This window comes from Pseudoramibacter faecis, from assembly GCF_036289405.1.
Taxonomy (GTDB): domain Bacteria; phylum Bacillota; class Clostridia; order Eubacteriales; family Eubacteriaceae; genus Pseudoramibacter; species Pseudoramibacter faecis.
In genome coordinates, this window is the sequence record NZ_JAYFFI010000014.1 from 1 (window position 1) to 51,018 (window position 51,018).

The 51,018-nt window shown below is 45.5% G+C and carries 59 protein-coding genes, 1 rRNA gene and 6 pseudogenes; 38 read left to right on the plus strand and 28 right to left on the minus strand.

Annotation, left to right across the window (positions count from 1 at the left end; all coding sequences use genetic code 11):
• The coding region (locus V3C63_RS08915; protein WP_425355374.1) for a plasmid mobilization protein at window positions 1–164 on the minus strand (164 nt) is incomplete at its 3' end.
• A gap of 263 nt (window positions 165–427) precedes the next feature.
• The gene (locus tag V3C63_RS08920; RefSeq protein WP_425355371.1) at window positions 428–1,408 is read right to left on the minus strand and encodes a helix-turn-helix transcriptional regulator; all 981 of its coding nucleotides are present in this window, start codon (window positions 1,406–1,408) and stop codon (window positions 428–430) included.
• A gap of 208 nt (window positions 1,409–1,616) precedes the next feature.
• On the opposite strand from V3C63_RS08920, the gene V3C63_RS08925 reads away from it, so the two are divergent.
• The 4 genes and pseudogenes from V3C63_RS08925 (at window position 1,617) to V3C63_RS08940 (ending at window position 5,781) form a co-directional block, all read left to right on the plus strand.
• On the plus strand, window positions 1,617–3,383 hold the full coding sequence (locus V3C63_RS08925) for an ABC transporter ATP-binding protein (protein ID WP_329887441.1): 1,767 nt from the start codon (window positions 1,617–1,619) through the stop codon (window positions 3,381–3,383).
• A complete protein-coding gene (locus tag V3C63_RS08930) occupies window positions 3,376–5,124 on the plus strand; it encodes an ABC transporter ATP-binding protein (protein WP_329887442.1) in 1,749 nt (582 codons plus the stop codon). Before V3C63_RS08925 ends, V3C63_RS08930 begins: the two co-directional genes overlap by 8 nt.
• Window positions 5,111–5,335, plus strand: coding sequence for a FeoA family protein (locus tag V3C63_RS08935; RefSeq protein ID WP_329887443.1), 225 nt, complete (start codon window positions 5,111–5,113; stop codon window positions 5,333–5,335). The genes V3C63_RS08930 and V3C63_RS08935 overlap by 14 nt, the downstream gene beginning before the upstream one ends.
• A 3-nt stretch (window positions 5,336–5,338) precedes the next feature.
• Window positions 5,339–5,781, plus strand: a pseudogene (locus V3C63_RS08940) (FeoB small GTPase domain-containing protein).
• A gap of 190 nt (window positions 5,782–5,971) precedes the next feature.
• Here the strand turns inward: V3C63_RS08940 and V3C63_RS08945 are convergent.
• The 7 genes and pseudogenes from V3C63_RS08945 to V3C63_RS08975 all read right to left on the minus strand — a co-directional run.
• Window positions 5,972–6,139, minus strand: a pseudogene (locus V3C63_RS08945) (sigma-70 family RNA polymerase sigma factor); the annotation flags it as partial.
• 349 nt (window positions 6,140–6,488) lie between these two features.
• Window positions 6,489–8,225 (minus strand): ABC transporter ATP-binding protein, encoded by a 1,737-nt coding sequence (locus V3C63_RS08950; RefSeq protein ID WP_329887444.1) that lies wholly within the window; start codon window positions 8,223–8,225, stop codon window positions 6,489–6,491.
• A complete protein-coding gene (locus V3C63_RS08955) occupies window positions 8,222–9,940 on the minus strand; it encodes an ABC transporter ATP-binding protein (protein WP_329887445.1) in 1,719 nt (572 codons plus the stop codon). The genes V3C63_RS08950 and V3C63_RS08955 overlap by 4 nt, the downstream gene beginning before the upstream one ends.
• Window positions 9,927–11,360, minus strand: coding sequence for an ABC transporter ATP-binding protein (locus tag V3C63_RS08960; protein ID WP_329887446.1), 1,434 nt, complete (start codon window positions 11,358–11,360; stop codon window positions 9,927–9,929). The genes V3C63_RS08955 and V3C63_RS08960 overlap by 14 nt, the downstream gene beginning before the upstream one ends.
• An 8-nt stretch (window positions 11,361–11,368) precedes the next feature.
• Window positions 11,369–12,037 carry an energy-coupling factor transporter transmembrane component T family protein gene (locus V3C63_RS08965; RefSeq protein WP_329887447.1) on the minus strand — a complete coding sequence of 223 codons (669 nt, stop codon included), beginning with the start codon at window positions 12,035–12,037 and terminating at the stop codon, window positions 11,369–11,371.
• On the minus strand, window positions 12,038–12,649 hold the full coding sequence (locus V3C63_RS08970; protein ID WP_329887448.1) for an MptD family putative ECF transporter S component: 612 nt from the start codon (window positions 12,647–12,649) through the stop codon (window positions 12,038–12,040).
• Window positions 12,650–12,770: 121 nt separating this feature from the next.
• Window positions 12,771–13,391, minus strand: a complete 621-nt coding sequence (locus V3C63_RS08975) for a TetR/AcrR family transcriptional regulator (RefSeq protein WP_329887449.1) — start codon at window positions 13,389–13,391, stop codon at window positions 12,771–12,773.
• A gap of 593 nt (window positions 13,392–13,984) precedes the next feature.
• Here V3C63_RS08975 and V3C63_RS08980 point away from each other — a divergent pair.
• From V3C63_RS08980 to V3C63_RS09005, 7 genes and pseudogenes are all read left to right on the plus strand, one after another.
• Window positions 13,985–15,276, plus strand: a pseudogene (locus V3C63_RS08980) (IS110 family RNA-guided transposase).
• A gap of 455 nt (window positions 15,277–15,731) precedes the next feature.
• Window positions 15,732–15,977, plus strand: a complete 246-nt coding sequence (locus V3C63_RS11815; protein WP_425355372.1) for a hypothetical protein — start codon at window positions 15,732–15,734, stop codon at window positions 15,975–15,977.
• A 193-nt stretch (window positions 15,978–16,170) separates the two neighbouring features.
• Complete coding sequence (locus V3C63_RS11820; RefSeq protein WP_425355373.1) at window positions 16,171–16,389, plus strand: hypothetical protein; 219 nt, start codon at window positions 16,171–16,173, stop codon at window positions 16,387–16,389.
• Window positions 16,390–16,499: 110 nt separating this feature from the next.
• Window positions 16,500–16,841, plus strand: coding sequence for a type IV toxin-antitoxin system AbiEi family antitoxin domain-containing protein (locus V3C63_RS08990; protein ID WP_329887450.1), 342 nt, complete (start codon window positions 16,500–16,502; stop codon window positions 16,839–16,841).
• 13 nt (window positions 16,842–16,854) lie between these two features.
• Complete coding sequence (locus V3C63_RS08995; RefSeq protein ID WP_329887451.1) at window positions 16,855–17,085, plus strand: hypothetical protein; 231 nt, start codon at window positions 16,855–16,857, stop codon at window positions 17,083–17,085.
• Between the two features lie 99 nt (window positions 17,086–17,184).
• The gene (locus tag V3C63_RS11825) at window positions 17,185–17,364 is read left to right on the plus strand and encodes a nucleotidyl transferase AbiEii/AbiGii toxin family protein (RefSeq protein ID WP_425355375.1); all 180 of its coding nucleotides are present in this window, start codon (window positions 17,185–17,187) and stop codon (window positions 17,362–17,364) included.
• 61 nt (window positions 17,365–17,425) lie between these two features.
• Entirely contained in the window at window positions 17,426–17,914 is a 489-nt protein-coding gene (locus tag V3C63_RS09005) for a nucleotidyl transferase AbiEii/AbiGii toxin family protein (RefSeq protein ID WP_329887496.1), read from the plus strand.
• An 11-nt stretch (window positions 17,915–17,925) separates the two neighbouring features.
• On the opposite strand, the gene V3C63_RS09010 is transcribed toward V3C63_RS09005, so the two are convergent.
• The 3 genes from V3C63_RS09010 to rlmD all read right to left on the minus strand — a co-directional run bounded on the left by V3C63_RS09010 (window position 17,926) and on the right by rlmD (window position 21,389).
• Window positions 17,926–19,257: a relaxase/mobilization nuclease domain-containing protein gene (locus tag V3C63_RS09010; protein WP_329887452.1), complete on the minus strand. Its 1,332-nt coding sequence runs from the start codon at window positions 19,255–19,257 to the stop codon at window positions 17,926–17,928.
• A 5-nt stretch (window positions 19,258–19,262) separates the two neighbouring features.
• Window positions 19,263–19,613 (minus strand): plasmid mobilization protein, encoded by a 351-nt coding sequence (locus tag V3C63_RS09015; protein ID WP_329887453.1) that lies wholly within the window; start codon window positions 19,611–19,613, stop codon window positions 19,263–19,265.
• Window positions 19,614–19,685: 72 nt separating this feature from the next.
• Entirely contained in the window at window positions 19,686–21,389 is a 1,704-nt protein-coding gene (rlmD, locus tag V3C63_RS09020; protein WP_329887454.1) for a 23S rRNA (uracil(1939)-C(5))-methyltransferase RlmD, read from the minus strand.
• Between the two features lie 269 nt (window positions 21,390–21,658).
• On the opposite strand from rlmD, the gene V3C63_RS09025 reads away from it, so the two are divergent.
• On the plus strand, window positions 21,659–22,066 hold the full coding sequence (locus V3C63_RS09025) for a BMC domain-containing protein (protein ID WP_329887455.1): 408 nt from the start codon (window positions 21,659–21,661) through the stop codon (window positions 22,064–22,066).
• Window positions 22,067–22,265: 199 nt separating this feature from the next.
• Here the strand turns inward: V3C63_RS09025 and V3C63_RS09030 are convergent, their stop codons facing one another.
• The 7 genes from V3C63_RS09030 to V3C63_RS09060 form a co-directional block, all read right to left on the minus strand.
• The gene (locus tag V3C63_RS09030; RefSeq protein WP_006599568.1) at window positions 22,266–22,436 is read right to left on the minus strand and encodes a DUF362 domain-containing protein; all 171 of its coding nucleotides are present in this window, start codon (window positions 22,434–22,436) and stop codon (window positions 22,266–22,268) included.
• Window positions 22,437–22,532: 96 nt separating this feature from the next.
• Complete coding sequence (locus V3C63_RS09035) at window positions 22,533–22,889, minus strand: hypothetical protein (RefSeq protein ID WP_329887456.1); 357 nt, start codon at window positions 22,887–22,889, stop codon at window positions 22,533–22,535.
• The gene (locus V3C63_RS09040) at window positions 22,853–23,656 is read right to left on the minus strand and encodes a PSP1 domain-containing protein (RefSeq protein ID WP_329887457.1); all 804 of its coding nucleotides are present in this window, start codon (window positions 23,654–23,656) and stop codon (window positions 22,853–22,855) included. Before V3C63_RS09040 ends, V3C63_RS09035 begins: the two co-directional genes overlap by 37 nt.
• The gene (holB, locus tag V3C63_RS09045) at window positions 23,653–24,645 is read right to left on the minus strand and encodes a DNA polymerase III subunit delta' (protein ID WP_329887458.1); all 993 of its coding nucleotides are present in this window, start codon (window positions 24,643–24,645) and stop codon (window positions 23,653–23,655) included. The genes V3C63_RS09040 and holB overlap by 4 nt, the downstream gene beginning before the upstream one ends.
• A 59-nt stretch (window positions 24,646–24,704) precedes the next feature.
• The gene (locus V3C63_RS09050; RefSeq protein WP_329887459.1) at window positions 24,705–26,093 is read right to left on the minus strand and encodes an aminotransferase class I/II-fold pyridoxal phosphate-dependent enzyme; all 1,389 of its coding nucleotides are present in this window, start codon (window positions 26,091–26,093) and stop codon (window positions 24,705–24,707) included.
• Entirely contained in the window at window positions 26,090–26,785 is a 696-nt protein-coding gene (locus V3C63_RS09055) for a dTMP kinase (protein WP_329887460.1), read from the minus strand. The genes V3C63_RS09050 and V3C63_RS09055 overlap by 4 nt, the downstream gene beginning before the upstream one ends.
• Before the next feature lie 117 nt (window positions 26,786–26,902).
• On the minus strand, window positions 26,903–27,505 hold the full coding sequence (locus tag V3C63_RS09060) for an HD-GYP domain-containing protein (protein ID WP_329887461.1): 603 nt from the start codon (window positions 27,503–27,505) through the stop codon (window positions 26,903–26,905).
• 261 nt (window positions 27,506–27,766) lie between these two features.
• Here V3C63_RS09060 and ybaK point away from each other — a divergent pair, with 261 nt between their 5' ends.
• The 4 genes from ybaK to V3C63_RS09080 all read left to right on the plus strand — a co-directional run bounded on the left by ybaK (window position 27,767) and on the right by V3C63_RS09080 (window position 29,532).
• Complete coding sequence (gene ybaK / locus V3C63_RS09065) at window positions 27,767–28,270, plus strand: Cys-tRNA(Pro) deacylase (RefSeq protein WP_329887462.1); 504 nt, start codon at window positions 27,767–27,769, stop codon at window positions 28,268–28,270.
• 14 nt (window positions 28,271–28,284) lie between these two features.
• Window positions 28,285–28,611: a GNAT family N-acetyltransferase gene (locus tag V3C63_RS09070; protein WP_329887463.1), complete on the plus strand. Its 327-nt coding sequence runs from the start codon at window positions 28,285–28,287 to the stop codon at window positions 28,609–28,611.
• Entirely contained in the window at window positions 28,604–28,768 is a 165-nt protein-coding gene (locus V3C63_RS09075; protein ID WP_329887464.1) for a hypothetical protein, read from the plus strand. Before V3C63_RS09070 ends, V3C63_RS09075 begins: the two co-directional genes overlap by 8 nt.
• Window positions 28,769–28,893: 125 nt before the next feature.
• Window positions 28,894–29,532: a lysozyme family protein gene (locus V3C63_RS09080; protein WP_329887465.1), complete on the plus strand. Its 639-nt coding sequence runs from the start codon at window positions 28,894–28,896 to the stop codon at window positions 29,530–29,532.
• 196 nt (window positions 29,533–29,728) lie between these two features.
• Here V3C63_RS09080 and V3C63_RS09085 read toward each other — a convergent pair whose 3' ends face one another.
• From V3C63_RS09085 to V3C63_RS09095, 3 genes are read right to left on the minus strand one after another with little or no spacing between them, the layout of a single operon-like run.
• Window positions 29,729–30,526 carry a hypothetical protein gene (locus V3C63_RS09085; protein WP_329887466.1) on the minus strand — a complete coding sequence of 266 codons (798 nt, stop codon included), beginning with the start codon at window positions 30,524–30,526 and terminating at the stop codon, window positions 29,729–29,731.
• Window positions 30,505–30,840: a hypothetical protein gene (locus V3C63_RS09090; protein WP_329887467.1), complete on the minus strand. Its 336-nt coding sequence runs from the start codon at window positions 30,838–30,840 to the stop codon at window positions 30,505–30,507. Before V3C63_RS09090 ends, V3C63_RS09085 begins: the two co-directional genes overlap by 22 nt.
• On the minus strand, window positions 30,815–31,018 hold the full coding sequence (locus V3C63_RS09095; RefSeq protein WP_329887468.1) for a hypothetical protein: 204 nt from the start codon (window positions 31,016–31,018) through the stop codon (window positions 30,815–30,817). The genes V3C63_RS09090 and V3C63_RS09095 overlap by 26 nt, the downstream gene beginning before the upstream one ends.
• Window positions 31,019–31,126: 108 nt before the next feature.
• On the opposite strand from V3C63_RS09095, the pseudogene V3C63_RS09100 reads away from it, so the two are divergent.
• The 13 genes and pseudogenes from V3C63_RS09100 to V3C63_RS09165 all read left to right on the plus strand — a co-directional run.
• Window positions 31,127–31,528, plus strand: a pseudogene (locus tag V3C63_RS09100) (DUF6017 domain-containing protein); the annotation flags it as partial.
• Window positions 31,529–31,551: 23 nt separating this feature from the next.
• On the plus strand, window positions 31,552–31,764 hold the full coding sequence (locus tag V3C63_RS09105; RefSeq protein ID WP_329887469.1) for a DUF5348 domain-containing protein: 213 nt from the start codon (window positions 31,552–31,554) through the stop codon (window positions 31,762–31,764).
• Window positions 31,765–31,804: 40 nt separating this feature from the next.
• Window positions 31,805–32,317 carry a PcfB family protein gene (locus V3C63_RS09110; RefSeq protein ID WP_329887470.1) on the plus strand — a complete coding sequence of 171 codons (513 nt, stop codon included), beginning with the start codon at window positions 31,805–31,807 and terminating at the stop codon, window positions 32,315–32,317.
• Window positions 32,318–33,010: 693 nt separating this feature from the next.
• Window positions 33,011–33,448: pseudogene (locus V3C63_RS11830) on the plus strand (CHAP domain-containing protein); the annotation flags it as partial.
• A 580-nt stretch (window positions 33,449–34,028) separates the two neighbouring features.
• On the plus strand, window positions 34,029–34,637 hold the full coding sequence (locus V3C63_RS09125; protein ID WP_329887473.1) for a class I SAM-dependent methyltransferase: 609 nt from the start codon (window positions 34,029–34,031) through the stop codon (window positions 34,635–34,637).
• A 107-nt stretch (window positions 34,638–34,744) separates the two neighbouring features.
• Entirely contained in the window at window positions 34,745–35,401 is a 657-nt protein-coding gene (locus tag V3C63_RS09130) for a CPBP family intramembrane glutamic endopeptidase (protein WP_329887474.1), read from the plus strand.
• 53 nt (window positions 35,402–35,454) lie between these two features.
• Entirely contained in the window at window positions 35,455–35,706 is a 252-nt protein-coding gene (locus tag V3C63_RS09135) for a heavy-metal-associated domain-containing protein (protein WP_329887475.1), read from the plus strand.
• 8 nt (window positions 35,707–35,714) lie between these two features.
• Window positions 35,715–35,948, plus strand: coding sequence for a hypothetical protein (locus tag V3C63_RS09140; protein ID WP_329887476.1), 234 nt, complete (start codon window positions 35,715–35,717; stop codon window positions 35,946–35,948).
• Window positions 35,900–36,136 (plus strand): class I SAM-dependent methyltransferase, encoded by a 237-nt coding sequence (locus V3C63_RS09145; RefSeq protein ID WP_329887477.1) that lies wholly within the window; start codon window positions 35,900–35,902, stop codon window positions 36,134–36,136. Before V3C63_RS09140 ends, V3C63_RS09145 begins: the two co-directional genes overlap by 49 nt.
• Before the next feature lie 151 nt (window positions 36,137–36,287).
• Window positions 36,288–36,527 (plus strand): hypothetical protein, encoded by a 240-nt coding sequence (locus tag V3C63_RS09150; protein WP_329887478.1) that lies wholly within the window; start codon window positions 36,288–36,290, stop codon window positions 36,525–36,527.
• A gap of 21 nt (window positions 36,528–36,548) precedes the next feature.
• Window positions 36,549–37,166, plus strand: coding sequence for a class I SAM-dependent methyltransferase (locus V3C63_RS09155; RefSeq protein ID WP_329887479.1), 618 nt, complete (start codon window positions 36,549–36,551; stop codon window positions 37,164–37,166).
• A gap of 180 nt (window positions 37,167–37,346) precedes the next feature.
• Complete coding sequence (locus tag V3C63_RS09160; RefSeq protein ID WP_329887480.1) at window positions 37,347–37,970, plus strand: class I SAM-dependent methyltransferase; 624 nt, start codon at window positions 37,347–37,349, stop codon at window positions 37,968–37,970.
• 89 nt (window positions 37,971–38,059) lie between these two features.
• Entirely contained in the window at window positions 38,060–38,170 is a 111-nt protein-coding gene (locus V3C63_RS09165) for a cysteine-rich KTR domain-containing protein (protein ID WP_425355376.1), read from the plus strand.
• Between the two features lie 58 nt (window positions 38,171–38,228).
• Here the strand turns inward: V3C63_RS09165 and V3C63_RS09170 are convergent, their stop codons facing one another.
• Window positions 38,229–39,191, minus strand: coding sequence for an AraC family transcriptional regulator (locus tag V3C63_RS09170; protein WP_329887481.1), 963 nt, complete (start codon window positions 39,189–39,191; stop codon window positions 38,229–38,231).
• A gap of 185 nt (window positions 39,192–39,376) precedes the next feature.
• Here V3C63_RS09170 and V3C63_RS09175 point away from each other — a divergent pair, with 185 nt between their 5' ends.
• The 8 genes and pseudogenes from V3C63_RS09175 to V3C63_RS09210 all read left to right on the plus strand — a co-directional run bounded on the left by V3C63_RS09175 (window position 39,377) and on the right by V3C63_RS09210 (window position 47,208).
• A complete protein-coding gene (locus V3C63_RS09175; RefSeq protein ID WP_329887482.1) occupies window positions 39,377–39,988 on the plus strand; it encodes an MptD family putative ECF transporter S component in 612 nt (203 codons plus the stop codon).
• Window positions 39,985–40,713: an energy-coupling factor transporter transmembrane component T gene (locus V3C63_RS09180; protein WP_329887483.1), complete on the plus strand. Its 729-nt coding sequence runs from the start codon at window positions 39,985–39,987 to the stop codon at window positions 40,711–40,713. Before V3C63_RS09175 ends, V3C63_RS09180 begins: the two co-directional genes overlap by 4 nt.
• 3 nt (window positions 40,714–40,716) lie before the next feature.
• Window positions 40,717–42,228, plus strand: a complete 1,512-nt coding sequence (locus V3C63_RS09185; RefSeq protein ID WP_329887484.1) for an ABC transporter ATP-binding protein — start codon at window positions 40,717–40,719, stop codon at window positions 42,226–42,228.
• Window positions 42,221–43,978: an ABC transporter ATP-binding protein gene (locus tag V3C63_RS09190; RefSeq protein WP_329887485.1), complete on the plus strand. Its 1,758-nt coding sequence runs from the start codon at window positions 42,221–42,223 to the stop codon at window positions 43,976–43,978. Before V3C63_RS09185 ends, V3C63_RS09190 begins: the two co-directional genes overlap by 8 nt.
• Window positions 43,975–45,684: an ABC transporter ATP-binding protein gene (locus tag V3C63_RS09195; protein WP_329887486.1), complete on the plus strand. Its 1,710-nt coding sequence runs from the start codon at window positions 43,975–43,977 to the stop codon at window positions 45,682–45,684. The genes V3C63_RS09190 and V3C63_RS09195 overlap by 4 nt, the downstream gene beginning before the upstream one ends.
• Before the next feature lie 42 nt (window positions 45,685–45,726).
• Window positions 45,727–46,061: pseudogene (locus tag V3C63_RS09200) on the plus strand (metal-dependent transcriptional regulator).
• Between the two features lie 88 nt (window positions 46,062–46,149).
• A complete protein-coding gene (locus tag V3C63_RS09205) occupies window positions 46,150–46,338 on the plus strand; it encodes a cysteine-rich KTR domain-containing protein (RefSeq protein WP_329887487.1) in 189 nt (62 codons plus the stop codon).
• A gap of 393 nt (window positions 46,339–46,731) precedes the next feature.
• On the plus strand, window positions 46,732–47,208 hold the full coding sequence (locus V3C63_RS09210; protein ID WP_329887488.1) for a UPF0236 family transposase-like protein: 477 nt from the start codon (window positions 46,732–46,734) through the stop codon (window positions 47,206–47,208).
• 344 nt (window positions 47,209–47,552) lie between these two features.
• Here the strand turns inward: V3C63_RS09210 and lysS are convergent, their stop codons facing one another.
• Together lysS and greA are read right to left on the minus strand one after the other, a co-directional pair.
• The gene (gene lysS / locus V3C63_RS09215; RefSeq protein WP_329887489.1) at window positions 47,553–49,028 is read right to left on the minus strand and encodes a lysine--tRNA ligase; all 1,476 of its coding nucleotides are present in this window, start codon (window positions 49,026–49,028) and stop codon (window positions 47,553–47,555) included.
• Between the two features lie 41 nt (window positions 49,029–49,069).
• Window positions 49,070–49,531 carry a transcription elongation factor GreA gene (greA, locus tag V3C63_RS09220; protein ID WP_329887490.1) on the minus strand — a complete coding sequence of 154 codons (462 nt, stop codon included), beginning with the start codon at window positions 49,529–49,531 and terminating at the stop codon, window positions 49,070–49,072.
• A gap of 84 nt (window positions 49,532–49,615) precedes the next feature.
• Here greA and V3C63_RS09225 point away from each other — a divergent pair, with 84 nt between their 5' ends.
• Entirely contained in the window at window positions 49,616–49,888 is a 273-nt protein-coding gene (locus tag V3C63_RS09225; protein WP_329887491.1) for a hypothetical protein, read from the plus strand.
• A gap of 100 nt (window positions 49,889–49,988) precedes the next feature.
• Here the strand turns inward: V3C63_RS09225 and V3C63_RS09230 are convergent, their stop codons facing one another.
• From V3C63_RS09230 to rrf, 3 genes are all read right to left on the minus strand, one after another.
• Window positions 49,989–50,270: a hypothetical protein gene (locus V3C63_RS09230; protein ID WP_329887492.1), complete on the minus strand. Its 282-nt coding sequence runs from the start codon at window positions 50,268–50,270 to the stop codon at window positions 49,989–49,991.
• Window positions 50,257–50,472: a helix-turn-helix transcriptional regulator gene (locus tag V3C63_RS09235; protein WP_329887493.1), complete on the minus strand. Its 216-nt coding sequence runs from the start codon at window positions 50,470–50,472 to the stop codon at window positions 50,257–50,259. The genes V3C63_RS09230 and V3C63_RS09235 overlap by 14 nt, the downstream gene beginning before the upstream one ends.
• A 417-nt stretch (window positions 50,473–50,889) precedes the next feature.
• Window positions 50,890–51,006 (minus strand): 5S ribosomal RNA (gene rrf / locus V3C63_RS09240).
• Window positions 51,007–51,018: the final 12 nt, after the last annotated feature.

Here is a 51,018-nt window from a genome sequence, read left to right on the forward strand (position 1 = left end):
ATATCGCTGTGATCGACCTGAATGATATATCCGTCTATCGCCATTTTCCGAAGGTACGCTTCCATGTTGCTTGTAGGCACCTGTTTCATTTTTTCTTCAATCAAGGTGCGTTCTTCTTTCGTTACACGAAATTTAATCTGCACATTTCTTTTTCTGTTATTCATAGGCGAATTTCCTTTCTGCGTTCATAGAGGGTTTGGGACACTTCCCAGCAAGCAAAATCTCTAACGCCGGAACTGCGAAAAATAGAGATTTTTACGGAAAGGGTACCCCTTTCCTATGCTTGCTATTCCACTTATCCCTTAATCTCTACAACAACGGAAATTCACTTTTTGCCAAAGAACACAAAAAAAACGCTACAATTTTATAACTGCAACGTTTATTTCGTAATACCTATTCAATTATAAAAATAACAACAATTAAGATATTATAATATCGTATCTCTATATTTACTTGGTGTGATGCCGTAAGTTGATTTAAATATTTTGGCAAAATGTCCTGCATGAGTATATCCAACTTTTTCTGCTATGGTAGCTATTTTATACTCAGGATTTTTTAACAATAATAGTGCCTTGTTTAGCCTTAATTCTTTTAAATATTCGTAGGGAGGAACGCCGTAATATTTACGAAAAGCTAATTGAAATCGAGCCGGACTCATTAAAGCAATTTTAGAGAGCTCAAGTCCGTCAATATGAACAGATAAATCTTTTTTCATAGCTGATACAGCTCTTTTCAGATTTTGCTTATCTTTTTTAGTTAGGATGACGGATATGTTTTTTTCTTTTTCCTCTAACCTTGTAATAATAATTGATAGCAGTTCCATAACTTTGCTTTCCAAATATAAAGGAAGAATTTTTCCCTCAGCCTGGGATTCCCTTATCTGTTGAAATATAAAATTCAGTTGAGGGGAATTTTGAGTTTTTAACAAATACGAATTAAGAATTTTTGTTTTTTCATATTCGAAATCATCATATTTTAACTTTAAGAAAGTATCGAAGTATTCTTTAGTTAGGATTATTTTCGTAAATTTTACAGGCTTATTTGCTTCGCAATAGGTATAAGTTTTCTTTTCTGTATTTGAGTAACAATATATACCTTTCTCTACATTATTTAGCTTCCTGCCACCGACCTTGAATGAGCTGCTTTCGGTTTCAAACTGGCTTATTTCTAAATATCTTTCAGATACTTCAGTTATTTTTTCCATTGTTTCATTTGGAGTAAAGTCGGCGATTAAAATTAGAATTAAACTGCTGTCAAACTTGAGTATGCGAAAAGTACCTTTACCAAAATTGGGATCTATTTGAAAGACTTGTTTATTTTCAGTTGATAAAGCTGGAACAGAAATAAAAGGAGTGTTATGCACTAAGTTTGTTAAATAATCAATAACTGTCCTTTCTATCAATTCCATCTCCTCCTTTTGCATATCATAATTTTATTTAATTAAATCACGAATTTATAAAAATGCAAATGAAAATACCGATAAAAAGCATATAAATAAAGGAATTATAAGCAATAATGAAATTCATAGTTAGATTTTGAATTATAAAAAATTAGCTTTATAATAAATGTGGTTAGTTAGAGTTAGCTAACGATTAGGGAAGGAGATGGAATAACTAATGGAAAACAAGAAGACAGGAATATCTTATGTATTCCAATTAGCAAAAGATGAGAGAAAAAAACTGCATTTGGGAATGTTTTTATCTGTCATTTCTGCGGCTTTATCATTAGTTCCTTATTTTATAGTTTATAAAATATTACTAATGATATTTCGGAAAAATATTTCGTATACAGAAATTTTAATGTGGGCAGGTATAGAAATTATAAGTGCCGTTTTACAAGCAATACTAATGTCCTTTGCGGGTGTTTTATCTCATACAGCAGCCTTTAATACGATACATAGGATCAAGCTGAAAGTTGTAAACCATATTTCAAAATTTAATTTGGGGTTTTTTCAAGAACACGCTCCCGGAGAAATCAAAACATTGTTATTTGATGATGTGGACAGAGTCGAAAATTTCTTGGCTCACAGTACCTTAGAATTGGCACAGGTAGCGGTTGTTCCGGTTATTATGTTTATTTTTATGTTGAAGCTAAATTGGATGATGGCACTTGTCATGCTTATTCCTATGATTTTAGGATTAGGAATCCCTATGATGTTAATGAAAAAATATCCTGATATGTCAACTGAATTATCAAAGGATATTGCTGATTTAAACGCTTCGGCAAATGAATTTATAAAGGCGATGCCTGTCATTAAAATGTATCATTTGACGGCAGAAAAATTTGAGCAATATAGAAATTCGCTGAATGCGTATATTGATTGCTGGAAAAAAATGTGCATGAGTTCTTGTTATCCTTTATCAATGACTTTGGTGATTTTAGATTCGGCAATCTTATTTACCTTGCCGTTCGGGGGATATTTTTTCTTGCGAAATTCCTTATCAGCAACTTCCTATTTACTGTTTATTATGCTTACGATGTGTTTTTTTGTTTCATTTCTGAATATGATAACCATCTTTATGCAATCTATGGAACTTGGCAGCGGATTGGACAACATTAAAAAAATAATGGATATGAGCGAATTGACAGACGGAACAAAAATTATAAATAGAAATGGGCTTTTCAAAATAGATTTTGAAGATGTTTCTTTCGATTATGGCGATGAAGAAACTGAAAATAAAGCTTTACAACATATAAATTTATCCTTAAAACCGAATACCATAAATGCTTTTGTAGGTTCTTCAGGTGCAGGCAAGACAACCGCAGCACAATTGATTGGCAGGTATTGGGATGTAACAAGCGGCATGATTAAAATCAACAACACTCCAATCAATGACCTGAAAATCGAAAATTTGATGGATCTTACATCCTTTGTTTTTCAAGATGTATTTCTGTTGGAAGATACCCTATACGAGAATATTCGTATGGGAGCAAATGCAGATGAAAATAAAATTATTGAAGCTGCAAAAGCAGCACAAATTCACGACTTTATTATGAGCTTGCCGAATGGCTATCAGACAAAAATCGGTGATCAAGGAGTGAAATTGTCAGGCGGACAGCAACAAAGAATTTCCATTGCAAGGGCAATACTGAAAGATTCACCGATTATTATTTTTGATGAAGCGACCTCTTATTCGGATATAGAGAATGAGTATCACATACAGATGGCACTTCAAAACCTACTCAAAAATAAAACGATTATTATGATTGCTCATCGACTTCATACTATTAGGAATGCAGATCAAATCGTTGTATTTGATAATGGAAAAATTGCGGAAGTTGGAACACATAAAACCCTTTTAGAAAGAAAAGGGATCTATGAAAATATGTGGAACACATATACAAAAGATTACTTTGGAGAGGGGGTAAGTGCAAATGCTTAGGATTATTCGCACGCTTCTAAAGGATAAAAAAGAAAGATTGTATTTACCGATTTTTCTCATGGTTATTGATTCGATAGGAAGTATTGTTTTGTATTTAATGCTCTATTTTACTGTTGTCAACATATTGCAAAATACATTGACCGAAAATCTGATTATAGAATATACAATGATATGCTTCATCAGTATGATTGTAAGAATATTTATTTATAGACATGCCTACTATTTGAGTTTTTCAAGAGGAGCTGAAATGTGTGGAGATATGCGTTTAGATTTAGCAAATCATTATAGAAGTTTAAGTCTTGGCCATTTTCAAAAAAACAGCACCGGGTATTTACTATCTACACTAACAAAAGATTTAAGCAGCTTTGAATTGATTATCACGCATACTTTGCCGGCGGTCATTAAAACAGCGGTTACAGCAATATTGATTTTATTAGGTACATTTTTCATCAACTGGAAACTTGCGTTGTTAGAGTGTGTAGTATTGCTTATCGCATATCCTATGTTGGTTTGGGGCAATAAACTGATAGAAAAATATGGAGCGAGAAAAAGAGAATTGAATTCCAAGATGATTTCTATTATTTTGGAGTACCTTCAAGGCATGAAAGCATTTAAATCCGCCAACATGACAAGCAGTCATTTTGAGAGAATGACGGATACCCTTGAAAATATCAGAAAGACAAGCGTAGATGCAGAAAAGAAAATGGCTTTGCCTGCAAGTATGTATTTTATTACAGTTAATTTCCTACTTCCTGTCGTTCTTTTGATTGGTGGGTATTTGTTCATAGGCGGACAAGTAGAGCCTGAACAATTTGTAGCTTTTATGCTTATGAGTTTGGCATTATCTGCACTTTTAATTGTATTTGAACATTCGTATGGGTTATTAAAAGATTTAAAATTAGCTGCAAGCAATCTTGAAAAAGCATATGAAACAAAGCCATTACCTTATGCCAAAAATGAAACAGAATTGGAAAACTTTGATATTCGATTTAAGAATGTAAACTTCTCTTATGATGGAAATAAAACAATTTTGAAGAATATTTCTTTTGAAGCAAAAGAAGGGACTTGTACAGCTTTAATCGGTCCTTCCGGTGGAGGAAAAACCACAATCGCCCATTTGATTGCAAGGTTTTGGGACGTCAGCGGTGGAGAAATTTTAATAGGCGGTAAAAATATAAAATCCGTAAAACCTGATGATTTACTTAAATATGTGAGTCGGGTTTTTCAAGATAATGTACTGCTCACTGATACCGTTTATAACAATATTAGGGTCGAAAAACCGAATGCAACAAAAGAAGAAGTTTATCAAGCCGCAAAAATAGCTTGCTGTCATGAATTTATTTTGAAAATGACAGATGGATATGAAACGGAAATAAAAGACGGGGGAAGTACATTGTCAGGGGGTGAACGACAAAGGATTGCCATTGCAAGAGCCATTTTAAAGAATGCACCGATTCTTTTGTTGGATGAATCTACCGCTTCCCTTGACCCTGATAATGAAGCCAAAATCAACAAGGCTTTAGAACGTTTAATGCACGGAAAGACAGTATTTGTTATTGCTCATAGACTCCATACGATTAAAAATGCCGATCAAATTATTCTGATAAACGATGGAAGAATCGAAGAACAAGGCGACCATAATGAACTTTATGGCGAAAAGGGACATTATTATGAAATGGTAAATACACAGGAAAGAGCAAAAAAGTGGATGATAAAGGAGAATAGTTATGGAGAGGCTTAGTACTTTGAAAGAAAAGACAAAGGGGAAAGTTGCTGAAATTATCGGTGATACACATTTTCAAAGCAGAATAATATCGATCGGAATAACTGTCGGAAGCGATATTGAAGTAATCCAAAATTATAAAAAGCAACCGATTCTTATTTATTGCAGAGATACGATGATCGCTGTCAATAAAACAGAGGCAGACAAAATAATGATGGAGGTGCTTTAAGATATGAAGAAAATAACAATTGCTTTACTTGGGCAGCCTAATTCCGGAAAATCAACCTTATTTAACGGTTTGACAGGCTCAAATCAGCATGGCCCGGTAAAACCGTTGAGAAAAAAGAGGGTGAATTTTCGCACAAAGGCACTCAATATAAAATCGTAGATTTACCCGGGGCATATGGATTGTCGGCCAATTCTGATGAAGAAGTTATAACAAGAGAATATATAGAAACCGGGAACGCAGACTTAATTGCTATTATGGCAGATGCTTCACAATTAAATCGAAGTCTATTTATGCTATCGGATTATATTGGAATAAATATCCCGGCAGTTTTGATTATGAACATGATGGATGTTGCTAAAAATCAAGAAAAAGAGATAAATATAAATGGGTTAAAAAAGTCATTAAATATTCCGGTCATTCCTATTGTTTATTGTTGCAGCAGATAAAAAAGAATACCAAGAGTTATACGCTTTTCTGGAGCATTCAGATAGAGGAGAAATTTTATCTGACGAAAATTGAGAAAGAGCATATGAAAGTGTTGTTGGAGATAGTTATAAGTCATTAAAAAAATATATTCCTGATAAAGGGATAGGTGTGTTTTCAAAATCATGGATTATTGGAAAATCGTTAGATCAAGATAAAATGTCCATCATGATCCAAAGAAGAAAAGAAAAGCAGGTGGTTTTTTCTGTCCACCTGCTCTAAATACTTCTCGTGTTCTCGTTCTCGCCAGTAGACTTTATAAATATCTTCACTGACTTTCACCTTTTGTCCTCTGACATAAAGGTAATACTCTTTTGCCATAAAGTTTCCTCCATTTCTTTTTGTCTGTTTGTTTTTCAAACAAAAAAGGAGGACTCCTGCATCTTGGCATAAGAAGTCCTCTAAAATGAAAGAAACTCATTCTTCCTTTAATTATCTTTAATTGTTTAAACGAGTATATGGAAAGACATACAACTGTAAATCGTATAAGAAAAAGGGCTGTTTTTGTTATGATTTATCACTTTAAACAAATATATAATATCAATCACTTATTATTCCCCCATTTCTTATGAATTAGAATTTCCTAAAATTTATCCCTTCTATGACTGTTAATATTTTAGATAAAAATTTTTCCTTTTATCTGTACAAATAGTACCAATACAATAAATCATTAATTGGTTAATCCCCACTTTTCCGATGTGATTTTCGCATTTATAAGATTTTTATATAATCCCCCTTGAATCATCAGCTCATCATGTGTTCCTCTCTGCTCAATAGTGCCTTTGTTTAGAACCAATATTTGCTCTGCATTTCTAATTGTTTTTAATCTATGAGCAATGATAATCACTGTTTTATTTTCTGTCAGACGCTCAATAGCAAGTCTTAATTTATCTTCATTCTCTGGATCAATATTTGCTGTAGCTTCATCAAAAATGATAATAGGTGCATTTTTCAATATTGCTCTTGCAATAGATATTCTCTGTTTTTCTCCACCTGAAAGACTTGCACCGCCTTCACCCACAATTGTTTTATATCCATTCGGAAGTTTACTAATAAACTCGTGACACTGTGCCTTTTTTGATGCGGCAATTACACTCTCTAAACTTACATCCGGTTGCCCGAATTTAATATTATTTTCAATGGTATCTTCAAATAAATATACATTTTGAAATACCATTGAAATATTTGACATTAGATCATTAATTGTATAATTTTTAATATTTTCGTTACCAATTATTATTTGACCTTCATCAACATCCCAAAATCTTGCAATCAAATTACAAAGACTGGTTTTTCCTGATCCACTGGGTCCAACTATGGCTGTCATTTCATTTTCTTTAATCAAACAATTAACGTCATCTAATACTTTTTTATTATCATAAGAAAAATTCACATGCCTAATCTCAATATTATGATTTAACACAGAAGAACTGCTATCTACCTCATCCATGTTGGGCATTTGATTAACGTATTGATATGAATCAATGGCATTTTCTGCGATACGTAAAATCGCCATATTAGAACCCGCACCAACTAATCCATCAAATATTGTAAAACTTGCTATCATTAGCATTACTGCATCCGTAATAATTAAGTTTCCGGAAATGTTAAGCCTGATACTAACAAATAACATTGCAACTATTGTTAAGCCTATTACAATTCTTTGAGCCACAGTATAAGGAATAACCATCTTCTCGAGTGCTAATGTCGTCTTATAGCTATCATCTATTGCATGATTTAAATTTTCGTTATTTTCCCCTCCCAAGTTGTATGATTTAATAACTTGCATTCCTTGAATAGTAGATAGTACATTCTTAGTTAAACATGTTTGAATATTAGCCATATCTGCAGCATTTTTCCTTGAACGGTTTTCCATTAAAGATGTAACTATCAAAAACACTGTCATACCTAACAATGCCGTTAGTCCTATTTGAGTATTGATTAGAAATATAGCTAAAACAAACACACAAGTATTTAAAAAACCACCTAGAACATTGACAAGTAATACCGGCACCCAAGATTCAATTTGAGTAAGGTTTGTAGTAGCTAAAGTAGTCAGTTTACCCAAACTAAAACTATTAAAAAATCCCATAGGAACTTTTTTGATTTTTTCACCCAATTCAATTCTTTTATCAGCTGCCATAAAATATCCTGCATGAGTTTGCTTCATTTGAGAAATATTTTGTGTCACAATTTTCCCCAACAAACTAATCATCAATATCATAAATGCTATGATAATACGTTTTGTTGAAATTCGATGAATAAACAAACATTTTAACATATAGTAAATTGCCGCAAATTGAAAGGCGTTAAAGATAGCATGAAAAAATGCCGCAATTATAGACTTTATTAAATTATCTCTTTCTTTCCCGGAGAAAAGCCAGATTTTTCTAAATACATCTATCATGCTTCACCCTCCTTATTTGATGCATGCCACATTGAGCGATATATTCCGGAATTCATAAGTAATTCTTCGTGCGTCCCACTATCTTCGATTCTTCCTTCATTAACAACGAATATTTTATCAACATTCTTAATAGTATTCAGCCTGTGAGCAATAATAATCAATGTCTTTCCTTTTACCAGTTTTGAAATAGCTCTCTGAATAATCACTTCATTCTCAGAATCCATATATGATGTCGCCTCATCTAAAATAATGATAGGTGAATCTTTAAGCATGGCTCTAGCAATGGATATTCTCTGTTTTTCACCTCCGGATAAATGTCCGCCACCTTCACCGACAATAGTATCGTATCCATTTGGAAGGTCTTTTATAAATCCATCACAGCCTGCCTTAATTGCAATTTGCTCAACTTCACTATCTGTTGCATCGGGGTTTGCAACCCTAATATTGTCTTTGATAGAAAGATCAAACAGAAAATTATCTTGCGATACATAAGATATCAACTGAGAAAGTTGACTTAATGGGATTGTATTTATATTTATGTCCCCAATTTTAATACAACCGCTTTCAACATTCCAAAATCCCGCTAAAAGCTTCGCTATGGTCGATTTCCCGCTTCCGGATTCTCCCACTAAGGCATTAACCGTTCCTTCTTCAAATTTTAAATGTAAATGATCGATTATTTTCTTCTCTTCGTCATATGAAAAGTTCACATCTTTATATTCAATATCGTAATACTCAATTTTTTGAGTGCTTATGCCTTGTTTTAGGGATTTTGAACCTAATACCTTTTCTACTTCGCCTGATATCGTACTAATTCTGGCTAAATCATCCGTGTAGTTTAAAGCCTTAAGTAAATTAGAAACCGTAGCAAAAGACAATACCACAACACTTATAAGAGTCTCAGCTTCTATGCTTCCATTTTTATAAAAAATCATTCCAAACGGTATGACGGTTAGTATTCCCATAGGTGACAAAAGTCTACCAACAGAAATTCTTTTCATACATCTGCCCATCCAGTCATAATAAAACTGTGCATTATCGCGAACAGCATCGCTATATTTTTTATATGAGGATGTTCCTTGATTAAATGCTTTAATAACTTCTATTCCTCCGATATACTCCACCAAAGCACTGTTCATTTTTTGTCCTAATAAAACAGATTTTTTATAGTTTATTGTGTACTCTTCATTCATTACAGACTTCATGACGCCCATTCCAATAATGAATGGAATAAGTGACAATATGCCTAAACGCCAATCCAGTATAAGCATATATCCAATAAGCAATATTGGACCAACTATATTAGCTGTCATTTCAGGCAATATATGAGATAATGTAGTTTCCATGCTATCTACTTTATCCACAATAATGTCTTTATATTCACCAGAGCTAACACTTGTAATATCTCCTAAAGGCATTTCAAATAATTTCTCTGAAATTTCTTTTCTTATATCTCTTAATGATTGGAAAGTCGCAGTATGAGAAATAGTTGTTGATATGCCCGCCGATATTTCTTTTACTAAAAATAACCCAATTATAATCAATAATTGCTTCGAATATAAGCTCCAATCTGAATTATTGCTGATTAACTCAGTAATAATTCTTGCAAGAAATATATACGCTGTTAAGCTGGCTAACACCCCAAAAATAGCGAATAATACAGAAAAAGAGAATTGACATAAGTTTATCTTTATATATCTTTTAATTATATTCATATCCTATATCTCTCCTCTCTTTTACCTGTTCACCCTCTTCCAAATAAATGAATTTATTGCTTGTTGCTTCCGCTAAAAGCAGATCATGTGTAATAATGATAACTATTTTCCCTTCCTCAGAGAGAAATTTTACCCATCTTATAATTGCATGTAGTCCGTCTCCATCCATTCCACTTGTCGGTTCATCTAGTATATAAATATCAGCATCCGAACAGTATGCAGCTGCCAACGTAACTCTCTGTTTTTCTCCACCTGACAAAGAAGCCGGATGTCTGTCTTTCAATTCCATCAATTTAAAAGTATCTAAGCTTTTTATTAAATCTTGTTTTAGTTTTTCTGTTACCTTCTTACCAAACACTATTTCTCCTGCGACAGAATCTGAATACAGTTGATAATCCGCATCTTGCATAACAAAATAGCAAAATTTATTTCTTAAATTACAATTCGATATTTTACCCTTATATTTGATTGTTCCTGTTTTTTCTCTGAGAAGCCCGCTGATAACTTTGCATAACGTAGTTTTTCCTGCTCCATTATTTCCTAATAGTGAAACAATTTCCCCTTTATATAGTTGCAAATTGATGTTATCAATTCCTGAATTCGTCTTTTTATAACGAAATGACAGAGATTGAATGTCTAATAGTGGTTCCTTATCGTTTTTAATTTCATTATTTGTATTTTTTTCTACTGTTTTGGGTCTTAATCCAAGACTTAATAATTTTTCATCACTAAGATTTTCAAATTCTTCTCTTGTCCATATTTCATTTAACTTACCTTTATCGACATACAAGAATCTATCTGTCACTTCTTTAAATAAGCCAAGTCTATGTTCACTTATGACAATAGATATTCCTTTGTCTTTAATTCTTTTTATTATTTTTATCAATACCTTAGACCCTTGAATATCTAAATTGGATGTTGGTTCATCCAAAATCAGTACCTTTGGTTGCAATATTAAAGAAGATGCAATTGCAACTTTTTGCTTTTGACCGCTAGACAATTCATCTATATTTCTCAAAAGTAAATCTTCAATTCCAACAAATCTCGAAACTTCAAAGAGCATTTCTTTTATTTTATTAGATGGAACTCCAATATTTTCTGCTGCGAAACAAATTTCATCTTGAACAGTATTCATAAAGAACTGGCTCCTTGGATCTTGGAAAACAACACCAAATAATTTTGCTCGTTCTTCCGATTCTAATTCAGCCGGAATTCGTTTGTCCGTTTCAATTTTTCCTTGTAATGTCCCATCATAAAAAACAGGGGCTAATCCACTCACTGTGCGTAAAATCGTGCTCTTCCCTGAGCCTGATCTCCCACAGATAATGGTGCATTCTCCCTGTTTTATTGAAAAACTAATATCTTTTATAGATGCATCACCATCCTTATAGGAAAAATATACCTTTTGAAATTCTATCATCACTATATTCACACTCCAAAATATATTAATCCTATTGCAGTTCCATACATAATAAGTGCAAATATATCTTTTAGACCAAAAACCGCCTCATATATGCATGTCCTGCTCTTATCTGTATTTAATCCTCTTAGCTCTGCTGTAGCTCCAAGTTCGTCTGACAATTTTATGCATCTAATTATTAGCGGAACCATGAAACACTCGTACACCAAAAATGGATGCCTAATATAATCTCTCCAGCTACTAAATACTCCCCTTGCTTTCATACCATTCCGAATATAGATACTCTCTTTACTCAAAACAGGAAAAAACCTTATCATGATGCAAATCATGACAATAATGGATTTGGGAATTCTTAATTTCTGTAAACTTGACATAAGTTCACTAGAATTACCCACAACTATACATGTAACTAGCATTATAAGCGGAATGCTTCGAGCTAACATGTTCAAGATGATATACATTAAGGCTATCTTACCTGCAAACAAACTTGCCGACAGAATCATAGCAAAGTATGTAATAACAAATTTGATAGCCTTTTTGTATTCTCTTATATACATTAAAAGAAACATATTTAATGCAACACTTAAATGTATTTGATAATTTTTATTAAATAAAAACCAAAATATTGTTGATACTGCTAATAAGATAATATATGTCCTATTATCTAATTTTCTCATCTAGACCAGCTTTGCCTTTTCTATATGTTTTTTTAAAAGTTTTTGTCCCACTATAAATCCAACAGCAGATAATACAATTGTTATTACCGTAATCAATAAAAGCATATCCCACGAACCGTAAAATCTAACCAGAGTTTTAATCCCTTCATCTGAATAGCTTGCTTTTAAACTGTTTAAATACTGTTCCTTGAAGAAAAACATAGGGATCGCACTGCCAAGAACATATAACGCCCAGTATATTGAATATGTGACACCATTTCTTTTGGGATTTCTATAAGTATCTTCACCAATCATAACTATTTCACATATAATACCCACAGCAATCATAACCGGCAAAAACCATGGAGATCCCATTACAGTTATGAACAGCCCACCGAATATTCCAGTAACTAAATATGTACCCCTTTTAGGCACCTTATTTGACATCGCTACAAACACAGGACCACAAAGTAAAGCCATAATTCCTACATAAAATAAATAGTCAAATGCAGGTGTTGTTAACATCATGGTACACATTTTCGTAGCAAGCATTATTACAATCATCGCTATATTAAATATAGACAACGTAATAATATCCCTCATTTTTAACTTGTTTTGTTTTTCATTATTCATCTTATACTTCCTCCTTATTTTTATTTAGATTGAATATGAATCATTATTTAAACTATTGATAACAGTATGTGCTAACAGTGTTATCTTTTATCCAAAAAAAATTCCTGTACTCATCCTATACTTAATACCCCCTAACAGTTTTCCAACCTCCCGAAAAAAAACGAGATACCAGTTTTGCGTGATCGATTAATTCCTCCTTATCTTCCGAATGTAAAACAGCTTCAGTAAGTGCTAAAAAATGAGAATGATTAATTATATGAAACCCTTTATTGCTAATATACTCCTGCGAATCGTCTTCCTCAGAATAAATCTCTTGCATTTTTATTCTTGTATTGTCTTCCATTTCCGTCAATTTCTCAAGAAAGTTTTCATATGATGAACCAAAGGAACCATTAATTAACAAAGCATAAATTTCTTTATTATCAAAAAGAAACATTGCAGTTTCTATCGTACCATCTACATGAACTTCTGCAACTTTTTTATTCTGCTTTGTTCTAATACCATTAATCGAGATTTTTTCATACTTAAAAAAATTGTCTATTATTTTATTTGCGACCGGGGAAACAATTGCCTTAAATAATTCATTTTTATCATTAAAATGACGATAAAAAGCTCCTGTGGTCACACATGCATCTTTGCATATATCTCTTAAACTAGATTTCTCAAATCCATACTCAATAAAATGCTTTTTACCACATTCCAGTATTTTTTCATGAGTATCATTATAATTATTTCTAACCAACAGAATTTGCCTCCTTTCCTTTTGATAACACTGTTATTAATTTTAGCATTATTTTTGTTTTTTTGTCAAGTTAGTTATTACAAACTCAGAACTTTGTAATACAATTAGCTTAAATACAAAACTTGCTTAACGCTTGCTACCTTAATCATTCTTTTGTAGCTTTTGTAGGCAAGCACAGTAAGTGTACGGACACTTACGGAAAAATTGATGAAGCAGCCCTTCGGGAACTGCTTCTTTTTTATGCACCTAACCACACGAAAGTTTACTTGAGTGTTTGGTAGGTGCTATGCAAAGACTTCCCAAGAGCTAACAAAGTTAGCGATTGGTTGAAGTCTACTGCTATCAATTTTTAGCTTGTATCCTCGCCTAACAGTTTCATCAATTCGAGCAGGCTCTCATTGGAAACTCTTGGCTGGGGCAAACTTTTAGGGAGACTCTAAGCCCCCGAAATTTACACAAAGGAGCTTCCTGTATGATGTAATTACAGAGATCCCGAAAGAAGGTGCTTGATAAAGAAAGATACCTCAGAGTAGAATCAGGTTTGCTGACTCGCACAGTTGGCAAAACCTGAAATTCACTAGGAGGTATCTACTATGAAGTTTAACACACAGAATGCGAAAATCGAAGCCATTACTGACGAAACTCTGGTTGTCGGAATTGATATCGGAAGTGAGACGCATTATGCCAGAGCGTTCAATAACCGCGGGATCGAATTCTCTCGCAAGCCGTTCGCTTTCGACAATGACGAGGAAGGATTTCATGCTTTTCTGGAATGGCTGGAAGCGCTCATGAAGAAACATGGTATGACCCGTGTCCTTCCGGGGATGGAACCGACCGGGCATTACTGGTTCAATCTGGGTGCGTTCCTCCAGCGGAATGACATGCGACCGGTCCATGTGAATCCGTATCATGTGAAGCAGTCCAAGGAACTGGATGATAACGATCCGAGCAAAAATGACCGGAAAGATCCGAAAGTTATCGCGGGGCTGGTGAACGAGGGCAGATATTCCTATCCGTATATTCCGGAAGGCATATACGCGGAGATCAGAAGCCTTTCCAATCAGCAGAGGCAGGCCCAAAAAACACTGACAGCGGCGAAGAACCGCCTTGCGCGATGGTTCAGTATCTATTTCCCGGAATACAAAGACGTTTACAAGAGCCCGGATGCTGTCAGCGGCAGGATGATCCTCAGGGAAGCACCGCTGCCGAAGGACATTGCAGCGCCCGGAGTAGAGGGTGTCTGCCAGATCTGGAGGAAAGCGAAGGTGCGTGCTGTTGGTGTGAAGAAGGCAATGGTGCTGGTGACTGCTGCGATGCACAGCATCGGCAGTCTGGAATCACCGGAAGCAGCCCGCCTGGAGCTTGGATATCTGCTCGATGATGTGGAACGATATTCGCAGCGTGTGAATGACATCATGGGACGAATGGCTGAGAAGGCCCGGGAGGTTCCATATATCGATAAGTTAATGAATATCAGGGGGATCGGCCCGAAAACAGCGTATGGATTCGTGGCAGAAGTCGGAGACATCAGACGTTTCGATGATCCGAAACAGCTGCAGAAGCTGGCGGGACTTGCGATCGTGGAAAACAGCTCCGGAAAGCATCAGGGTAAGTATCACATCAGTTACCGTGGAAGAAAGAGACTGCGGTATGTGCTCTATGAAGCAGCCCTGTTCGCAGTTGGAAGAAACGCCGAATTCAGAGGGATCTATTCCTACTATACCGAGGGAGCCGAAATCCGCTGAAGAAGATGCAGGCGCTGATCGCGGTAGCCTGCAAGCTGATACGCGTGTTCTACGTGATCCTGACGAAGGGTACGGATTATGATGGCACGAAGATGCTGAATGACATTCGAAGACCACTTGAGGGCGCGGAGGGCGCGTAACAGCGGAAAGAGATCGTTAACACACAGCGGGAAAATCAACTATCGCTACAGAAAGTCGAAGGCAGCAGGGAAACGTCCACCGCACTGGTGCCGCCGCCAGAGATGAAGTCAGCAAAATCAAAAAGAATGAGCCAGTAGTCGGCAGGAATATTTTCCAGAGGGCAAAGACCCCGTAGAGGAGCTGAGCTGACACCCGGATATGGGCAGGCGGGACGAAGGAAGTTGGGACACGATCCTGGTAGATACGGGAGGTTCGTCGCTATAGCAAAGCGGGGTACACACAAGGCCATGCAGATCGGAAAATACGACGTTCTGCTTCGTGTACCACAAATACGCTATTTTCGTACCAGATACAGAGAAATGCTCATGGCCACAGCTCATTCTCCATCTGAGATAGATAAAAAATCCTTGAAATTTCAAGGAAAATCACTTGACATAATAGGGAGGGAAAAACAATGAATTACAATGAAACAAGAAAAATGATTGAGAATATGGCAACCGAAAATTATGAAGATTTTATCAAATCGATCATAAGTTTTGAAAGGGGAGTAAATGATAAAGAGGCATTAGACAAAATTTATGACAACTATACCGCTAATGATTCGTTAATGCTTTTAAATGAGGAATTTGACCGCACGATTGAAGATTTAAGAGAACAGGGGCAGATTAAAGATCTTCCTTGTTCAAAAGGAGAAAGATAACCTTGTCAATATCGTTGGAAATATTGTAGGTAAGGTTGATGTTATTGAGAGAAAAAACAAGAGCGGAGAAGCCTTTAAGGTAGCGAATTTCTCCGTAGTATCCAAAGACGATGACGGGAATAAGGTATATCATAACTGCTCCGCTTATGGAGACAAGGGGGATATACCAAAGGACTTTAAGCAGGGAGATTTTGTGAAGCTCTTTGGACAGATTAGAACTTCCATTGATGATAACGGCAAGGAGCATAGCAATATCAGGATACTTTCCTCAAAGCTCTTAAAGGCAAGAGAGCAGATGAAAGGGAATGAAGAAAAGAAAGAATCCGTGCTTGGAGCGATTAAAAAGTATCAAGCTGAAGAAAAGGAAAAGCCTAAAGAAAAGAAAGAAGCTTCAAAAGAGGCTGAAAGATAAATATATGGTCGGTGCGGTCTTAGGACTGCACCGATTATTTTTTTGCCACTCATTCACAAATACTCTTTAATAGTTTATAATAAAAGCGTAAATGTAGGATGTGGTATATTATGGATACTTTAAATGAATATTTAAAATCTGTAGGTTTCATTACGAACAAAAAAGCTGAGCAGCTCGGCATTAAGAGATATAAGCTTGCTGAGCTTGTTCATAAAGGAGAACTTGAACGAGTAAAAAATGGAGTATACAAGAAAAAAGATGATATAGATGATGAGTTTGCACTATTGTCATTTAATAATGAAAAAGTAGTCTTTTCATTCCACACCGCCTTATTTTTGTTAGGACTCAGCGATAGAAGTCCTAATATTTTTCATATCAGTGTCCCTCAAGGCTATAATGTAAGTCATGTAAAAAAACGAATAAAAAATATTAAGGTGCATTATATAAAATAAAGAAAACTTTGGTGTGGGCATTACAACTGTAAGGACTGCATTAGGGAATGAAGTAAGATGCTATGATATGGAAAGAAGCATTTGCGATATTGTTTCAGAGAGAAATTCTATTGATAAGCAAATATTTACAGAAGCAATGATTGCATACTTTAACAGTAAAGAGAAAAACATGAGAAATCTCGTTAAATACAGCCGAAAATTAGGCATTGAAAATGAAATTAGAAAATATATGGATGTGTTATAAAATAATTAGCTCAGAGAGTTTAAAAGGTAAAGTAAAAAATATCGCAAAAAATAAAAATTTAAGCTCACAGGAAGTCTTGCAGATGTTTTTCTTTGAGAGATTCTTAGAAAAGAAAGATTATCTCGTTCAGAATATAAATTTAATTTCGTAATTAAAGGTGGACTCTTAATATCGCCGATGATCGGTATAGATAATAGGACAACAATGGATATGGATACGACTGTGAAAGGAATTCCGTTAAAAGAAGATGTAATTAAGAATATCGTTTCAGAATTATAGATATAAAAGTTGATGACGGAATACATTTTGAAATTACAGATATAACTCATATTCGAGAAGAATCAGAGTACATTTGATTGCAATCTTTGGAAAGATAAGAAATGCAATGAAAATAGATATTACGACAGGCGATGCAATTACACCAAAAGAAATAGAATATGTATATCCTTGTATGTTTAGGGAAGAAGGGCTTAAGGTGCTTGCATATCCTCTTGAAACCATACTTGCGGAAAAGTATGAAAATGTTATAAAAAGGAATATATCTACAACGAGGATGAGAGATTTCTATGATTTATATAGCCTGTATAATTTGCGGAAAGAAGAGATTGATTTTAATGTTTTAAAACAGGCTGTTTTATCAACTGCAAGGAAAAGAGATAGTATATCTTTTATGAAAGAGGCAAAGGAAATTATAAACGATATTAAGGAAGATAGTTATTTAAAAGAATTATGGAGAGTTTATTTGAAAGACAATCCATATATAAAAGAGCTTAATTTTCCCGATACAGTAGAAGTTGTTAAGATAATAGCTGAAAAAATAACAATTTAAGGAGATAAAGATTATCTCTCCATCTCCTTGCACATGTAAATTCCATAATTTTTTCGTATTTGATAAAGCTCGTCCATCGTCGATTTTGAGGAAGAATACTCCTGCATAAGGATATTCTTTTTTTCTTGCAATTTATCAAGTTCAGCTAAAATATCCTTTGAATTTGGAAGTTTGGAATAGGATTTTTCAAGCTCTGAAAGGGTATTTTCATATAGGGTAATTTGAGCTTTGTACTCTTCAAAAAATGACTTATCAGACGGATTTGTCTTATATTCCTTGTAGTATTGCCTATATTTTTTTACGGCATGAACTCGTTCCATGGTGGCAGAAAGCTCCTGCATTTCCTTATCAATAGCCTTGATTTTATCTTGCAGACTTTGTCTTTCATCGGCTGCTTTTTGAATGTACCCATCAAGCTTTTTAACAGATTTAATGCCTTGTTCTCTAAGAAAGATAACAGACTCCGCCATTGTATTCAGGTTGTGTTTGGTTGCCCAATATTCATAGCCTTTGCTTTCCTTTCCCTTTGTATTGGTATTTATGTCAATAACATTGCCGATGCGTTTTTTTACAGCGGGTGTCTTGATAAACTCTCTTTCTGCAATTCGTTCTTTTAATCGTTCTTCAGTATAATCTTCGCCAATGGTCTTAGCTCTTGTAAATCTCGGTTTATCTTTCGGCTTAAAAGCGATGTGCTTGCCATGCTTTATTTCATAGTCAAGCTCAGCCATTTTCTTTAGAAATTCATCCCAATCCTTTGACTGTTTTATCATGCGGTCAATATCAAATTGTAACCTGCTTTTCCAAGAAGTACCTTTCTTTGCTTGCTCATTTTCATACCAAGACTTACCGTTCGTCCTATATTTTTTCTTAAAGCTTTCGTAGTGTTCATCAATGACGGAAAGGTTGTTTTCTTTGCATAGCTTATCACTCTGGTAACGGATCTTATGATAGCTTTTCTTATTGGATTGATAGCACTTGCCGGTAAACATATTCACATTGTTGAAGATGATATGATTATGGATATGTCCTTTATCTATGTGCGTCGATAACACAAACTCATACTCATCTTTGAGTATCTTTTTACATAACTCAAGACCGATTTGATGTGCCATTTCAGGCGTTGTTTCTCCCGGTAAAAAAGATTGAATCAGATGTCTTGCAAGGACGGTTCCCTTAGTTCTCGCCTCCCTTCTTGTCCTTAAAAACTGAGTATGAGCAGTTGACTGATGGCATTTGTTGGTGCTGACTAAGAGTTGTTCATCTGTTTTATCTCCATTAACAATATAAGCAATGGCAAGATGAAGGGTTGATTTTATAGGATGTATTTTTGTAATCGCCATAAATTTTAATCACCTCCGGAAGTCCTGCTTAGAAGCAAGGAATGAATTTGCCACAGTTCTTTTGAAAAATGTTCAATCTCTTGTTTCATATCGCCTATGTCCTCTTTATAGATAACGCCGGTCGAATTTACTCGCTTTGCAATCTGATTGATGTTGTTTGTGGCATTGGAAAGTAAACCTTGTAAATCTCGAAACGGCTCTAAATCTATCTGATAAATTTCTTTTTTCAAAACGCACTTTCTAATAAAATGGCTCATATTTCTGCACCTTGCGAGTTTTCTTTTCTCTTCAAAAAGAGCCTTTTCTTCTTCTGTTAATTTAATTTCAAGTCTTTCATTGCGTAATCTGTTTGTCATAAATGTTTCCACCTGTTTTTTATATACCTTATTATGGATAGCCACATTATACAAATGTGCGAATCCATACATTTATATGAGATTAAAATGTAAAAGTGCATCTTTAATTATTTCAACTTTTTCTTTAGACGGATGAGATTTCCTATTTTGTAAAGTCCCTTCTGTTTTTACTTCCATTTGCATTTGTATTCCTAAATTGCGCTTTACTTCTGCAATGTACGCAGTATGCATTTTAAGATTATATTTCTCTTTTATGTATGATTGAATCATTTTATATGTAACTTTCTCTTTAGGCTTATATTCTTCTGCCTTTTCCGCAATACTCCCTATTGGAAATTTACCATTTTCATCTCCGAACTCCACTTTTACATTGATTTGGCTGTCCGGTTTTTTGTGGGAAAGAAGTACAACCGTCTCCACGTGCGGCGTTTGTGCAAACATATCCACGCATTGCACCGTCTCGACGCGATAGCCCGCGGCGACAAAGGCCGGCAAATCCCGGGCGAGGGAGCTGGCCTTGCAAGAGACGTAAACAAAACAAGCCGGGGCAAAAGCCAAAATATCCGGCAGGGCCTTGGGATGAATGCCTTCCCGCGGCGGATCAAGTACGATCACCTCCGGCGCCCCGGCGAGCTTCCCCACTTCCGCCTTTACATCGCCGGCGATAAAGGTACAGTTGGTCAGGCCGTTGGCCGTCGCGTTGGCTCTGGCCGCATCCACCGCCTCCGGCACGAGCTCAATGCCCGTCACCTGGTCCGCAATCGGGGCGAGCATCTGGGCGATGGTTCCCACCCCGCAGTACAAATCAAAAACGGCCGGCTTTTTGCCGCCGCCCCGGCGCTCAGTATAGGTCGTCACCGCCCGGCGCACCGCGGCGTAAAGCGTCTCGGCGCCGTGGGTATTGGTCTGCAGAAAAGAAAAGGGCGACACGGCAAAATCAATGCCCAAAATCGTGTCATGGATGATGCCCTCGCCCAAGAGAATCCGGCTCGTGTCGGCCCGAGCCACGTCCGACACCCCGTCATAAACCGAGTGGATCACCGTGGCGAGCCTGCCGGCGAGGGGCAAATGCTTAAGCGCCTGCACAAAGGCCGTATCATCCAATATGCCCTGGCTGGTCGTCACCAGGTTGACCATGATTTCGCCGGTGGCCGCCCCCCGACGTACCACCAGATAGCGCAGAAACCCGATGTGCGCCCGTTTGTGAAAGGCCTGAGCCCCCCGGGAACGGAAATAGTCCAGCACCGCGGCGACGATCGCCCGAAAATCCGGATGCACAAGCGCGCAGTCCTGAGCCGAAACGATATTGTAAAAATGGCCCCTTTCGTGCAGGCCGAGCATCAACGGCCCACCGGGGCAATCGTCCCCAAAAGAAAACTCCATCTTGTTGCGATAGCCGTAGATTTCCGGACTGGGCAGCGCCGGCAGGTGCTCAAACTCCGTAATACCGGTCTCCGCCAGCAGCGTCATCACCCAGCCGTCCTTCATCGCCAGCTGCGACGGATAAGCCGTCGATTGATAGGTGCAGCCGCCGCACCGGCCGAACATCGGGCAAACCGGCGTCACGGCGTCCGGCGCCGGCGCCAGCACGTCGAGCAGCTTGCCTTCGGCCTTGCCCTTGCGCTTTTTCGAAATGCGCACCTTGAGGATCTGCCCGGGAACCGCGCCCTTCACCGCGCAGGGGATGGTGGTGTCGCCATCTTGAATCGGGCCGATGCCCTTGCCCGGATAGCGGGTGCGTTCGATTTTAACGGTGGCAATGTCCCCCTTTTTCATTCACTTGTTTCCTTCCTGATGATGGCGTCACGCCATTATTTTGCTTTGATTTTAGCATAGTTTTCCGCCCATGCCCAATTCTATGGCGAGACCCGTTTATTTTTTAGGATTGGCCCGATTTCCGCCGCATCCATTTTTTCTTTTTGCAGCCCCTGCGTTCTCGCCATTTTTTTCGGTTGTTCCGCTAATTATTGCCTTTATTTCAGCCGCCGCTCGTGCTATATTAAAAACGTATTCTAAATTGATGACGAATGAATCGAGGAAGTAACATGGCAGATTTACCGATGGAACAAATTCTAAATGAAAGAGATGTTCTCAAATCCAACGAGGGCAAAATGCGGATCATTCAGGAAACCGTTCCCGGCAAACAGGTGACCCTCGCCCACATCATCGCGGGCCCGGAAGCCATCGTTTACCAGAAATTGGGGCTGAATCCCGCCATCGACTACTCCCAGGCCGCCATTGGCATCTTGAGCATGACCCCACCGGAGATTGCTGTGATTGCCGGCGACATGGCCTGCAAAACCGCGCATATCGACATCGGGTTTATCGACCGTTTCAGCGGCACACTGATTTTCACCGGGCGCATTTCTGATGTTTCTTCTGCGGTTAAAGCAATTTTAAACTACTTAAAGCGAACTCTCGGGTTCACCATTTGTGATATTACCAAAACCTGATCTCCATTGGCGCTTGCCAATTGTCGATACTTTCTCACCTTCCACCGGTTGCTGGCACGATCGGTGGTTTTTTGTTGGCTTCTTTTTTGTCTGCCACTGTTTCAAGTCACAGGGCATTAAAGCGCAATAAAAAACCACCGGGTGCCGCTCGTGCAAAGCGGCATCTGGTGGTTTTTATCATCAAATTGTAGGTCCGAACTTATTCGGCCGGTGCAATCGCGCCCATCGGGCACTGATCTGCGCAGGAACCGCAGTCGATGCAGGCATCTGCGTCGATCACGTACGGAGAACCTTCAGAAATTGCTTCGGTCGGGCACTGATCCGCGCAAGCACCGCAAGAGATACATTCGTCAGAAATTGTATAGGCCATAATCATACTCCTTTCAGCTCTTTGATATATTAATCATTATACCCAAAGGCCGAATTAAATCAAGATAAAACGAACACTTTTTTCAAATGATTTCGTTTAATCCCTTGGTTTTTTGCCGGTTTCAGCGTTTTTTTCCGTTAGCTTCGGCGAACGTTTCGTGTCTCTGACTGTCTGCCGCTGATGCGAGCCGCCATTCTCATGGCGCGCCTCTTTTCGCCCCGACGGATGATGCCGGTGCCGGGATCTGCGGTGTTCGTCTTTGCCTTCATGGCGATCGTCGTCTCGATAATCCCGATGATTTCTCCCCTTCCCGCGATGGGTGTTTTCGCCATCGCCGTCGTCACTATCGTCATGGTCCTCCTGGCGTTTTTGCTGCCGCCGCCGGTTATTCGCCTGGACATGCTTGTTCCCGGATTTCACCACTTCATCCATGCCGAAGGTTTTGATTTCCATTCGTCATTGTCCGTCTGCATTTTTACGAGCACTTTTTCTTCCAGCACGTTCAGGCGGTACACCTGGCCTTCGCCCTCCGGTGTGGTTACCCAGTTGCCGATCTTTGGCATGCGCTTGGTCACATCGTGATAAAATTCGTCCTCATAGGTCAGGCAGCAGAGCAAGCGGCCGCACACGCCGGAAATCTTAGACGAATTGAGCGACAAGCCCTGTTCCTTCGCCATTTTAATGGATACCGGACGGAAATTGTCCAGCCACTTCGAACAGCAGGTTTCCCGGCCGCAGATGCCCAGAGTGTGGAACATCTTGACCTCGTCCCGAACGCCGATCTGCCGCAGTTCAATGCGCAGATGAAAGATCGAAGCCAATTCCCGAACCAGCTTTCTGAAATCGAGCCGCCCGTCCGCCGTGAAATAAAAGATGGCCTTCTTGCGGTCAAAGGTGAAAGATACGTTGATGAGTTTCATATCCAGCTCATTGGCCCTGGCCCGTTCGTCAAACACGTTGCGGGCTTCATTTTCCCTTTCCTTCAAGGTCTGATAGTCCTGCTGATCTTTCTCCGTCGCCACCCGCAGCACCGGCTTAGCCGGCGTCTGCAGACTGGTCTCGTCGATGGTTTTTGGCGCCAGCGCCGCCTCTCCATATTCGATCCCCTGGGCGGTTTGCACGACCAGCGGATCGCCACGGTGGATCTCAAGGCCGGTGGTGTCAAAATAATACACCTTCCCGCCCGGCTTGAATCGCACGCCGACGATTTTTATCTTCATGATTGGTTCTCCTGTAATTCCGATATTTTTAATAACGCGGCTTCCCACTGGATGCGCGGGTTGGCGTTGGTCGTCAGCCGGCGGCCGAGCTCAAACAAAATCTCCCGGATCCCGTCGATTTGCGTCGGGCTCGCCAAGGCCATCAATTGTCCGGCATCTGCCGAAAGCGCCGACGCCCCGCGACCCGTCAAGGCCGCCGCCTGCGCTTCGCTCAACCCGCGGATCAACGCGGCGATCACCGCCTGAGCGCCAGTATCTTTGCCGATTTTTTCCGCAAAGGGAAACAGCGTCTGTAGCTGCCCCTTCAGTATATCACAAATCACCTCAAACGCCGCATGGTTTAAAACTTCGGCTGCTTCGCCCTGCCACCGGGCCAATGCCCGCCCGGGGCACCCCTGCGCGCCCTGCACCAGCGCGTCCATCTGCGCCGCTTCACAGCCGGCGGCCTCGAGCACGGCACGCATCTGCCGATCGTTTAGCGGATCGAGTGTCAATCGCTGGCACCGTGAACGAATGGTGGGTAAAATCTTTTCGCCGTTTTCCGCCAGGATGATAAACACGTTGCCCGGTTCCGGCTCTTCCAGCGATTTAAGCAGGGCATTTTGCGCCTCGGGCGTCATCGTTTCTCCCTGGGCGATCAGGCAGACGCGGCTGCCCCCATCAAAGGTGCGGGCGGCAATGGCCGTCAATAATTGCCGGACCTGGACGATCTTGATATTTTTCGCCCCTTCCTGCGGAGCTACCTTCAAAAAATCCGGATGGGTTTCCGCCGCCACGTGCCGGCAGGAGGCGCATTCGCCGCATGGCCGCTGCGCCGCCGGCGCCGTGCATAAAATCGCCTTAGCAAAAGCCCGGGCCAGCGTGGTCTTGCCGATGCCCCGCGGCCCCGTCAGCAAATACGCGTGGCTGATCTGATCCTGCTGAACGGCCCGCGTCAGCAAATTTTTAATGCGTTCCTGGCCGATGATCCCTTCAAACATGGCGCCCATGCGCGGCTCCTTTCTGATTCATTCTCGTTTGATGCCGGTTTTGTACCGTTCTTCATGCGCTATTGCGCATCGGTGTCAACAACCGTCACGCCGCCCCGGGCATCGACGCCCATCACGGTGATGCCTGCCGCCAATTGCGCCTGCACATAGGCGATAAGCGGCGCCGTCAGGCGGTCTCCCGGCAACACGACGGGCACGCCCGGCGGATAGGGAATAAGTATTTCCCCGCTGATCATCCCCTCGGCCCAGGTCAACGACACACGGCGCTTGGCCGCGCTAAAGGCCCGCCACAGCGGCCAGGTCTGATTAAAGCGCTCCGCCGGCAGTGTTGGATTTATATTGCTTTTTTCTGCCGGCTGGCCAACGCGGCGGTTGTTTTCCGCCACCGCCCGGATCAACTGCCTAAGATCCCCGACGGTGGTGCCAATCCCGGTGAGGGCCAGCAGCCAATGGGGCGTCTCCAGCTCGCAGTAAATCCCCTGCTCGCGCAAATGGCGCCCGACGACCATGCCGCTGCCATCCCGAACCCCGTAGAGCCACTTGCTCGCATCGTAGCTTCCGGCCGGCGCGTATAAAAACAAATTATCGGTCGCCTGCGCGGCCTCGGCCGCTACCCGGTGAGCCCGGGCAATGGCGCCGAACACGGCAGCGCCGCGATCAGCCGCCTCGGCGACGGCGCGTTCCACCGAGCGCATCAAACCGTAATTCGGGCTCGACGATTGTAGCATCGCAAGCCGCGCCGAAAGCCGTTCGTCATCGATGCGGTCACTGCAGCGGTGCAGCAGCGATCCCTGAGTCAGGGCCCCCAGCATTTTATGGGTGCTCTGCACCACCACATCGGCTCCAGCTGTCACCGCATCCGTCGGGTATGCCTTGCCAAACGCCAAATGCGCCCCGTGGGCCTCGTCGACGATCAGCCACTTTCCGGCCCGGTGCATCCGTTCGGCAATCGCCCGGGTGTCCGACACCGTCCCGTAATAAGTCGGCGTGGTCAACACCATGCCCCGGCAATCCGGATGGGACAAAAGCGCCTGTGCCACCTGTTCCGATGTCACCGCTCCGGGAAAGCCCAGGATTTCATCCGGCGCCGGGTCGATAAACACGCCGCAAATCCGCCCCAGAGTCAGCGCTGTCAAAACCGATCGGTGAGAATTGCTCGGAACGATCACCGTGTCCCCTTCGCCGGTGCCGGCCAATATCGCCGCGATGAGTCCAACCGTGGTGCCCCCCACCAAAATATGCGCTGCTTTGGATCCATAAACCCGGGCCAACTCCCGCTGACTTTCGGCGATGGCCCCCGTCGGGTGGTGCAGATTGTCCGTTCCCGGCAGCTCCGTCACATCGAGGGCCGCCCCGGCAAAGCCCCGGCCCTTATGCCCCGGCATGTGCAGGCGCACCCGGTCCTGATCCGCAAAGGCGCGCAGGGTGTCGTTAAGCGGCGTCTTCACGCCAATATCCCCTGATCCCGCAGCGCCGTCTCGATGGCACCGCCGATGACATCCACACTTTGCAAAACACCGTCCTTCAGGCAGTCAATGCGCGTCCAGCCGTAACGGGCGACCAATTCCCACCCGGCGCGATAGGCTCGCTCGAGATAAGCCGGGTGGCTTTCGTGAATATCCTTGGCCGCTTCCCCCGTCATTTTATTGGTGCGGCCGGCAATGAGCGCCCCGCTGGCCTCCGGGGGCATATCCAGATAAATCACCGCGTCCGGTCGGGGCAGCCCCAGCAGGCGAAATTCATAATCTTCCAGCCAGTCGAGAAAGGCCTGCCGCGCCGCCGCATCCACGATCTTGCCGGCCTGATGCAGCATGTTGGAGGTGGTGTAGCGGTCGGCGATCACCAGGCCGCCGCCGGCCAGAAACGGCCCGACCTCCTGCCGATAGGAAGCATAGCGGTCGGCCGCGAAAAAAGTCGCCGCGACATAGGGGCTGACGGCATCGGGATCCGCTCCGAAATCGCCGGCCAGATAGTGGCGCACCATCGCGGAAGAATCCTCGTCATAGCGGGGATAAGCCACCCGCAACACCCGTTTTCCCTGCGCCGCCAGCCGGCCGTAAAGCCGCAGGGACTGCGTTTGCTTGCCGGAGCCGTCGACCCCCTCGATCACGATGAGTTTACCCGCTTGTTGTTTTGCCATTGAACCTGCCTCCGTTGATTGAATGGCTTCATTATAGCACAGAATGCACAAAATCCCCGCATTAAAAAAGCAGAGCCACACTCTGCTTTTTTAATGGCTCCAATGCTTTCGCATGCCTTATCTTAATTCATCGATGAGTTCAAGCCGGGTGTGTTCAACAAAAATGTCGACAATGTCAGGATCAAAAAAAGTGCCCGAGCGTTTGGCGATCGCATCCAGACTCTTGACCACGGAATTCCGGGTGAACACCCCGTGGCCGCTGCGCAGACCTGTAAAGGAATTGGCCACCGCGCAGACCCGGGCCAAAAAAGGAATCTCCTTTCCCGCCAGTCCGTCCGGATAGCCGGAGCCGTCAAAGCATTCGTGATGATACAGCGCGATCTGCTCCGCGGCAAAGCAAAAATCTGCCGCCTCAGGCGCCTGCTCGCGCACCCGCGAAAACACATGCTGGCCGTAATCCACATGGGCCATCGCCCGAAGGCGCTGTTCGTTGGAATAAAGCGCCCGGTAATCGTTGAGCTCCACCGGCAGGAGCACTTTGCCGATATCGTGAAAGTCGAAGGGGGACAGCCCCTCCCACATCAAGCTTTTCTCCAAATGTTTCATGTCGAGCATGCGCAGAATCACCCGCATGTATTGCCCGGTTTCCATATTGTGCCAAATGCTGGTCTTCGGCAGTCGATTCATGATATTGATTAAAGTTTTCGCCGCCTCCTTCATCGACCGTCGCCTTTCGTTTTTTGATTTCTTCTTGCTTTTTATTTAAAGAAGTTTTAATTTATTTATTATCATATCAAAAGGCGGCGGGCATCACAAGCAAATTTTCAACGGGATTGCCGATTCATCAAAAGCCCGCGCCCTGCAGCGAAAAAATAAAATTCGCGCAGCGCGCATGAATCCTTCTGAATTTTGAGCGTCTTTGTGTTATAATGCCTTCAAAATTCATCGGCGCTCATCAGCCGTCCCTTCTGCGAGGCAACCATGTCGAAAAAACATAAAAAACAAAAAAACGACGCCCACAAAACCAACGTCATGCGCATCCTGGACCAGGCCCATCTGTATTACGAAGCCCAGTTTTACGAGGCTGACGGCGGTGCTCTCGACGGGGTTTCCGTCGCGGACAAAATCGGCGAAGACCCAAACGAAGTCTTTAAGACCCTGGTGTGCCGCGGCCATTCCGGGGGCTTCAAAGTCTTTGTGATTCCCGTCGCCGCCGAGCTCGACCTGAAAAAAGCGGCCCGCGCCGCGAGCGAAAAATCCATCGTCATGATTCCTCAAAAAGAACTTTTGCCAAACACCGGTTATATTCACGGCGGCTGCTCGCCCATCGGGATGAAAAAAAATTATCCCACCTTCATCGACAAAGCGGCCGAGGATCAAACGCGCATTTATGTCTCCGGCGGCAGGGTCGGCGCCCAGGTCGGGCTTGATCCCCGGACCCTTGCCGAATTTGTCGGTGCCCCTTTCTGCCCTTTAACGCGCTGAGCCGCGTGCATTCAATGGATCATCATCCACGAGGATTTTTTATGAACATTCAAAAACATGTCACCACCGACCGCATCGACTACCGCGATGCCGACACCGGCGCACTTTTAGCCGAAATCGATTTCCCGGTTACTGATGCCGGCGTGCAGACCATCGTGCACACCTTCACCGACGACAGCCTGCGCGGCCAGGGTATCGCCGGCGAGCTGGTGCAAGCCGCCATCGACACCATCCACAAAAACGGCAACCGCGTCGCCGCTACCTGCTCCTATGCCCAAACCTGGCTGGAACGCCACCCCGACGCGCTTGCCGGCGAATCCGAGGGAGGCGCCCATGCCTGACTGCGATCACGCCCATAGTGACGCCTACTACAACACCCTGGACGCCATCATCAAGGCCATTAACCAAAAGCTCCCCGACGCCGCCATCCACGACAGCGAAACCCTGGAACGTCTTCTCGACGACGTGCTGATGCACTTTAAGTACGAGATGCTTTAAACAGAGCGGATGCTCTGTTTTTTTCGGTCTTGGCATGCCTTTAAGTTTTCTGCTTTACAATAGAGACTTCATCATCCATGCCATAGATAAGCATGGATCAAAAATCTGATAAAGGAGCATCGTTTTTGCACCGCCGAAAAAGAACAAAAAAAAATCGCCGTCGGGGCAACGGCTGTCTGATCCTCATGCTCATCGCGCTCATCCTCGTGACCGCCGGCGCCGTCGCCGCCCGCACCGGACTGCTCAGCCAAATTCTGAACAGCGATTGGTTCAACCGCGGACATTTGACCAGGCAGGTGCGCGACTACCGGGAAACCATCGACCGCTACACCGCCGAATACCGGATCCCGGCTTTCACACCCGTGATTCAGGCCATGATGATGCAGGAATCCAAGGGGCTGGGCAGCGACCCGATGCAAGCCAGCGAATCGCCCCACAATGTGATTTATCAAAAATCCCCCAACAGCATCCAGGATCCCGATTATTCGATTCAAGTGGGGACGAAATATTTTGCCGAGTGCCTCAAGATCGCCGGCTGCAGCCGCCCGGGCCAAACCAACCGCCTGATGTTAGCCATTCAGGGGTACAATTTCGGCAACGGCTATATCAGATGGGCCCTCATCCGGGACGACGGCTATTCCCAGACCAACGCCAGGGACTTCAGCGCGCGGATGAAAGCCCGCCTGGGCTGGAGCAGCTACGGCGATCCCCAATACGCCCAAAAGGTGATGCACTATTACCAGCAGATCCTTGACGAAAATTAACCCCTCACGTTCCCATACGGAGCGACGGGGGCCTTTTATTTTTCGGCCGCTCATTACCCATGCCAGCCGGGCATTGCAACGCTGTTTTTCTCGTTTTATCCTCTTATCCTCCCTCCGCGGAGAAATCCCCTCAAGGTCTCGGGCGTGGCAGGCCGGCTCCATACAAAAATCCTCGAGCCCGCTTGTCATGCCTTTCCTATTTTCCAGCCAAATCGCTGAGCTTGCCCTTTTCAATGATCTCAGAATGAAATTGATAGTCCTTACCCGGCGTGCCGCGTTCTGTCGTCTTAACAATTTCATACGTCCCTTTATCTGTGTCAATATTAAGAAAATTCTCCGTTTCCACAGGAACGCCCATGTCTTTTTGGGCCTCCTTTCTGATATTTTCTTCGAGCCTGCTCATCCCGTTGCTTTTGGACAGCCACGTAAAAATGATGAAGGTACCGCGCTTTCTCCGGCACGATTCCGAAAAATGCTCTTTGATCCAACGATCATGCAGGTCTCCGTCGGCGCTCCGCTCAACTTTTGTAAGCTTCGGCCCGCCCGCCGTATATCTGAACCGGATAATGGCCTCTCCGGAAGCGCCCGACATGCTGTAGGCTCCTCCCTTAACGGCAACGTATTCGACGACATTTAAGTAAACATAGGCCGTCCCTTTACCGCCGTCTTTGTCAATGCCAAAGACTTCGGCGTCCGCAAAAGCTTTATCCGGAACGTCCCTTACGCGCGCGGTCCTTATTTCACTTTCCGCCACTTGCTTCATCAAGGTCCGCAAATCCGGCTGGCTCAAATTTACGTTTTCGTTTGGATGATTCCCATGGCTGTTATTCCGGTTCTGCCCGGCGCATCCCGCCGTCACCACGATCACCATGACCGATATAAAAACAATGCCGATCATCTTCCCCGTGTTTTTACCCACCATTTCCTCCGCCGGCCTTTCAATCACTGCAGCCTGTGCCGCCGTCTTGGGATTTATCTCTCCAAAAGTATCCATTGTGCGGCCATCACATCGTTTTCTATATCATCCTCATTTAATCCGCGTTTTAAAAATAATGCATCCCAGATCTGCGTCATCTTCTCAACAGTTTCACATTCTACCTGGAAGTATCCGGTGTTGAGTTCAATACCCACATATACGTTACCCCACAGCACATAGGTCACAACCTCGGGATACCGTGTGCCATTTTCCTGCGCATTCAGGCGGACAATTTGTTCAAATTCGGGTATTTGTTTCTGCGGCGGCGCATATTTGGCAATAAAGGAATCATTGAGTTCACGGTCGCTAACGGCCGCTAATACGGCTTGCACGCAGTTTTCCTTTATTTTTTGAATACAGCTTTTCCCACGCATCCAGTTTTTCTTTCGTTACCGCTGTCGTAATCATCTGCCAAATTCTAATTCGATTATTTCCTCCGCCGCCCAAACCAAAACAACCCATCCGGGAATGGTTCCCCGTCACTTTCTCTGCGTCCAATCCTTTATCCAAGTCCGGTCTTTCGCCCAGCGATGTGCGTTCCGATAAATAAAATTTTATCTATTTTATTCTCTGCCTTCTGGAAAAATAAAATAAAGGAAAAGAACGGAAAGAAGCGACGCCTGCAAGGTCTATGAGGAAATCATCAGGGAGAATATCGAGTACGACTATCTCCTGCAGGAGTTCCGCTTGGAAAAAGACCGAGTAGACGAGATCGTAGACCTGATCCTTGAAACCGTGTGCAGCGCCAGAAAGACGCTCCGCGTTGCCGGGGACGACTACCCGGCAGAGCTGGTCAAGGCAAAGTTTATGAAGCTGGACAGCGAACACATCCGCTTTGTGCTGGACTGTATGCGGGAGAACACCACCAGAATCCGCAACATCAGACAATACCTGCGGGCGGCGCTGTTCAATGCCCCGTCCACTATCTATTACACATCCCTTGTCTCTCACGACATGGCAAGCGGCGCGTTGCCGCCGCCAAAGCGGAAGTACATCTGCAACGAGGTGGAAAGCCTGTAACCGCGAAAAGGAGGACAACCACCATGAAACAGGGCGCATTATTCTACGACGAGCTGACAGACCGCTACGACATCCGCTTTGACCTGACGGACTACTGCGGCGGACCGCATGCCGGGGATTGTCTGGAAGTCTTTACCCGCGGCAAATGGAAGCCTGCCCGGATGGAGTACGGCGAGAATTGGCATCTTGTCGGCATCCGCGCCGACGACCTGAACGGCCTGCGGGTGCGGGTTTAACCGTCATTACTGCAAAATTCCGAGGAAAGGAAGCCGGTAAATGCAGGATGAAGTCAATGAAAAAGTCATTGCCCTGTCTATCAGGGGCACAAAGATCACCGCAAGGATATTACAGCAGGCGATCAAAGCTATTCTTGCGGAAGTGCAAAAGGAGCTGGCAAAGAAACAAAAGAAACAGCAGACCATCCCCCACGGGAAGCAGACCCTAAAGCAGCTTGTGCGCCAAAACGCCGGTGTCTCCAATATCGAGATCACCGGCGAGAACATCAAAGCCTTTGAGAGTACCGCCAAAAAATACGGGATCGACTTTGCGCTGAAAAAGGACGCCAGCGAAGTTCCGCCCCGCTACCTTGTGTTTTTCAAGGGCCGGGACGCGGACGCGCTCATGGCGGCCTTTCAGGAGTTTTCCGCCAAGAAGCTGACACAGGAGAAAAAGCCGTCCCTGCGGAAATCCCTGTCGGTATTCAAGGAGGCGGCGCAGCAGAAAAACGCGGAGCGCGGCAATTGTAGAAAAGGCTCTTTCTACCCTTTTATTTTCGATACAACTACGTAAAAAGAATCATGTATCTCGTTGCGGAGCGGCACCCCCTGCCGCTCTGCTTCTTTTTTCGGGAGGTGATGCGTGATGCTGCAGATCAAGACGCGGGACGTGCTGAAGGGCACGGTCAAGGCCATTGATAAATCCGCCGTGGCCGCCCAGCGCATGAAAGACGCCTATGTGCGGGTGAAGGATAAGGCGGAGCACGGCTATGACAGCGCAGAAAGCTCCCCGGAGGAATACGCCACGGACCGTGTTTCCACGCTTTCCGATTCGATGCTCCATGAGGCCGGGCACCAGTTGGACAGGCAGGGCCGGAAGGCCGTCAAAGAGACAGCGGACAACATCTCCAAGGCAAAGGAGTCTTTCAAACAGAAAAAAGCGGAACAGCCCATACAGAAAGCGCGGGAGCAGGCAAAGCAGGCCGCCCGGTCCGCAGGGAAAGCGCCGTCTGCCAGCGGGCCGGTATCAGGCGGCAGCACCCAGGCCGGGACAGATCCCGGACAGGCCGCAGGACGGATCGTGCGCCGGGAGGACATCCCCATCCGCACGCGCGGGCAAAACCCGCTTGCTGTAAGGCAGTCGTCGCGTTCCGCGGGAAACGCCGCGGAGTTTTCCGATATGCAGGCGGCAAGGCTGGGCTGGAGCAGCTACGGCGACAAGCAGTATGTGGCACACTTCCTGCGCTACTATCCCTATGGTCGGGCGTTCAGCATGGGCTTTGGCAACCAGGCCATCGTGGAGCTGGCATTGTCCCAGCTCGGACAGCAGGGCGGGCAGCCCTACTGGTCCTGGTACGGGTTTGACGGCCGCGTGGAATGGTGCGCCTGCTTCGTGAGTTGGTGTGCCAACGAGTACGGCTACATCGAGGCGGGGCTCATCCCCAGATTCTCCCTCTGCTCCGATTGCGTGACCTGGTTTGTGGCACAGGGCCAGTAGCAGGGCCGAAACTATGAACCGGTGGCCGGGGACATCATCTTTTTTGACTGGGGCGCGGATGGCACCATTGACCACGTGGGCATCGTGGAATATTGTGAAAACGGCGTGGTCCATACCGTAGAGGGCAACTCCGGTGACGCCTGCCGCCAGCAGCAGTACACCGTGGGAAGCAGCGGTATCTACGGATACGGGCTTCCGGCGTATTGAGAAAGGTGAAAAGAGCACGGAAGCTCTTTTCACCGTACATAGCTTGCAAAACGATAAACAATAGGATATAATTTAGTTAGCATTACCTAACCAGATCTTGGAACAATCCCTGAGTAATGTAATTTGGTGGAATCATTTGTTTATTCCCAGGCAAGCTCTAATAATTCTTTACAAGACAGTATACTCATCTATAAAACACATCGGCAAAGAAACCACTTTCACATCACTCCAGTTTTACGAAGAAAAGCTTGACTGAAGTCGTACATCTCTTTGATTTACGATACAACAAGCGATAGGCCAAGAAGGACAGAGTGGTGACATTAAATCAATGCATTTTTGATGGGCGTGTTATCGGTTGTGACTGTTCGGCAGATCATGGGCGGTTCCCAGAAATGAAAAAAGGCCGCAACGTTTAACGCTTGAGGTAAAAGCAAACAAAGCCTTTCCCCGGTTGAATAGACCGTGAAGCAATCAGTGATAACTTATTTTTTGTTTATATGTTAGATAAAGCTAACGAATAATGATATAGAGTGTGGATGATGGTCAGGTTTTCGTATGGAAACGAAGAAGGTGCATAGCTTTGTTTTGGGATAATGTAGCCGGCGTTTACGATGTATTCGTAAACGTCATCAACAGAAAAACGCACAGGGCGCTACGCCAAGTTGTGGCCGACTTGATTAATCCGGAAGATGACGTGCTGGAGTGTGCCTGCGGAACAGGGATGCTGAGTTCTGTCATTGCGTCGAAATGCAGAAAGCTGACTGCCATGGATTACTCTAATAAGATGTTGAAAAGGGCAGAGAAAAACTATGCCGCGTATCGGAACATTTCATTCCGCTTTGCAGGCATATCTGCTCTTGATTGTCCAGACAGCACATACGACAAGGTGGTTGCGGGAAACGTGATCCACTTGCTTGACGAACCAATAAAGGCGTTGGACGAGCTGAACCGCGTTTGCAAACCAGGTGGCGTATTGATTATCCCAACGTATATAAATAAAGATCGCAAAGGTAAAAACAGAGGTTTTTCTTCCGCTGTCGGCAAAGCAGGAGCGGATTTCAAGAGGCAATTCACGCCGGATAGCTACCGTCAATTCTTCCTGGACGCGGGATATGAAGACGTGAAAATCACACTGGCAGACGGAAGGATTCCCTGCGCTGTGGCTGTGATGAAGAAGATTATTCGATGATTCATGAATGTATGAAATGAATAATGCCCGGCTATCAGTCGGCGGGTGACATGGGAAAGCGAATCAGAGCATTCTTGTCGAGGACAGATCGAAGCGGAGATATAATAATGAAGCCTGACTTAAGAAAAAAACAGATATCCGGCATTCTTTTGACTTTGGGCGTTTTTGCTGTGGAATTTTTGATCACGGCGGCATATCTCTATCCGAAAGCGCGGAGAGGCGAATTGTTCTCTGCGCGCCGGGCTTCCACGGATCTGCCAGCATTGTTCCTGCAAAGCCTGATCCCGTTCCTATTTCCCGCCGCATTGCTGGTCTTGTTTGCACTGCTGTTGAAAAAGGACTTTGCCCCCAAACTGTACTTGACGCTTCATGGGACGTGGCAGCGGGTAACCGCGCTCGTTCTCTGCACGGCAATTTTGGGAATCACCTGCTATTGCCTGATCGTCAAGGCGGACAGTGCTGCGGTCCTGTTCAGCCTGCTCTATTATTTGGTCTTTATCGCATTTGCAGAAGAATTTGTGTGCCGAGATGTTTGTCCCTATTTCCTGCGGAACTTCTCATGGCCGGTTCGGTATTTGATCCCGAATATCTGCTTTGCGATCCTGCATGTTTTCGCTTATGCGAATTGGGACAAGATCGGCGGCGCTTATCTCTTTCGGTTTGTTTCTTCAAATCTGCTCGGTCTTGCTGTGGGAGGATGTCTGCTCCAGCTACTTAAGGAAAAGTCCGGTACGATATGGCTGCCTGTGCTTCTCCACGCCTGATGGATTTCTCCGTGATACTGAAGTATTGAAAAATTATATATGGAAGGAAAGCGATGATCAAGACGACAATAAAAATCGAGGGCATGGTGTGCAGGATGTGTGAAGCCCATATCTGTGACACGATTCGGAAGACTGTCCCTTCCGCGAAAAAGGTTGCCGCCTCCCGCAGTAAAAAGGAGGCTTCTCTCCGGACGGAAGACGCTGTGGATACTGACCTCCTGAAATCGGCCGTCAATGCAGGGGGCTATTCCTGTTTGTCTGTGGAGTCTGCTCCCTGTGAAAAGAAAGGCTGGTTCGGGCGATGAAGTATCGCATGGAAAAAAACTCCGTGCAGGAGACGCTGATCATTCTGTTGCTTGGCCGCCTCGTATGCTCAGAGCGGTTCCAGGCTTTGTTTTCCGACCCCGAGGCAAAGCGCATCTGCGATTCGCTGGATTACGACTTTGCCGAGAAGCGAAAGAATTTGAGTCCCCGGCGGGGCTCTTCGGTGCACTGGAGGTGGCGCAGCGGCAGTACGACCTGCGCTGTGAGGTCGAAGCGTATTTAAAGGAACATCCGAATGCCGCTGTGGTGAACCTGGGCTGTGGCCTGGACGACACCTTCCGCAAGTCCGACAACGGCTTATGCCGCAGCTATAACATTGACCTGCCGGATGTGATCGCCGTGCGGGACGAGCTGCTGCCCGCCGGAGAACGGAAGGAAAACATCGCCTGCGATCTGATCGATTTTCACTGAATGGATGCAGTCAACGCCTCAAACGGCGTGGTCTTCTTCGCTGCAGGCGTGTTTTACTACTTCAAAACGGAGGACGTAAAGAAGCTGTTCGCAGCCATGGCGGATCGGCGCTGTGCTGGTCTTTGATTCCTGCAACCGGCGCGGCGCGAAGATGATGCGGAAAACTTGGCTGAAGGAAGTCGGGATCACCGACGTGACCGCCTTCTTCTCGCTGGAGGACGAGGCGAAGCTTCGGAGCTGGAGCCGTCGCTTTGCCTCCGTTACGGTAAAGAGCTATATGCGCAGCTACAGGGATGTTTATAAAGATGTCGGGCTGTTTCACAAGATCATGATCCGCTTCTGTGACAGTCTGGTGCGGATGAAAATCGTGAAAATCAAATCTGGTACATAAAAAATGACAAGGGGCGTCAAAATGAAACCGGATTATAAAAACTGGATGCCGAAGGGCATGGTGCTGTCCGCCATTGCAGCGACTGCCGCATTTCTGACCCTGTTCATTGTCTTCGGCTTGACCGGGATCATCTCCGGTACGCTGAAGGCTGTGCTGTTCATCGTATTCCTCGCGGGAACGGTGATCGGTCTTTGTGTCTCCCTGTGGATGCTCCTCATGTACCGCGCGTTTTCCTGCAACGGCAGACGGCAGATGTCGCGTCAGATTATTGAGGGCATCGCGGAATATGTGACTCTGTCCGACGGCGGAAAGGGGCCCGACGTGGGCTGCGGCAGCGGCGCGCTGGCCATCGCCTGCGCGAAACGCAATCCCTCAGCCTCCTTTGTCGGAATCGACCGCTGGGGCAAAGAATATGCATCCTTCAACAAACCGCTGTGTGAGAATAACGCCAAAGCGGAGAGCGTGAGCAATGTCAGCTTTACACGCGGCGATGCGACAAAGCTGGATTTTCCCGACGAGAGCTTTGACGCGGTGACGAGCAATTATGTCTATCACAACATCCCCTCAAAGGACCGGCAGGTGATCCTGCTGGAGACGCTGCGTATGCTAAAAAAGGGCGGAAACCTTCGCGATTCATGATATCTTCTCAAAATCAAAATACGGCGATATGCGGGCGTTTTCCGGGAAGCTGAAAAGCATGGGCCATGAAAGCGTCGAGCTGATTGACACAACAAACGGAAAGTTTATGACGAGATGGGAGGCAGCGTGGATGGCTCTTTCCGGCTCTGCGCTGCTGCTGGGAAGGAAGTGAGGCAAAGAATGAGACTCTTCAAAAAGTTTGTCAATCAAACGAGGAAGCCGAAGGGGTTCCTCGGCAAGATGATGGCGGGCGGCATGAACGGCGTCCACGCAAAGCTGGCCGATTGGGGAATGACACATCCGGACGGGATCGCCGTGTCCGCTATTGTTGAGCTCGGCTGCGGCGGCGGCAGAAACGCAGGAGAACTCCTGAAACGCTATCCGAAAGCATCGCTCTCCGCCTTGGATTATTCTGAGCTTTCCGTTGAAAAGACGAGGAAAATCAACAGGGAATCCATTGCGGTGGGCAGACGTACCGTTGTTCAGGGCAATGCCTTGTCACTTCCCTTTGAGACGGAACCCTTTGACCTTGCCACGGCCTTTGAAACGGTCTATTTCTGGCCGGGTCTGGAGAAATGCCTTGTAGAAGCTTGCAGAGCCCTAAAGCCCGGCGGCGTATTCATGATCTGCAACGAATCCGACGGAACGGACGAAACGAGCCTCAAGTTCGAGAAGATCATCGACGGCATGAAATGCTATACCGCAGAGCAACTCACGACGACGCTGAAAGCGGCAGGTTTTTCCGATGTCAAAACCGACCGGCACCCGGATAAGCCATGGATTACAGTGCTGGCCAGGAAGTGAAGTAGCGATGAGGATGGCGCTATTTCTTTATCCCCTATTGGTGACCGGCTTCTTTCTTCTGCTGTTTTCCTTTGCAGTGATCATCCGGGATAGATTCCCTATATTACTGTCTTAAGTGCCGGAAAGAAACGCTGATCGACTTAAAACAAGGCAATATCGCCATCGTCAAAGAGCCGGACGCTAAGACGCAGAGCCGATGATCGACAGTCGAAAGACTGCCATCACCGGCTCGTTTTTTTGCAAATTGGATCATCTGCTTCATTTCCTGCGTGCCATTTTTCGATATTCCGCCGGAAACAGCCCCGTATTGTTTTTAAAATTTGCCGCAAATCTCCCCGCATTGGAATATCCGACAGCCGAAGCAACCTGGTCGACTGCAAGATCCGTAGAAGTCAGGAGCATTTCCGCGTGGCTCATACGCCGTTGCCGGATGTATTCAGAAATGGTGCAGTGATACATGTGCTTAAAGGAGGCCTTCAACTTTGTTGTGCCCATGCAGGCGATCCGTGCAAGCGTAGCAAGCGGGAGCTCCGCGTTGAAATGGTCGTTAATATAAGATGCAGCGTTATGCAAGGCATTCATGTCCTGCCTGGATATTCTGGCGCAGGGATCATTTTTGCTTTTCTTTCCGTGCTCATAAACAAGAGAAACAGCTTCCGCAACCTTGGCCTCATAGAACAGCTTTGCCGGTATGCCTTCTCCCTTATAATCCCAAACCTGCCGCAAAAGATGGGACATCTCCGGGAAGTCGAGCGTTTGCCCAACGCGGCTGAAAGCCTCATGCGGCGGAAGGTAGTCGTCAGGGTAGCTTTCCTTCAGATGTTTTTCATAATATGCGGGAAGCACCTCTATCCCCACGCAACGGATCGGAATGTTTTTGTGCATAATGGCTTTATAGGCCTCATGCCCTCCGTAAAAGGATTTTACACATCCCGCAGTTAAGCGGCGGTAAGGGGTCAACTCCTCCCCGGACACAGAATCATAGTAGGTAATGCTTAAACACTCCGGCATGTTAAAAGATACAAAGCTATCTTCGAAGAAATAGAAATCGTGGATTTTAATATCAAACAGATTTTTTTCTCCATAGATCCAGTAATATCCGCAGGCTGCTCCCTTTGGCGCGAGATACAATTTCCCAGCAGGGCTAAAGTTGGGTGATGGCTTGCTTTCAACAAAGCCGCTGCGGGTAAGCCATTCCCTGTAAAAATCGCTGATTTCCATATAATCACCTCGGAATCATACAGATCGGACAAAATTTCATACCTATCGGACGAATAACTCCCGACTGTATTGTTTCGCTTCCCTTGATCTTTTATACTGTCCTCATGGTTAGTTGCAACTAATATCATATTACCACAGCGTCTCTTGTATTGCAATTATGTACGCATAAAGGGAGGTCATATGTTATGACAAGCGAAACAAATAGTAGGAAACAGAAACTTACAGTCAAGGATCTTATTACGTCCGGCGTTTTTTCCGCGATCATTTTTATATGTATCTCATTGAGCGGAGGCACATTTGCCATGTTCCCGGCTCTGACCTTTTATTATCCGGTGGGCGGGGCGCTTCTTGCCGGGCCCGTATATCTTTTACTGATCGCGAAAGTGCCGAAAACCGGACCGATCTTTATTGCAGGACTGTTGATGGCAATCTTCTGCTATGCAACCGGCATGCATATTGCTATGACCATCGGATATCTGGCTGGCAGCGCGCTGGCGGAGTTGGTGGCATGGACCAGACGCTATAAGAGCATAAAAATCAACATTCTGTCTTATATCGTTTTCTGCCTCGGCGGGACCGGATCCTATCTTGCTTATTTTATCAATCCGCAGGCATGGGTCAGCCGGATGCTGGAGAAAGGCACGCCGCAGGAGTATCTGGATACAATGACGGCATCAGTCAGCCATTGGGTTTTGATAACCATGCTGGCGGGCACGATTTTAGTCGCTCTTTTCAGCGGTTTTGTCGGCAGCAAATTATTAAAAAAACAATTTGAAAAAGCGGGAATAACGGGATGAGCCGGAGTGCAAGCGCCAAAAAGCGGTTCGGGCTGCAATTTGACCCCCGCACAAAAAACGTCTTGCTGATTCTGTGCGTGATCTCCGCGACGATCGCCCCATCGCTCCTGTATGAGAGCGTGCTTGTTTTTGCGGTTGCGGTGTTCGGATGCGCAAGCGGGAAAGTTCGCAGGTCTTTTCTCTGTGCGGCGTTTTATGGCGCCTTCTATATGCTGACGCTGTTTGTTATATCGCTTGAAAAAGGGGCGCTTTACACCGTGTTCACATCCTGGCTCGGCTTGTTTTATACTGTCTACCCCTGCGCTTTTTTGGCGAGCATTATTCTTTCCACGACGAAGGTGAACGAGTTTTTGACCGCGATGAACAAGGCGCATATTCCTGACAAGGTGGTTATTCCGCTGGCGGTCATGCTTCGATATATTCCCACGGTTCGTGAAGACTGGGGTTATATCAAAGACGCCATGCGTCTCCGGGATGTGACCCCTTCCTTTTTCGGATTTCTCAGAAGCCCGGCCATGACGGTGGAATGTCTTTATGTCCCTTTGCTGATGACGGCTTCCAATACAGCCGATGAACTTTCTGCTGCCGCGGTCACGCGCGGGATAGAGAACCCAACGCCGCGGACCTGCCTCCTTCAGATACGGTTCCGGGGAAGGGATTGGATTGCCACAGTTCTTGCGGTCTGTGTGCTTGCTTTAGGTTTTAGCTGGGAAGGGATTGTGTAGCGTATGATTGAGTTTAAGCATGTATCTTTTACGTATGACTCGCGCGGGAAACAGGAGTATATCCATGAAACAGATGACTTGCACGACATCAATTTGACGGTGAATGACGGGGAATGCGTCCTTCTCTGCGGGAAAAGCGGATGCGGAAAGACCACGATGACGCGACTTGTGAATGGGCTTGTCCCGCATTTTTATCCCGGCAAGCTGACCGGGGAAGTTCTGCTTGACGGGCGAAACGTTCCGGAAATGCCAATGTACGAAACGGCGTCTCTTGCCGGTTCGGTATTTCAAAACCCCAAGACGCAGTTCTTTAACGTGGATACAGACAGCGAGATTGCCTTCGGCGTAGAAAATCAGGCATTGCCAAGGGAACAGATCGAGAAAAAGGTGGCTGCCTCCGCAAAGGACCTGGAAATTGAAAATCTGCGCGGAAGAAATATTTTCTCTCTTTCAGGAGGAGAAAAGCAGAAGATTGCTTTTGCGTCCGTATACGCCATGAACCCCCGCGTCTATCTGCTGGATGAACCGTCATCCAATCTGGACATGGAGACGGTAGCCGCTTTAAGGGCTCATCTCAAGATGCTTAAGTCTCAGGGAAGGACCGTTTTGATCGTCGAACACCGTCTATATTATCTGACGGGCATCGCTGACCGGATCATTGTATTTGAGGAGGGGCAGATAAAAAAGGGTTACTCTGCCAGTGAGTTCCTGGCCTTGACGGATGAAGAGCGCCGGGTCATGGGCCTTCGAACGACGGACTTGCGAAAAGAGGCTCCCGAAGTAATCGCGGGGGAAGAACGGGAAACGAGGCTGGAGCTGAAGGGCGTTTCCCTGTTCTACAGGAAAGAACCTGTGATCGGGAATATCAGCGTAAAAATTTCACGGAGCGAGGTGATTGCGCTTGTTGGGAAAAACGGCGCAGGCAAAACAACATTTTCACGGGCCCTTTGCGGATTGCATAAAGGGATCAAAGGGGATTATTTATGGGACGGCAGGGTCATCCCCAGGAAGAAACGGCAGAAAATTTCCTATATGGTCATGCAGGATGTGAATTATGAGCTCTTTGCAGAGAGCGTAGAAGCAGAATGCTCCTTCGGAATAAAGAACCCGGATTCAGCCGTAGTCGCAAAAACGATGGATGCGCTGGAACTGACACCCTTTATCAAACAACATCCCGGTACGCTTTCCGGTGGACAAAAGCAGAGAGTAGCCGTCGCCGTGGGGCAGGTCTGCAAAAAAGAACTGATCGTCTTTGACGAGCCTACCAGCGGGCTGGATTATGAAAGCATGGCAAGGGTCGCTAAAATTGTCCGCAGCCTTTCCGAACAGGGTAAAATCATATTTGTTGTTACGCACGATTATGAATTTCTTTGCAGGACATGCAGCCGTATGCTCGTTCTTTCCGACGGTGAAATATGCCGCGATTTAAAATGCCGTGCAGACAACAAGAAACAGATGAGACAGCTGTTCTTTTCCGCCACAGCTGAAATCAAGGAAGGAGATCCGTTTGGATAAAACTCGGGAAAAACCAATCAAATTGCTTCTTAAATGGGCAGGCAGCGATAAATGGTACTTGTTTGCTTCTGTTTTGTGTGCATTCTTGAGCGGACTGTTTGTAATCGGACCGTATGTCGGCATTTATCGCCTGATGGACGCCGTCCTGCTTGGAACGCTGACAAGGCAGATCCTGGCGGACTGTATCGTCCTGGTAACCGTCACAACCATTCTTCGCACGGTCCTGCTTGGTCTGTCCGGTGTGCTCTCGCATAAAGGTGCTTATAACGCCCTGTTTAAGGTGCGCTGCATGATTACAGAACACCTGGCGAAGGTTCCGCTTGGATACGTCAATGAGCGGAGCACAGGCGAAATCAAAACCGTCCTGAATGAGAGCATTGAGAAGTTAGAGTTATGTCTTGCACATAATATTCCGGAACTTGTCAGCTATCTTACCGGTCCTATCGTCATTTTTGTTTATCTCATGACGGTGAATGTCCCGCTGGCGCTTATTTCCTTGATTCCTCTTCTTTTGGATATTCCGGTGATGATGGCGGTGTTTAAGAAAATGTCTGATATGCTGCCGGAGGCCAATGCATCCCTTGCCGGCTTCAATTCCGTCATGGTGGAATATGTCCGCGGAATGCGTCTGATCAAGGCATACCGGATGGGCAGCCAATCATTCAAAAAGTTCAGAGAAGCCGTTCTTGATGAAAACCGAGCGTGGAACAAGATTTCGAAAAAGACTGCCCCTTTGTATGCCGTATTCATCCTGTTGCTGGAGTCCGGGCTTTTGATGATTGTTCCCCTGGGCGGGCGGCTGTTCCTGCGGGGGGCTGTCACAGCCAGCGTATTTCTTCTGTTTGCCTATATCGGCTCATTGTATTTGACGGAATTGCTTCCGCTTCAGCAGCTTTCCGGCAATTTCGCGCAGGCGTTTAGCGGCATTACAAAAGCAAAAGAAATCCTGGAGCTTCCGATCTTTGAAGGCGGGGACGCTTTTCCTGAAAACCATGATATTGCACTAAAAGGTGTGCGCTTTTCGTATGACGGGAAAACAAGCGTACTTGAAAATTGCAGCCTATGCATTCAAGATGGCGAAAAGATCGCCGTTGTAGGTGCATCCGGAGCGGGAAAAAGTACGGTTGCCGCTCTGATCGCGCGTTTTTATGACGCGGATGACGGAGAGGTTCTGATTGGAGGGAAAAATGTCAAAAGCATTCGATATGAAGCGCTTCTTGAACAGATATCTCTTGTCTTTCAGAAGACTTTCCTGACGCAGGATTCTGTCCTTGACAATATCCGCATGGGGATGAATGCCTCTTTGGAGCAGGTGCGGGAAGCCGCAAAAGGAGCACAAATTGACGATTTCATCATGTCCCTCCCCGATGGATATGATACGAAAGTCGGAAGTTACGGATCCCGCTTTTCGGGCGGGGAAAAGCAGCGGATCGCCATTGCAAGAGCCATTTTGAAAAATGCGCCGATCCTTATTTTGGACGAAGCGACGAGCGCCGCCGATCCGGAAAATCAGCTGGAGATCGACAAGGCGATCCGAAACCTGTGCAAAGGGAAAACCGTCGTCATCATTGCCCATCGGCTGAGTGTGGTCGGAATGTGCGACAAGGTTGCAGTGGTAGAGAATCGTACGATTTCAGATATCGGCACACATGACGAGCTGCTTTCGCGCAACAGATACTACCAAAGGAGCTGGGAAAGCTATGAATCGGCAAGGAATATCACCTATGGGAAAGGAGGAAGCGGCAGATGACAGACAAAAATCTTTTCCGAAAGAACCCTCCATTTTACCGCGGTCTGATATTGACCGTTTTGGAAGGGCTGCTTTCCGGAAGCAACTATATTGTCCTTTACGCGGTGCTTAAAATGTTGTACGACGGATCTGCCGACATGAGGAGCATCCTTCGCATGTCCTGCCTCGTCGGGGCTATCTTTGTGATACGGCTTGCCATTTACAGCATTGGTTATACACAGAGCCAGATCGGCGGCGCTGAGGTGTCTAAAAATATCCGTCTCGGCCTTGGCGATAAGCTGAGGAGGGTTCCGCTATCCAGCTTTACGGAAAAACGCGAGGGGCAATATATCAATATCATGACGGCGGATGTAAACAGTTATGAACAGATTCTGACGCACAAGCTTGCCGCCCTTGTGAAAAACGGGATTTTGGCCGTGATCGTGATTACCTTTATCTGTGTTCTGTATTTTCCGGCTGCGGTCATCCTGATGCTTTCCCTTCTTCTGCTGATCCCTGAAATGTGGCTGTCGTTTCGAATTGTGAAAAAGTACGGGGCGGAGAAGAATTCCGTTACGGCGGAAGCCGTAGGGCAAATCGTCGAGTACATTGACGGAATCCAGACCTTCCGGTCCTATGGAATGGGTGGTACTAAAAACAGGAACACAACGGATGCCATGCGAAAATTCAGCACAGTCAGTTATCAGTATGAGGCACACGGCATTCCGGTTAATTTCACTTTCAACATTGTAAATTGGCTTACCGTTCCGCTTGTTATGTGGATCGGATTCATTCCGTGGCAGTCCGGAAACATCCATGCAATCAGTTTCCTGTTTCTGTGCATGATGCCGATGGTTTTGGCAAAGCTGACCGCTTCGATTTCGGTTGACCTGTTCAGTTACAGGAATCTATTGATATCAAAGACAAACATTCAAAACGTGTTGGCAGAAAATGAAGAATCGAAAAGCAAAGATGTTTTTTCTCCAAAAGAGCACGGCATCTCATTTCATGATGTGTCGTTTTCTTATGTGCAGGGGGAACCTGTTCTGAAAAAAATGAGTTTCTCAATACCGGATCGCAGGCTAACCGCAATCGTGGGAGACTCCGGATCGGGCAAATCAACGATTCTGAATCTGATTGCGAAGTATTATGATCCGGAAAGCGGAGAAATTGACATCGGAGGGCAATCGATCCGCCATGTCAATGCAGAAGACGTGCTGGATATGATCTCAATGGTGGATCAGGACACGTTTCTGTTTAATGACACAGTACGGGAAAACATACGCCATGCAAAACCTTCCGCTACAGATGAAGAAATAGAAAAAGCCTGCAAAGAAGCAAACTGTGACACATTCATCCGCAAAATGGAAAAAGGCTATGATGCGCTTATCGGCGAGAATGGAAATCTGCTCTCCGGCGGTGAACGGCAAAGACTTTCGATTGCCCGTGCCATATTGAAAAACAGCCCGATTCTGCTTCTTGATGAGGCGACATCCTCTTTGGACATTGAAAATGAATTGGCTGTAAAACAGGCAATTTCAAATCTTCTACAAGAAAACAAGACCGTTGTGATGATTGCTCACACATTGTCTATTATAAAAAACGCCGATCAGATCCTCGTGGTGGCCGGCGGAAAAGTAGCGGAGTCCGGAACCCACGAGCAGCTTTTGGCTCTGGGCGGCAAATATACCGCGATGTGGAAGGCCGAACAGCTTATCACGGCATAGAAGGGGATTCTCTTGTGTTCTTATTTGGAAATGAGGAATACCATGAAACTTCATACTTCTGGTGAGGATTATCTGAAAACAATCTATATACTTCAAAAGAGTAAGGAAATGGTGCGCTCCGTCGATGTAGCAGCGTACATGGGCGTTTCAAAACCAAGTGTCAGCCATGCGGTCAAGCTCTTGCAAGAGGGCGGCTTTATCGTGATGAACGATGACTACACGCTGCACCTGACTGATTCGGGTCAGGAAATTGCAAAAAGCTCTATGAGCGCCACCAGTATTTTGCGGAGCAGCTTACCGGAGCAGGGGTTGACGCCGGTACCACCGAGGCAGAAGCCTGTAAAACGGAGCACACGATCAGTGATGATTCCTTTTAGAAGCTCAAGAGACAGGAACAAAAAAACGTGTCCGTTTGCAGATCCCTGTGACCTCAAGTCGGGCACGGAAAGAGGCCCTTGATTTGACATGGCCGAACAGAAGAAGCGGGTGATTTGTCCCGTGTGTGGGAGAAAGACCCGGATAAAAATCCACAAGGATACGGTATTGATAAACTTCCCACTTTTCTGTCCTAAGTGCCGGAAAGAAACGCTGATCGATCTGAAACAAGGAAATATCATCATCAAAGGGCCAGACGCTAAGACGCAGAGCCGATGATCGACAGTCAATGACCGCCATCATCGGCTCATTTCATTATACGGAGATTGTTTGCTTATGAAAAAGGCTGTTAGAGCCAGAACGGAAAGGGCGGCTCCGCCACCTCGGAATAATCATATTCTTTTCAAAAGCTCGGATGAAGTTGTTGATTCCGAATTTGCTTGCACGCTGAGCTCTTTCTAATTTAATGTTTAATGGCTAGAGTAAAGTTTTTGTAGGGAAATCAAAGACAAGAAGAAAGCACCTGTTTATGTTAGGATACTGTTTGCGAAATAGTTCCGGCATAAAGGGAGGCGCTTTCTTTGATTAAAAGTATAACGCAGTTTCAGACAGATGGTGTAAAAAAACTGGATCAGGTCTTCCTGAACTGCTCGGAAGGGAAAGAAGAAAAGGATGGCAGAGGAAGCGTTCGATAAGATCCTTGCCGTTACAGAAAGCGAAAGCAAACGGAGAACAGTCGAAACGGCAAAGGGCTGTATCCTTGGCAACTGGGCAGGGATCATGGAGTCATTGAAAGAAAAAGAGAACTACCGCGGATGCAGCGCGGAAGGACATATCAGTCGTGTGTTTTCTGACCGTATGAGCAGCCGTCCGCTCGGATGGAGCCGAATAGAGGCGGATAAGATGTCGCGTCTCCGGATCTATCGTGAGAATAAAAGAGACATATTGGAACTGGTGCGTTATCAGAAAGAAGTACTGCCGAAAGCAGCCGGAGCAGAGGACATGGTGCTGTCGTCGGTGCAGGTCATGAAGAAGGCCGGAACGCTGAGAAAGAAGTATGGCGATCTGGTAGATGTGCCGGTCTACAGCATACCTTATTCACAAATCAAAAAGATTGCAGCATTGAAGAATCATATCTGGGGATTGTAAGGAACAAGAGAATCGATTATAGTGATGACGCCGCACTAGTATGGATGACACATCAGGGATATGCTGCCTGCTCGATTCCTACAATTACTTTACGCCGTCCGCACCTCCCGGACTTGATTCCGATATTGAAGTATAAGGAAATCAGGCAATCGGGTACAGTCTGCAACCCGGGAGGGCGGCTCCGGAAAACAGAAAAAGCCCTGAGAGGTTGATTTCTCAAGGCCTTCCTAAAGCAAATGTGTGATTGTTTTTCTTTTGCACGGTTTATGGCACCGTTTGATGTAAGATTCCGGCGCTTTCTCCGTTCCTGCAAGTCCCTGCGGCCGCCGGATTTTTCGCTGTTTTCACTTGTCGACTGGCTTCATCGTCGGGAACAAAATCACGTCGCGGATGCTGCTCTGTCCGGTGAAGAGCATCACCAAGCGGTCGATGCCGATGCCCAGGCCGCCGGTCGGCGGCAGGCCGACTTCCAGCGCCTTGATGAAGTCCGCGTCGTAGGGATGGGCTTCGTCGTCGCCGCCGGCTTTCTTCGCCATCTGCGCTTCAAAGCGGGCTTTCTGATCGGCCGGATCGTTGAGCTCGGAAAAAGCATTGGCGCATTCGGCACCGTCGATATAAAGCTCGAAACGCTGGGTGTAGCGCGGATCATCCGGATCTTTTTTCGCCAGCGGCGAAGTTTCCACCGGGTGCATCGTCACGAAGGTCGGCTGGATCAGTTTTTCCTCGCAGGTTTCGTCAAAGACTTCGGCCATGATCTCGCCCACCGTCTCAAGATCGGCCACATCGACCTCCAAGCCTTCGGCGGCCGCCTTCGCCTCGGCCGGATCCGTCATGCTGTCAAAGTCGACGCCGGTCACTTCCTTCACGATATCCACCATGCGCGCGCGGCGGAAGGGCTCTCCCAGATGGATCACCTGATCGTCGTAGGCGACATCGGTGGTGCCCAGAATTTTGTCGGCCAGATCATAATAAAGGTCCTCCACCATGTTCATCACGTCGACGTAATCCGCATAGGCTTCATAGGTTTCGAGCTCGGTGAATTCCGGGTTGTGGGTCGGGTCCATCCCCTCGTTGCGAAAGACCCGGGAAAGCTCATACACCTTGCTGAAGCCGCCGACAATCAGCCGTTTCAGCGGCAGCTCCAGGGCAATCCGCAGATACATCGGAATGTCCAGCGTGTTGTGATGGGTGATGAAGGGGCGAGCGTTGGCCCCGCCGGCCAGATTGTTAAGCACCGGCGTTTCCACCTCGAGGAAGCCGCGGTCATCCAGGAAGCGGCGGATCTCGGTGATGATTTTCGAGCGGGTCACAAAGACGTCGCGCACCTCGGGATTGACAATGAGATCGACGTAGCGTTCCCGATAGCGGATATCCGTATCCTTCAGGCCGTGGTATTTTTCCGGCAGCACCTGCAGTGATTTGGACAGCAGGGTGAAGGCGCGCACCCGCACGGAAATCTGCCCGCGCTGGGTTTTAAAGAGCTCGCCCTTGATGCCGACGATATCCCCGATGTCGACCTTTTTGATCTGATCGTAATCCGGCAGCAGATCTTTCTTCAAAAAGAGCTGAATGCGACCGCTGCTGTCGAGCAGATCGTAAAAGCCAACCTTGCCCTGGCCTCGTTTGGCCATGATGCGCCCAGCCAGACTCACGTTCTGGCCTTCGTGGGCTTCAAAGTTATCGGTCAGCTCGGCGGCCGTATCGGTCACATCGTAGCTGGTGATCTCATAGGGGTTCTGGCCGGCTTGTTGCAGCTCTGCAAGTTTATCCCAGCGCACCTGAATCACGTCGCTGGTTTTCGGTTGATTGTTGTTGGACATATTTTCTCCGTGCGTTGAATTTTGTGTCGATGACGGCCTCATTACCGGTGAATGTCTAAAATTTCGTAGGTCACCACGCCGCGGGGCACTTCGATTTCCACCACGTCACCGGCCTGGCGGCCCATCAGCCCTTCGCCCACCGGGGAAGCGTTGGAGAGTTTTCCTTCTTTGATATTGGCCTCCGCCGAGCCGACAATCTGATATTCCAGGTTTTTTCCGGCTGTCGCCACCTTGACGTAGCTGCCGATCCCGACGATGTCCGTCTGGACCTCTTCCACCACCTTCACGTGATGAATCTGATGCTCCAGCTCCTTGATCCGGCCTTCCACAAAGCTCTGTTCGTTTTTCGCCTCATCGTATTCGGAGTTTTCCGATAAATCGCCGTAGCCCCGGGCGGTGCGCAGCTTCTCGATGACCTCGTAGCGGGTGACGGTCTTGAGCTGCTCCAGCTCCGCCTTCATTTTTTCCAGACCTTCCTGGGTGACAATCATTTCTTCGCTCATGGTTTTCCTCTTTTGCTCTGGTTTTTCGCATAAAAAAAAGATCTCGGTGATCCTTTTCATTTTGTATATTATAGTGATTCCCCGATGAAAAGTCAATTGATTTCCGCGTCAAAAGCGGTTCAGGCCACGTTCATGCTGTCTGGCGGTTTGCGGCGGATCGATGGGGGCATCCAAGATAAAAAGCAGCTGATCTGCTTCAAGACCGGCTGCTTCGTGCACCGCTATGATAGCCCGCGGATACTCAGGTTTCACAGCAAGAGCGACCGCACTTTTGCGAACAATCACCGGATTGGCCTTCCGCACTATTGGTATTTTTTCAACAAACGATTAAACACAACCATCCCGACAACGATTTGAAATAATAAATAGCCACCTAAAAAACCTACGATCAAAACTGAATTCCCCACGATGCCAAGCTCCCCTAATATGGAGAACACGAGCATCGCAATGCTGATCGTCATAAGCCCAGCGCATAAGCACAACGGCCAGATTTATCCCGGAGTTTCACCTCTAATTCATCCTGGCGCTCAATCTTCTCATCCATCATCTTCTCCAGGTAGCGAGCGCTGTTTCCCGGTTTACTCCAATAAAAATATCGATACATCATCACGACGCCCGGGCCGAACCCCGCACCGGCCAGCCCGAAAAAGATATTACTTTTTGTGTGGATGGCTAAAAACAGAAAAACCGTCCCAATCAGGATATACAGACCGCCAGCAACGAAATTACTCTTTTTCATGTCCATCGCTCCTTTCATGTATGAAAATCGCCTCAATGCTTTCGCCTAAAAAATCGGATATTGCAAACGCCAATTCCAAAGACGGGTTGTATTTTCCTGTTTCTATCGAACTGATCGTTTGTCTTGAAACTTTAAGCGCCTTGGCAAATTTTTCTTGGCTCATCCCCAAAGCTTTTCTCAGTTCCTCTACTCTGTTTTCCAAAAAGATCCCCTCCCGTCGACGACAAGGTTCCTTTACATTTTTAAGATATCACAGGCAAAGCTTATTGTCAAGTTTCCTTTGCATTTTTTGTATCTTCTTCCCTTTCATTCCACATTTAATTATAGAAGGGCGTTGATGCCAATCCAACAGCAACGCTTGTCAGGTCTAGTGCTTGATATGTGCAGTGATGGGCGGCCGGTATGTTGTTTACACGGGGAAAGGGCTGTATTATCTTCCAGGCAATAAAAAAAGCCACTGTGGGCTTTGTATAAGTTTCTACTCGTTTGACCGCCGAAATTTTGTCGACCTGCCAGGCGCACAAGTGGCGAGGCGCGCAGCGACCTTTGGTGTCGTGAGCACCGAAGCACACGCCGTGCAACGCCGCAGGGAGGCAAAAGATCAAGGTAAAACAAAAAGGTTTCGCGACGATCTATCCTCCCAGGCAGCTGCCCGCCAAGTACTTTCGACGCGAGAGAGCTTAACTGCTGTGTTCGGGATGGGAACAGGTGTGGCCTCTCTGCCATTATCACGAAACCATTGATCGGT

What these genes read in the sequence shown, in the direction of transcription:
- V3C63_RS08920 (WP_425355371.1), bottom strand. Translation starts at nt 1,408, where the DNA reads ATGGAATTGATAGAAAGGACAGTTATTGATTATTTAACAAACTTAGTG.
- V3C63_RS08925 (WP_329887441.1), top strand. Translation starts at nt 1,617, where the DNA reads ATGGAAAACAAGAAGACAGGAATATCTTATGTATTCCAATTAGCAAAA.
- V3C63_RS08930 (WP_329887442.1), top strand. Translation starts at nt 3,376, where the DNA reads ATGCTTAGGATTATTCGCACGCTTCTAAAGGATAAAAAAGAAAGATTG.
- V3C63_RS08935 (WP_329887443.1), top strand. Translation starts at nt 5,111, where the DNA reads ATGGAGAGGCTTAGTACTTTGAAAGAAAAGACAAAGGGGAAAGTTGCT.
- V3C63_RS08950 (WP_329887444.1), bottom strand. Translation starts at nt 8,225, where the DNA reads ATGATAGATGTATTTAGAAAAATCTGGCTTTTCTCCGGGAAAGAAAGA.
- V3C63_RS08955 (WP_329887445.1), bottom strand. Translation starts at nt 9,940, where the DNA reads ATGAATATAATTAAAAGATATATAAAGATAAACTTATGTCAATTCTCT.
- V3C63_RS08960 (WP_329887446.1), bottom strand. Translation starts at nt 11,360, where the DNA reads ATGATAGAATTTCAAAAGGTATATTTTTCCTATAAGGATGGTGATGCA.
- V3C63_RS08965 (WP_329887447.1), bottom strand. Translation starts at nt 12,037, where the DNA reads ATGAGAAAATTAGATAATAGGACATATATTATCTTATTAGCAGTATCA.
- V3C63_RS08970 (WP_329887448.1), bottom strand. Translation starts at nt 12,649, where the DNA reads ATGAATAATGAAAAACAAAACAAGTTAAAAATGAGGGATATTATTACG.
- V3C63_RS11815 (WP_425355372.1), top strand. Translation starts at nt 15,732, where the DNA reads ATGAATTACAATGAAACAAGAAAAATGATTGAGAATATGGCAACCGAA.
- V3C63_RS08990 (WP_329887450.1), top strand. Translation starts at nt 16,500, where the DNA reads ATGGATACTTTAAATGAATATTTAAAATCTGTAGGTTTCATTACGAAC.
- V3C63_RS09010 (WP_329887452.1), bottom strand. Translation starts at nt 19,257, where the DNA reads ATGGCGATTACAAAAATACATCCTATAAAATCAACCCTTCATCTTGCC.
- V3C63_RS09015 (WP_329887453.1), bottom strand. Translation starts at nt 19,613, where the DNA reads ATGACAAACAGATTACGCAATGAAAGACTTGAAATTAAATTAACAGAA.
- rlmD (WP_329887454.1), bottom strand. Translation starts at nt 21,389, where the DNA reads ATGAAAAAGGGGGACATTGCCACCGTTAAAATCGAACGCACCCGCTAT.
- V3C63_RS09025 (WP_329887455.1), top strand. Translation starts at nt 21,659, where the DNA reads ATGGCAGATTTACCGATGGAACAAATTCTAAATGAAAGAGATGTTCTC.
- V3C63_RS09030 (WP_006599568.1), bottom strand. Translation starts at nt 22,436, where the DNA reads ATGGCCTATACAATTTCTGACGAATGTATCTCTTGCGGTGCTTGCGCG.
- V3C63_RS09035 (WP_329887456.1), bottom strand. Translation starts at nt 22,889, where the DNA reads ATGGAAATCAAAACCTTCGGCATGGATGAAGTGGTGAAATCCGGGAAC.
- V3C63_RS09040 (WP_329887457.1), bottom strand. Translation starts at nt 23,656, where the DNA reads ATGAAGATAAAAATCGTCGGCGTGCGATTCAAGCCGGGCGGGAAGGTG.
- holB (WP_329887458.1), bottom strand. Translation starts at nt 24,645, where the DNA reads ATGGGCGCCATGTTTGAAGGGATCATCGGCCAGGAACGCATTAAAAAT.
- V3C63_RS09055 (WP_329887460.1), bottom strand. Translation starts at nt 26,785, where the DNA reads ATGGCAAAACAACAAGCGGGTAAACTCATCGTGATCGAGGGGGTCGAC.
- V3C63_RS09060 (WP_329887461.1), bottom strand. Translation starts at nt 27,505, where the DNA reads ATGAAGGAGGCGGCGAAAACTTTAATCAATATCATGAATCGACTGCCG.
- ybaK (WP_329887462.1), top strand. Translation starts at nt 27,767, where the DNA reads ATGTCGAAAAAACATAAAAAACAAAAAAACGACGCCCACAAAACCAAC.
- V3C63_RS09070 (WP_329887463.1), top strand. Translation starts at nt 28,285, where the DNA reads ATGGATCATCATCCACGAGGATTTTTTATGAACATTCAAAAACATGTC.
- V3C63_RS09075 (WP_329887464.1), top strand. Translation starts at nt 28,604, where the DNA reads ATGCCTGACTGCGATCACGCCCATAGTGACGCCTACTACAACACCCTG.
- V3C63_RS09085 (WP_329887466.1), bottom strand. Translation starts at nt 30,526, where the DNA reads ATGGATACTTTTGGAGAGATAAATCCCAAGACGGCGGCACAGGCTGCA.
- V3C63_RS09105 (WP_329887469.1), top strand. Translation starts at nt 31,552, where the DNA reads ATGAAACAGGGCGCATTATTCTACGACGAGCTGACAGACCGCTACGAC.
- V3C63_RS09110 (WP_329887470.1), top strand. Translation starts at nt 31,805, where the DNA reads ATGCAGGATGAAGTCAATGAAAAAGTCATTGCCCTGTCTATCAGGGGC.
- V3C63_RS09130 (WP_329887474.1), top strand. Translation starts at nt 34,745, where the DNA reads ATGAAGCCTGACTTAAGAAAAAAACAGATATCCGGCATTCTTTTGACT.
- V3C63_RS09135 (WP_329887475.1), top strand. Translation starts at nt 35,455, where the DNA reads ATGATCAAGACGACAATAAAAATCGAGGGCATGGTGTGCAGGATGTGT.
- V3C63_RS09140 (WP_329887476.1), top strand. Translation starts at nt 35,715, where the DNA reads ATGGAAAAAAACTCCGTGCAGGAGACGCTGATCATTCTGTTGCTTGGC.
- V3C63_RS09150 (WP_329887478.1), top strand. Translation starts at nt 36,288, where the DNA reads ATGATGCGGAAAACTTGGCTGAAGGAAGTCGGGATCACCGACGTGACC.
- V3C63_RS09155 (WP_329887479.1), top strand. Translation starts at nt 36,549, where the DNA reads ATGAAACCGGATTATAAAAACTGGATGCCGAAGGGCATGGTGCTGTCC.
- V3C63_RS09160 (WP_329887480.1), top strand. Translation starts at nt 37,347, where the DNA reads ATGAGACTCTTCAAAAAGTTTGTCAATCAAACGAGGAAGCCGAAGGGG.
- V3C63_RS09170 (WP_329887481.1), bottom strand. Translation starts at nt 39,191, where the DNA reads ATGGAAATCAGCGATTTTTACAGGGAATGGCTTACCCGCAGCGGCTTT.
- V3C63_RS09175 (WP_329887482.1), top strand. Translation starts at nt 39,377, where the DNA reads ATGACAAGCGAAACAAATAGTAGGAAACAGAAACTTACAGTCAAGGAT.
- V3C63_RS09180 (WP_329887483.1), top strand. Translation starts at nt 39,985, where the DNA reads ATGAGCCGGAGTGCAAGCGCCAAAAAGCGGTTCGGGCTGCAATTTGAC.
- V3C63_RS09185 (WP_329887484.1), top strand. Translation starts at nt 40,717, where the DNA reads ATGATTGAGTTTAAGCATGTATCTTTTACGTATGACTCGCGCGGGAAA.
- V3C63_RS09195 (WP_329887486.1), top strand. Translation starts at nt 43,975, where the DNA reads ATGACAGACAAAAATCTTTTCCGAAAGAACCCTCCATTTTACCGCGGT.
- V3C63_RS09205 (WP_329887487.1), top strand. Translation starts at nt 46,150, where the DNA reads ATGGCCGAACAGAAGAAGCGGGTGATTTGTCCCGTGTGTGGGAGAAAG.
- V3C63_RS09210 (WP_329887488.1), top strand. Translation starts at nt 46,732, where the DNA reads ATGGCAGAGGAAGCGTTCGATAAGATCCTTGCCGTTACAGAAAGCGAA.
- lysS (WP_329887489.1), bottom strand. Translation starts at nt 49,028, where the DNA reads ATGTCCAACAACAATCAACCGAAAACCAGCGACGTGATTCAGGTGCGC.
- greA (WP_329887490.1), bottom strand. Translation starts at nt 49,531, where the DNA reads ATGAGCGAAGAAATGATTGTCACCCAGGAAGGTCTGGAAAAAATGAAG.
- V3C63_RS09225 (WP_329887491.1), top strand. Translation starts at nt 49,616, where the DNA reads ATGAAAAGTCAATTGATTTCCGCGTCAAAAGCGGTTCAGGCCACGTTC.
- V3C63_RS09230 (WP_329887492.1), bottom strand. Translation starts at nt 50,270, where the DNA reads ATGAAAAAGAGTAATTTCGTTGCTGGCGGTCTGTATATCCTGATTGGG.